We start from the raw sequence: 57,671 nt of genomic DNA, 5'->3' as shown, positions 1-57,671 counted from the left end.
TTATATTATCAGTAAACACCATTTTATCGACCGGTCCTTCAGGTAATGGAATATGATAATTAATATCATGCATATCCATTCTCTGGTGCAGGTTGTCCAACCGCAGAAGGAAACTATCATAGTTTCGCTGTTCTTTTGCACTCCAGTTCACTTCGGCCAAAGCAATAATTCGAGGATATACTCTGTATTCTGCCAATTCAGGAGTATACATATATTCCGTCCATACATTGCCCTGTGCACCTAAAATATGATGTTTTTTATCTTCAGCTATATCTTTTGGAACCGGATCATAGCCATACACTTCTTCCAGTGAAGTATAACCGCCAATAGCCACCGGTTCAACCCTGTTATCACCCTGGTAATGGTCGAGGTAACACCAGTTACCCGGTGTCATCACTACATCATGTCCCTGATTAGCTGCTTCAATACCACCTTCTTCACCTCTCCACGACATTACTGCAGCTGATTCAGCCAGTCCTCCTTCAAGAATCTCGTCCCAGCCAATCATTTTCTTACCATGTTTTAAAAGAATTTTCTCAATGCGTTTGACAAAATAACTTTGTAACTCATGCTCATCCTTTAAACCTTCTGCATTAATACGTTTCTGACAAAGAGCACACTCTTTCCATTTATCCTTTGGACATTCATCTCCCCCAATATGGAAATAAGGTGACGGGAAAAGTTCAACAACTTCATTGATGATATTTTCGAGAAAGGCAAAAGTCTCTTCTTTTCCGGCACAATACACATCGGGCTCAACACCCCAGACATTGCGCACCTTAAAAGGTCCGCCTGTACACGAATACTCCGGATAAGCAGTTAAAGCAGCCAATGCATGACCAGGAAGCTCAATCTCAGGCACAACTGTAATGAAACGTTCTGCCGCATAAGCAACAATCTCCTTTATCTCGTCCTGAGTATAAAAACCTCCATATTCATACCCTTCTCCTTCTATTCTTTTTGAACCGATTTCTGTCAGTTTCGGATATTGCTTAATTTCAATTCGCCACCCCTGATCTTCGGTCAGATGCCAGTGAAAGGTATTCAGTTTTACCATAGCCATCATATCCAGGTGCTTCTTAATATTTTCAACCGGAATAAAATGACGACAAACATCCAAATGCATTCCACGCCATTTAAACCGTGGAGCATCTTTTATCTTCACTGAAGGCACAATCCACTTCATATGTTGTACAAACTTCTGACTTTCAACTTCAGCCGGCAATAACTGTAAAAGTGTCTGCATTCCATAGAAAACACCCTCTGCGGTTTTTGCTTTAATCTGCGCTCCGGTTGAATTTACCTCCAGAAAATAACCTTTTTCTTCACTGTCAATGTTGGAATCGATAACAAAAGCTACATAATCCTTTTCAGGATATTTTTTAGATATAGCTAATTTAAACTGCGAAGTACTTTCAATTTTATCAATAAGAATTTGTGCAATGGAATTCAAACTTGAATCACTGACATACAATTGTGTTTCTTTTGTTATTTCAAATTCACCCTCTAATTGTTCCACCTGTTGCGGAAGCGGAATGATCTTCAATTCATTGATATCTTTTTCTGTGCAGGAAAGCAAACCAATTGAAATCAGAAACAGAACTAATGTATTCTTTAGCATAAGGCCATTTTTAGGGTTTATATCCATTCTCTTATCAAATGTAACAAAAGACTATCAATAACCAGCCTTTAACTTAATAGCTTATTGAGTATACTGTTATAAATTGTCGTATCTTCGCAGCAAATTTCAATTTAAGTAATATGACACATAAGGCAGGCTTTGTAAATATTGTTGGAAACCCGAATGTTGGAAAATCTACATTGTCGAATGAGTTGGTTGGAGAACGCTTGTCGATTATCACATCTAAAGCACAAACCACTCGTCATCGAATATTTGGAATTGTGAATCAACCCGAATATCAAATTGTATTTTCTGATACTCCGGGAGTACTGAAACCCAACTATAAGTTACAGGAGTCGATGCTGCGTTTTTCAAAATCAGCACTGGCTGATGCTGATGTGATTCTTTATGTAACCGATACGTTTGAAAAACCGGATAAGAATGATGACTTTTTGGGTGCTGTACAAAAAACAAATATCCCTGTCTTATTGGTAGTCAATAAAATTGATCTGGTTGATCAGGAAAAATTGGATAGTATTGTTGATTTCTGGAAAGAACAACTACCCAGCGCAGAGATCTTTCCAATGTCGGCATTACATAAATTCAATATTCAGAATCTTAAAGATCGTATCATAGAATTGTTACCCGATTCACCTCCTTTCTTCGACAAGGAATCACTGACAGATAAACCTGAGAAATTTTTTGTCACCGAGATCATTCGTGAAAAAATATTGATTCAATACAAAAAAGAGATTCCATACTCTGTGGAAGTAGAAGTGGAAGAATTCAAAGAAGGGCCGGACAGAGTTGACATTCGCGCTGTGATACATGTGGCACGAGATTCACAGAAAGGAATCATCATTGGACACAAGGGAGTTAAGCTAAAATGGGTGGGCATTGAAGCTCGTAAAGACATAGAGGCATTTTTGAAAAAGAAAGTAATGCTAACAACCTATGTTAAAGTATCAAAGGACTGGAGGGATAAAGAAACTTTCTTAAGAGGACACGGATACGATTTAAAGTAAAATCAAAATCCTTAAGCTTTCTTAATTTAATTGGTGTGTGTGCTGATTTTCACTACTTTTGCAGCCCCAATTTGATTAAAACAAAAATACCATGGGAAATATAGTTGCAATTGTTGGAAGACCAAACGTAGGTAAATCAACGCTATTCAATAGATTAACAGGTACACGCCAGGCTATCGTTAACGAAGAAGCCGGAGTTACCCGCGACCGTTTATATGGCAAAGCCATCTGGAACGGTGTGGAATTTTCAGTAATTGATACTGGTGGATTTGCTACCAATTCCGATGATATTTTTGAAGAAGAAATACGCAAACAGGTATTAATTGCCATCGACGAAGCAGATGTTATCGTTTTTGTGGTGGATGTACTAACCGGAGTTACCGATTATGACGAAGGTGTTGCTGAAATATTGCGACGAACTCAAAAACCTGTCCTAGTTGTTGTTAATAAAGTTGACAACCACGATCGCATTGCCGAATCGAGTTATTTTTATTCTTTAGGTCTGGAAGAACTATTCCCTATTTCGTCCGTTAACGGCGCCGGAACAGGTGAATTTCTGGATCGATTAATTGAAGTTTTCCCAAAAGAAAACACTCAGGAAGAAGAGTTAGACCTGCCACGTTTTACCATTGTTGGTCGCCCGAATGCGGGAAAATCCTCTATTCTGAATGCTTTTATTGGTGAAGAACGCAACATTGTAACACCAATATCCGGAACTACACGTGATTCGATTTACACGCGTTACAATAAATTCGGTCACGACTTTTATTTGGTTGATACGGCCGGTGTACGTAAGAAAAACCGTGTACATGAAGATCTGGAATTTTATTCTGTGATGCGTGCCATCCGAGCTATCGAAAACTCAGATGTATGTATGTTAATGATTGATGCTACACGTGGTTTCGAGGGGCAGGATCAAAAAATATTCCATTTGATACAGCGTAACCGAAAAGGAATTGTTGTATTGGTTAACAAATGGGATCTGGTTGAAAAAGATACACATACAACGAAAAAGTTTGAAGAGCAGATCAGAAACGAGATGGCTCCTTTCACCGATTTTCCAATTGTATTTACTTCAGCCCTTACAAAACAGCGAATCCACAAAGCTATTGAGAAAGCTATTGAAGTATACAATAACAGAAATCTTAAGATTCCAACTTCACAACTAAACGAGATTTTACTTGCCGAGATTGAGAAGAACCCACCTCCATCAACCAAAGGAAAATTCATTAAAATCAAGTATATTACACAGCTACCAACACAATCACCTGCGTTTGCTTTCTTCTGTAACTTACCGCAGTATGTGAAAGAACCGTACAAACGTTTTCTTGAAAATAAGATAAGACAGTACTGGAATTTTAATGGATTACAGGTTCAGATTTTCATGCGTAAAAAATAGGCTTCAGCTTGAAATCTTATACATTGGCATACAAAAGCAAATAGGCTCATTAAAAGATTTGTATATATTTGCTTTTGTTCCAACTTGACCATTTTGATAGTAAAGCCCATTATCACACATCTTAATATGCATCGTATTCAACTGAAATACCCGCTTCTGATTTTATTACTGTTGGTTGTTTTTTCATCTTATGCTCAAGAGAGACCAGAAGGCAGACCTCAGATGGGTGGCCAGATAGACCCTGATCAACAACAGCAAAATACAAGCTCCATCGAACCAGATATAAGAGCATGGCATCTGACAGATGATTACACTTTTGCTGACACAACTGCCGTTGATACACTTACCACTGGCTTTCAAATATTCAATCCAATATATCAAAAAAGCATAGCCAATGCTCATTTAGGCAATATGAATACAGCCTATCAATCGATGATATTTGAGGACCGGGAGTATAAATATGGAAATTTATTTTTCAACTCATTTCTGGCCTACATGCCCGATGTTGATGAGATGTATTTTTACAATACTAAAACTCCATACATCAATATCACTTATAATTTTGGAGGTCCAAAGCGACGTTCTGAAGAACGAGTAAAAGCTATGTACACCCAAAATGTAAATAAAGCACTAAATGTTGGTGCCAGCTATTCATTATCCTCATCTATTGGTCAATATTCCGCTCAAAAAGCAGAGGTTGATAACGCCAAGTTCTTTACGAGTTATGATGGTGAGAAATATAGTTTTCAAGGAGCATATATATACTCTAAACTTAAAACCTTAGAAAGTGGTGGTATTGACAAAGAAGCCCAAAACGGAGATTTTAACGAAATAGATGCATCGTCAGTTATTACACGATTTACTACTGCAGAAAAAAACCTGACTAAAAAGAAGATATTTTTTAATCAATCTTTTGATATTGGTAAAATCACTTTAACCGATAAAGATTCTGTTCAAACCATTCTACCTGTCGGAACTGCTTTTCACACCTTTGAATTTGAGCAGAATAAAATGGAGTATAGCATTCCTGATCTGGAAAATTACTATTCCATAACAAATCCTTTTTACCCAAATATAAATAGCGACACACTTCAAACTAAGGATAGTGTTAGAATTAATTCCATTCGAAACATTTTCCAGATTAAGTTTAACGAAGAAGCAAACTCATTATTTAAATTCGGACTAAGAGCATTTATTACAAATGACATATCATTTTATCGATTCCCTAAAAAACCAACCGATTACACAATTGACGACTCCGATTATATTCCGGAATATATTAATACCGACACAACATTAGTTACAACAGCATTAGGTGGTCAGATCTTTAAAAATCTCGGAAAAAATTTCTGGTGGAATGCTGGCTTAAAATTATATTTCCAAGGTTATAGGGCTGGGGATTCAGAAATAACAGGAGAAATGAATTCCAGCTTCAGAGTTTTAAAAGATACAGCAGGATTTTTTGCCAATGGTGGAATTTTCCTTACTGAACCGGAATTATTTGAAACCAGATATTATTCTAACCATTTGGAATGGGATAAAGACTTTGGAAAGAAAAAAACGATTCAGTTTAAAGGAGGGATTCGTATCCCAACCAAACAATTGGAACTAAGTGCAGGTGGATTTTTGATGAACAACTATATTTATTGGAATTCAGATGGCACACCCAGCCAGAGTGACGGAGTCATTCAGGTTTTTCATGGGAATATTAAGAAGCTTTTTAAACTGGGTAATATCAGAATCGATAATGACCTTGCGCTTCAATACAGCAGTAATGAGAATATCATTCCATTACCAACTGTTGCCATTTATAACTCAACCTATTACCAAAATACTCTTTTCAAGGTATTACATTTTCAGCTTGGTTTTGACTTAAGATACTTTACACAATACTATGCTCCTTTTTACATGCCTGCAACAGGTCAGTTTACCATACAAAACGATGAGAAAGTTGGTGACTATCCATGGGTGGATGCATTCCTGAATTTCCAGCTGAAAAGAGCACGTGTTTATATCAAATACGATCATGTAAATCAAGGCTATCCAAACAAACCATATTATACCACGTACAACTATCCGGGAAATCCACGAGTGATGAAGTTTGGCGTATCGTGGAATTTCTATGACTAACGTCAATGGTGTAAATTGCTGGCAGAATACATTTTAATTATCTTTGCCACGAACTAACGAGAAGGTATTATGCGATACAGCTATATATTATTACTGGTTATTGCCACTTTATTTGCAGCGTGCAATTCAGGTAATAAGCCGACTCTATTCAACCACTCTGAAGAAGAAGTTGACATAGATCTTGACGATATTGTCAAGCGCGGAAAGATAAAAGTGGTAACCGATTATAATTCTACTAACTACTTTGTTTATAAAGGTCGTCCACTGGGCTATCAGTTTGAGTTGTTAAAAGCCATGGGTAACCAGTTGGGTTTAAAGCTTGAAATTACAGTATCCAATAACGTAGAAAAAAATATCAGCGACTTACTTAATGGCGACATCGATCTGATTGCCACCAACTTCACAGTCACTCGCGAAAGGGGCGACATAATTACTTTTACCGAACCTCATTGCGTAACACGTCAGGTATTGGTACAACAAAAATATTCTAAAACAAACGGATCAAATCCCGGTGTTTTTAATGAAATAATTCGCAACCAGCTTGATTTAGCTGGTAAAACCATTTATGTACAGGAAAATTCTTCGTTTGTTGAACGTTTACGTAATTTAAGTAATGAAATTGGAGACAGTATCAACATTGTTGAAATTCCTGATTACGAAGTAGAGCAACTGATTGGGTTGGTTGCCAATGGTGAAATTCCATATACTGTATGTGATGAAAACATGGCTCGTATCAATTTAAATTTTTACGACAATCTGGATATTGAGACTGCCATCAGTTTTCCTCAAAAAATTGCCTGGGCTGTTCGCCCAAATTCAAGGGATTTATTAGATGTTGTTAATAACTGGCTTATCAACTTTAAGAAAACACAGCAATACCAAAGAATTTATCGAAAATACTTTATCAACGAAAGATCGAATCATTTAGTAGATGCTGGCTTCCATTCCATTAGAGGAGGAAAGGTATCTATATATGACGCCATCATTAAAAAAGAAAGTAAAAAATACGATTTAGACTGGCGCCTGATTGCCTCATTAATTTACCAGGAATCAAGGTTCCTTCCTGAGATTGAAAGCTGGGCCGGAGCCAAAGGACTTATGCAGCTTATGCCTGAAACAGCCGATTATTTTGGGGTTAAGGAAATAACTTCTCCAACCGATAATATTAAAGGTGGATTAAAGTTTTTAACCTGGTTGGATGGCAGATTAAGCAAAACGATTGAAGATCCTGATGAAAGAATAAAATTTGTACTGGCTGCTTATAATGTAGGATTAGGTCACGTGCAGGATGCCATGCGTCTGGCTGAGAAAAATGGAAAGAACCCATTAATCTGGGAAAATAATGTGGATTATTATCTTTTAAATAAATCGAAGCCAGAGTTCTATAACGATCCAGTTGTAAAATACGGTTATTGCCGGGGTGAAGAACCTTATCACTATGTTACTGATATCCTTGAGCGTTATAATCACTATAAGAATGTAATAATGGATTAAGCTGATTTTCTTTCAATACCTGAAGAAATTCACTTAAAATCATTGCTGTGGCTCCCCAAATTTCAAAATCATTTAATGAAAAAAATGGAGCCTCAACAACTATATCATTAATTTTTCGTGAAAAGCACTTAATATTTTGGGGATTAGCCAATTGAGATAAAGGAGCTTCAATCAATACATCCACCTCACGTGGATCGGGTTTAAATTCAGGTGCATATGGTAATACACCAACCTGAGGATAAACAACAAAATTGGAATTGGGGATATAAAGCGATGTCAATTCACCAACATATGAAACATCTTTTCCTACAATGCCAATTTCTTCTTCCGCTTCCCTTATGGCAGTATTAAAATAACAGGTGTCACCATCTTCGGTTTTGCCACCTGGAAAACTCACCTGTCCACTATGGGCTCCTTTATAAACTGAACGTTTCATCAAAGGCAAGTACCAATTACCTTCCTTCACATACAATAAAATCAACACACTACTTTCCCTCGCTTTATTTGGCTCAGGCAAAACTTTACCGGTAAACCTAACGGATGGCGCCATTAATGACTGTGCCTTCTTACCAGGCAAAGGTTTACGAAAAGCCTCCAGTAATATTTGTGTTTGATTGCTCATTCAGTTTCTTTCAAATATAACTCCTGTAAAGTTTTTTTGTTTCTTTTATAAGTTAAGAAATTGTTTTGATAAATCTTGATCTGAACTTGAAATACAAACATAAAAAAAGGTCGGGCGTTCCCGACCATATGTCCCATTTATTAACTTAAACCTTTTAAGATTTGTGCTTGTAATAAAACAAACACTATACCAAAAAATAAGACATTGGTCATTTAACCACTTTTATATTCACATATACCTACATATCAACAATCTAGCTTCCATTTAAATTTAAATAACGTTTGATTATACGTAAATTTAAATGTTCGGTTTCGAACAGTCGCTGTACGTTTATAATAGAATTTAATTAAACCGAATTGACTTAACCGGTAATATACGTGCTACCAGGTAGGATGGTCCCAAAAGCATAAGTAAGGTTATTATCCCAACTCCAACATTCAGCATTACCAAATGACTTGCCTGAAGATAGATAGGAACCGTTTCGAGATAATAATTTGTTGCATCTAATTTTATTAGATGAGTATATTTCTGTAACAAAGCTATTCCAACACCTATCAGATTACCCCAAATCAGGCCTTTTCCTACAATATAAATGGCTAGATAAAGAAATACTTTACGGAGGCTCCAGTTTTCTGCACCCAAAGCTTTAAATATTCCAATCATATTGGTTCGTTCAATTATCAGAATCAGCAAACCACTTACCATATTAAATCCGGCAACCAGTAAAATAAGAACTAATATTACAAGCAGATTCATATCCAGCATATCGAGCCATGTGAAAATCTGTGGCTGAACTTGCTTGATTGATTTAGCTCGTAACATGGTTCCATCCTCTTCAATTTTTGAACTGGTCACATAGTAAACTTCCTGATGGATTTCATCAATGTTATTAAAATCATCAATGATGATTTCATAACCTGAAATTTTATTGTTATCCCAATTATTCAACTTCTGAATATGGCGAATATCAACCAGAGCAAACACCTTATCAAACTCAGGAAAATGAGAATTATAAATACCGCATATTGTAAATTTCCTCATCCGAACCTGATCCTGTACAAAATACATTCTCAAAGGATCACCTACATTCAGTCGTAACATTTTGGAAATTTCCTCTGAGATATAGATTTGATCAGACCGGATTGAATCTTTAAAATCTGGAATATGCCCCTCCACACAAACTTCTTCCATAAAGCTCCAGTCAAAATCAGTCCCGACGCCTTTCAGAATTATCCCTTGAATAGCTTCTGTAGTTTTTATTAAACCAGGCTTTGTAGCAAATACCTGAACCTGATTTACACCATCTATAGCTTTAAGTTCAGATGCCAGTATACTATCATTGGTGATTGGATTACTTTCGTAGGAATTATTGTAATCATAACTTATCACCTGCAGATGCGAACCGAATCCTATTATTTTCTGACGAACTTCACGTTTAAATCCCAAACCTATTGAAAGGGACAATATCATTACAACCATTCCGAGTATCACACCCAAAGTGGCAACCTTAATCACCGGACCAGAAAGTTTCTTACCGGTAATTCCTCCTGACTTTATTTTACGTGCTACAAATAATTCGAAATTCAAGGTGTAAGATTTTGAGCAAAGGTAGAAAAAGCAACAGAACTACCACATAATAAAATATTTTTCGATCTTCATTAAAGTTGTACTTCTTGAATTTATTTAATAAATAAGTTATATTATCTATCCAAACCATCACCGATATGAATGAAGATTTTCTGCACTTTATCTGGCAAAACAGGCTCTTTCATCCACAAAATATAAAAACAAAGGATGGCCAGAAACTGGAAATAATTCATCCGGGTATCAAAAACACCGATTCCGGGCCCGATTTTTTTAATGCCAAAATCAAACTCGACAATACATTATGGGCTGGCAATGTTGAAATTCATATTGATGAAACCGATTGGTTCAACCATGGTCATCAGAACGACGAAGCCTACAACAATGTTATATTGCATGTGGTCAATAAGTTTGGCCAAAATACCTTCACTCAATCAGGCAGAGAAGTTCCTGCATGGGAAATGACATTGTCGGATCAATTGATGGAAAACTATCAAAAACTATTTTTTAATAGTAAATGGATTGCTTGTGAAGACAACCTCACATCACTTGAACCAACTGTTTTATTACAATGGTTAGATCGAATTCTAATTGAAAGATTAGAAGAAAAAAGTGAGTTAATCCATCAACTATTGTCATCATTTAAAAATGACTGGGACCAGGTATTTTTCATTTTACTTTCTCGAAGTTTTGGTTTTGGATTAAATGGCCTCCCTTTTGAAATGATGGCAAAACAAACACCCTTAAAGATTTTACTGAAGCATTCTGATAACATTACACAAACAGAAGCCTTGTTATTTGGTCAGGCCGGATTTTTACAATTCTCCAAGTCTGAAGATGGCTATACAAAAATACTAAAAAAAGAATATGACTTTCTAGCCTATAAATATCAGCTCAAGGCAATTGAACCACATATCTGGAAATTTGCAAAACTTAGACCTTCAAATTTTCCAACAATTAGATTAGCTCAGCTAGCCAGATTAATTCATCAGTTAAAAGGAACTTTCGAATCCTTACTTTCATCTGTAGATTCAAAGTCTTTTATTAATCTTTTAAATATTCGAGCCTCAGATTATTGGAACAATCATTATCAATTAGGCAAAACAAGTGAGAAAGACATAGTAAAACACCTGGGTAAAGCATCTGCTCAACGAATTTTATACAATACCATATATCCCTATTTATTTGTGTATTTTGATAAAAACAATTACCAACATAAAAAGGAAAATTTATTAGAATTACTTTATAAACAAGCACCTGAAAGAAACTCAATTTTATCAAACTGGGAAAAAAGAGGCATAAAAATCGACAATGAAGCACAAGCTCAGGCATTGATTTTTCTGAAAAACCACTACTGTAATCATAAAAAGTGCTTAAATTGCCGCATCGGACATAAAGTATTAAGCAAAACGTGAAAAAACAAACATCCTTATATCACGAAACTATCAGAGCCCTGCTCATTTCAGCCGGGCTTCTTGTTTTAACCATTTCGGCTGGTTCTGCCGGTTTTGCTTTACTTGAAGGCTATCGACTACTGGATGCTATCTACATGACAGTCATTACAATGGCCACCGTTGGATTCAGTGAAGTTGTTCCTTTGTCGGATACGGGTAAGATTTTTACCATTTTTCTTATTATTTTTAGCTTAGGAATTTTCGGTTACGTCATCACCCAAATAACCCGTGTTATTTTCGAAGGCGTTTTACATCAATCATATAAAGCGTACCAGTTGAGAAAGAAAATAATAAAATTAGAAGATCACATTATTGTATGCGGATACGGTAGAAATGGATATCAGGCCTGTGTTGAACTGGCTGAGCATGGTGAACAGTTTGTGATTATCGAGAAACGTGATCATGTAGTAACGCGAATCCTGGAAGATCCTGACAATTTATACGTTCAGGGAGATGCCAGTTCTGAAGAAGTGCTGGATGCAGCACAAATCAGGAAAGCAAAAGCATTAATTACAGCCTTACCAAACGACGCTGATAACATGTTTGTGGTTCTTACAGCCAGTGAGATGAATCCAACTTTAAAAATCATCAGCAGAGCAAGTGATTTCAGATCTGACACCAAACTCCGACGTGCCGGTGCCACCAATGTTATTATGCCCGATCGTATTGGAGGTCAACGAATGGCCAAGTTGGTAACACAACCAGATGTGGTTGAATTTGTTGAATATATTCTTTTACAAAGATCAAAAGATGTGCAACTAAAAGAAATCAGTTGCTCTAAATTAGCTGTAGCCAATTATAAAAAAACGATCAGGGAATTAAAGTTAAGAGAAAAATCAGGAGCCAACCTTGTCGGCATTAAAACAGGTGAAGGAACATATATTTTTAATCCTTCCCCGGATATTGAAATCACTCCTGCCGATAAACTTTTTGTTTTGGGAGCTCCCGGACAATTAACCAAGTTTGAGCTATTATTAAATGACACAGAGCATATCGAAAGTAGTACTGTTGACAAATTGCTTTAGTGTTATTTTTGAAATATATTTTTTGCCTTTAACCAAACCTTTTTACATAGCCTTAGTATAAGCACCAGTGTTGGAAAATCTAAATAACTGTGAATACAATTTAATTTTTGGTTCGCTTTTTGATAGATGATAACCAGTTTTAAAACCCAAATACTTAAAACATGAATGCAAAAAAACTTTTAGGAATAGGAATCTTCACTCTTGCTTTAGCAGCAAGTATGGTTAGCTGTAAATCTAAAGAGAAAGTTAGCACAAATAGTGAAGTAGGAACCATATTGGAAAATATGCCTTGCGAAGATAAAGGTCGTTCAGACAAAAATTATTTCCGTGCAAGTGCCATGGCAACCAGCTCTGACTTAAGTCTGGCAAAAGAAAAAGCTTTATTAAATGCTAAACAACGTTTGGTAACCCTTATCAACTCAAACACAAAATCAGTTACCGATCGTTATGTAAATGAACGTGAATTTGGTGATGCTTCTGAATTCGAGCAAAAATTTGAAAACCTTACTCGTGAGGTAGCAGATGAAACTATTTCAAACATTGTTGTAGCCTGTGAAAAAGCCAGTGTTCTTGACAATGGTAAATACCGTGGATTTGTTGCCATTGAAGTTAGCAAAGAAGATATCATGAATGGTATCGACAATAAATTATCAAGTAATCAAAAACTTCAGGTTGATTACGACAAAAAGAAATTCGAAGAAATTTTTAACCAGGAAATGCAAAAACTGGCTGAAGAACAAGGATACTAATCCTCGAAAAATATTTACAAAAGTCCCGAACTTAATTATAGTTTCGGGACTTTTTTTTATCCTTAATTATTACCTTTGATCTGAACGATAAAATTTTAGTTACAAACAACTTGTCTTGTTGAATTTATTACCTATCTTTGCACCCTCAAATTATATATTTAAACATATTTTATTATGTACTTGACAGCAGAAAAGAAGCAAGAGATCTTCGAGAAGTACGGAAAATCGAATACTGACACTGGTTCTCCAGAAAGCCAGATAGCATTATTTTCTTTCCGTATCTCGCATTTGACTGAGCACTTAAAGTCAAATCGTAAAGATTATAGCACAGAGCATGCTTTAAAAAAATTAGTAGGTAAGCGTCGTAGCTTGTTAGACTACTTAAAGAAAAATGATATCGAAAGATATCGTGCCATCATTGCAGAACTTGGAATTCGTAAGTAAGCAAACGGCAAAGCGAACAGAAAGCAGTTTTCGAAAGAAAGCTGCTTTTTTTATGCTCTTATTTCTCGATTATTTGTTTTTATACAGGAATTTATTGTAACAATTAACCATAAGTTAAAAAATAAACAGTTTTTACACATTATCTTAGGATATTGCATATCTTTGGCAGTAATATAGAAGGATAAAAAAAGAATAAGAAAATTGTCATGATTAAACCATTTGAAAAAGTTATTGAACTAGGTGATGGCAGAACAATTACCATTGAAACTGGTAAATTAGCTAAACAAGCAGACGGCTCGGTAGTCGTTAAAATGGGAAATACCTATTTATTGGCGGCAGTTACCTCTGCTAAAGATGCAAAACCCGATGTGGATTTTATGCCGCTAACAGTTGAATACAAAGAAAAATACGCTGCTGTTGGACGTTTCCCTGGAGGTTTCCAGAAAAGAGAAGCTCGTCCGTCAGATTATGAAATATTAGTATCTCGATTGATCGACCGTGCATTACGTCCTCTTTTCCCTGAGGATTATCATGCTGATACTTTTGTTACCGTTAACTTAATTTCGGGTGATGCAGAAGTTGCTCCGGATGCATTGGCAGGTTTAGCTGCTTCAGCAGCATTAGCTGTCTCTGATATTCCATTCCACGGTCCAATCTCAGAAGTTCGTGTTGGCCGTATTAACGGAGAAATGAAAATCAACCCAACTGTATCTGAAATGAAAAATTCAGATATGGACATCATCGTTGCTGCTACCATGGATAACATTATGATGGTAGAAGGTGAGATGGATGAAATCTCTGAAGCTGAATTGTTGGAAGGCATGAAAGTGGCTCACGACGCTATCAGGGTACAATGCCAGGCTCAGATCGAAATGATGGAAGCTTTAGGAAAAACCGTTAAGCGCGAATACTGTCACGAAGAAAATGACGAGGAGTTACGCGAAAAAGTTTGGAAAGCTACTTATGATAAAGCATATGCAGTTGCAAAATCAGCTAACCCAAATAAACACGAGCGAATTGAAGCTTTCGAAGCTATCTGTGATGAATTTATTGCAGAAAACTATACCGAAGAAGATGAAATCCCAACAGGATTAATCAAAAAATACTATCACGACGTTGAAAAAGAAGCTGTTCGCAAGGTAGTACTTGACGAGAAAGTTCGTTTGGACGGACGTAAAACAGACGAAATCAGACATATCTGGAGTGAAATCGACTATTTACCAGGACCTCACGGATCAGCAATTTTCACTCGCGGAGAAACTCAATCGTTAACTACTGTTACATTGGGTACAAAAATGGATGAGAAATTGATTGATGATGTAATGACACAGGGCTATGACCGCTTCTTGTTACATTACAACTTCCCTCCTTTCTCAACTGGAGATGCTCGTCCTGCACGTGGTATCAGCCGTCGCGAGATTGGTCATGGTAACCTTGCATTCCGTGCATTAAAAGGAATGATTCCAACCGACTATGCATACACTGTACGTATTGTTTCTGATATTCTTGAGTCAAACGGTTCATCTTCAATGGCAACTGTTTGTGCAGGAACACTGGCTTTAATGGATGCAGGTATTCCTATTAAAAAACCTGTTTCGGGTATTGCAATGGGATTGATTACTGATACCAAATCAGGTAAGTTTGCTGTATTATCTGATATCTTAGGCGACGAAGACCACTTAGGAGATATGGACTTCAAAGTAACCGGAACAAGAGACGGTATCACAGCCACTCAGATGGATATTAAAGTTGATGGTCTTTCATACGAAATTCTTGAACAGGCATTGAATCAGGCTAAAGCTGGTCGTATGCATATTCTGGATAAAATTGCAGAAACTATCACTGAACCACGTGAAGATTACAAACCACATGCTCCTCGAATCGTTGCATTCAACATTCCTAAGGATATGATTGGTTCTGTTATCGGACCGGGTGGTAAGATTATTCAGGAAATTCAGGCTACAACTGAAACTGTTATTACTATCGAAGAAATTGGTAATCTTGGTAAAGTAGCTATTTCAGCCAGCAACAAAGATTCGATCGATGCTGCTGTTGCCCGAGTGAAAGCTATCGTAGCTGTACCTGAAGTTGGAGAAGTTTACAAAGGAAAAGTAAAATCAATTGTTCCTTTTGGAGCTTTTGTTGAAATTCTTCCTGGTAAAGATGGATTACTTCACATTTCTGAAATTGAGTGGAAACGTCTTGAAAAAGTAGAAGATGCTCTGAAAGAAGGTCAGGAAGTTGAAGTTAAGCTTATCGAAATAGATCAGCGTTCCGGTAAATTAAAACTTTCAAGAAAGGCTCTTTTACCACGTCCTGAACGTAAACCAAAAGCTGAATAAATAAATTCACCTTATTATATTAAGGCCGACTCAATGAGTTGGCCTTTTTTGATGCCAGTAAAACTTTTGCTAATTTCAAAGTTTATACACCCTTCGAAACAAAACCAATATGGACAGGAAAACAACATTTGATACGCTAAATCAACAACTTGACAAAATTCCTAAAGCCCAAATACGATCATTAAGTCTTGCTGTACTTCCCCGATTAATGGGTGCTATTCATAATCAGACCGATACCTGTCATCACTGCAAAAAATTTAATGATGAAGGAGAGGTATTCGTTCATAATATTCAACAGCTATTCAACGATCCCAAAGCACTTGGTCCCTTTGAAGATTGGGTGGAACAATCACAAAAACATCTGAAAGCAGAACACCAATTGCACGTTAGAGGTCGTATTTCGGCAACTTACGCTACAATGGGTATGTTGGCAGGCATAATCATAGGTGCTTCTTATGTCTGGTTAAGTATTGAAACCAATTACCTTGCTTTTATAAGTCTTGGTTGGCTCCTTGGTATGCTGGGAGGATATATTTCCGGAAAAGTTATTGAAAACCGATTAAACAAAAACAATAACCTTTACTAACACCCACAATTATGAAACATCTGAATTTAATCAGCTTGTTCGCATTGCTTTTGTTATTCTCATGCGAAACTGCTCAAAAACAATTCAACTATCCTGAAACCCCAAAAGGAGATGTTGTTGATAATTATTTTGGTACGGATGTAGCAGATCCCTATCGCTGGCTTGAAGACGATCGTTCTGAAGAGACAGCCCAATGGGTTAAGGCAGAAAATCAGGTTACTTTCTCGTATCTTGAATCCATTCCTTTCAGAGAGAAAATAAAAAACCGACTCACTGAAATTTGGAATTATCCGCGTCGTTCTGCTCCCTGGAAAGAAGGTGGTATGTATTTCTTCTCTAAAAACGACGGATTACAGAATCAGAGTGTATATTATATGCAAAAAACACTTGACGATGAACCTGTTCTTTTTATGGATCCCAATAAATTATCAGAAGATGGCACTGTGGCACTTGCCAATTTCTCTGTTTCTGATGATGGAAAATATCTTGGCTATGGTACATCAACCGGTGGCTCCGACTGGCGCGAATTCTATGTAAAAGATATAGCTACAGGTGAAAAACTGAATGATCATCTTAAATGGATAAAATTCTCCGGTATATCATGGTATAAAGACGGTTTCTTTTATAGCCGTTATCCTACCCCTGAAGAAGGAGATGAATTCAAAGGTCAAAACAGTAACAGTAAAATTTACTACCATAAAGTTGGTACAACTCAGGATGAAGATCAATTGATATACGAAGACACCGAACATCCAGACTGGGGCTTTTACGCAGGGGTTACGGATGATGAGAAATATATGATCATCAGCGTTACAGAATCAACCAGTGGTAATGCTCTCTACTTTAAAAGCCTTGAAAGTTCAGATAGTGAACTTAATAAAGCAATTGAAACGTTTGACAAAGATTACAATGTCATCGATCATTATGATGGATCACTTTGGGTTATGACCAACGATGAGGCACCAAAATACAAAGTCATTAAGATTGATGTCAACAAACCAGGTAAAGAAAACTGGACCGATCTCATTCCGGAAGATGACAAAAATGTATTACAAAGCATTTCTGTAGTTGGTGGTAAAATATTTGCCAATTACCAACAAGATGCCCATTCTATAGTAAAGGTTTACTCTATGAATGGTGAATATCTTTATGATGTTGAATTGCCTTCAATTGGAACAGTAAGTGGATTCTCTGGAAAGAAAGAAGACAACATTACTTTTTATACCTTCTCCTCTTACACTTATCCATCTGTTATATACAAATATGATATTGAAAAGAACATTTCAGAACTATATCATAAGACTGAGATAGATTTTGCTATTGATCAGTACGAGACGAAACAGATTTTTTATGAAAGTAAAGATGGAACACAAATTCCAATGTTTATTGTACACAAAAAAGGTTTGGAATTAAACGGTAAAAATCCGACTTGGTTATACGGTTACGGAGGTTTTAATGTAAGCCTTAATCCACGTTTTGATATACGTCGTTTAGTATGGTTAGAAAATGGTGGTGTTTTTGCTGTAGCTAATTTACGCGGAGGTGGTGAGTATGGAGAAGAATGGCATCAAGCCGGTACTCTCATGAACAAACAAAATGTTTTTGATGACTTTATCGCCGCGGGTCATTATCTGGTGGACCAGGGATATACCAATCCTGAATTGCTGGCTGCACAAGGTGGCTCAAACGGAGGATTGTTAATTGGAGCAGTTATCAACCAGGCGCCTGAATTATTCAGGGTGGCTTATCCACAAGTGGGTGTGATGGATATGCTTCGTTACCAAAAATTCACTATCGGAAGATATTGGGCAACTGATTATGGAACAAGCGAGGATAATAAGGAAATGTTTGAATATTTATATAATTATTCTCCCGTACACAATATTGATGGTAATCTGAAATATCCATCAGTAATGGTTACAACAGCTGACCATGATGACAGAGTGGTTCCGGCACACTCTTTTAAATACATCGCTACTTTACAGGCTGCTTACAAAGGTAATCGCCCTGTTCTTATTCGAATTGAAACTGATGCCGGACATGGTGCTGGTAAACCTACTTCAAAAACGATTGAAGAATGGACAGACTTATATACCTTTGCATTTGATCAAATGAGTATAAATCCGGTCTATTAATAATTAAAAATAAAAATCATTTGTGCCTTAAGATATATGCATTTTTTATTGATGCATTCTTCTTAAGGCATTTTTAAAAGATGAATAAGCTGAATAAAAAATACCTGGTAATAGAAGGTAATATAGGAACCGGCAAATCAACTCTTGCTAAAATGATTAGTAAAGATGTTGATGCACGTCTTGTTATGGAAACCTTTGCTGATAATCCATTTTTACCAAAATTTTACGATGATCAGGAACGTTATGCCTTTCCGTTGGAGCTATCTTTTCTGGCTGAAAGATATAAACAGTTAAAAAAGGACTTTGATACAGGTGATTTATTTCATGAAATGACCATTGCTGATTATCACTTTTTTAAATCGTTAATTTTTGCTGCCAAAACATTACCTGAGGATGAATACAGATTATACCGTCAGATATTTGATATAATCTATAGCATGACTCCTATTCCTGATTTGTATATTTATCTACATCGCCCCATCGATATCTTACTGAAGCAGATTGAAAAACGCGGTCGTATTTATGAAAAAAGCATAAATGGCGAGTATTTAAAAAACCTACAGAATGGTTATTTTCAATTCTTTAAAGAGCATCCTGAACTTCCGGTGCTAGTAGTTAACCTGGAAGATCTGAATTTTGAGACAGACGAACAGGTTTATAACACACTCATCAATCTCATAGGGAATGATTATCAAAAAGGCATAACCCGCATTAACTTAATGACATTATTAGGTTAAAGACAAAAGCATGCATATAACATACTTTTGTTGGAATTAAAACCAATTTGGAAACTTTATTGAATTGTATTAAATTCAGATAATATCTATATTTGCAATAAATCTTACACTGATCTTTTATATTTTAAAAACATTCTTAAATTTGTAGAGTTCATCTATGAATTAAGTTCAAAAACAAATAATTGGGTAAACATTATGAAAAAAACAAGAATCAACCTATTTGCAACTCTAGCTCTTGCAGCACTTTTAGCTAGCTGTGCTGGGTTGGATAAGATGAAAAAAGGCGCACCTGAAGTTAAGTATACCGTAACTCCTGAAGTTTTGGAAGCTCATGCAGGTAAAGTTGATGTTGAAATTAAAGTTCAGATTCCTGAAAAATATTTCGACAAGAAAGTAGCATTGGAAGCTACTCCTGTTTTGGTCTATGAAGGTGGCGAAACTGCATTCCCATCATACAAACTGCAAGGAGAAAGCGTTGAGGGTAACGAAAAAGTTATTTCTTACACAAATGGTGGTTCTTTCACTTATACCAACTCTGTTGAGTATAACGACAACATGAAAGTTTCTGACCTTGTTGTTCGTATCAAAGCTACTAAAGGTGGAAGCACTTCAGAATTTGATGATTACAAAATTGCTGATGGTGTTATTGCTACTGCTACTTTGGTTGCTGACCAGGGAGCTCAGGCTGCTATCGGTGCTGATAACTTCCAACGTATTATTCCTGAAGAAAAATTGGCTGACATCTATTTCTTGATTCAACAAGCCAGCATTCGTGGAACTGAATTACGCAAAGAAGAAATTGCTGCATTGAAAGACTTCATCAAAGAAGCTCAGGCTGCTGAAAACAAAGAATTCAAAGGCGTACAAATTTCTGCTTATGCTTCTCCAGACGGACCAGCTGACTTAAACACAAGCTTAGCTTCTAAGCGTGAAAAAGTGGCTAAAGATTACTTAGCTCGTGAGTTGAAAAAAGCAAAAGTTGACGGTGCTAAAGAAGCTGACTTCTTTACATTAAAAAATACTCCAGAAGACTGGGAAGGCTTTAAAGCTTTAATGGAAAAATCAGACATCCAGGATAAAGAATTAATCTTACGTGTTCTTTCTATGTACAGCGATCCTGAAGTACGTGAGCGTGAAATCAAGAACATGTCTGAAACTTTCAAAGTAGTTGCTGACGAGATTCTTCCTAAACTTCGTCGTTCTAAAATGTCTGTTAACGTTGACGTTATCGGTAAATCAGATGCAGAAATTTCTGAACTAGCTGCTAGCACTCCTGCTGAATTAAATATCGAAGAGTTGCTTTACGCTGCTACTTTAACTGAAGACGTAGATGCTCAACTAGCAATTTACAAAGCTGCTGCTGATAAATATCCAAAATGTTGGAGAGCTGCTAACAATATTGGAGTTACTCTTTATGCTAAAGGTGACTTAGCTGGTGCTAAATCTGCTTTCGAAAAAGCTAACAACATTAAAGGCGGTGTTGCTGAAGTAAACAACAACTTAGGAGTTATCGCTCTTCGCGAAGGTGACTTAGCTAAAGCTGAAGAGTTCTTCGGAGCTGCTGCTGGTGCTGGTGCTGAGCTTGATAACAACTTAGGTATTGTTGCTATCCATAAAGGTGAATATGACAATGCAATCCGTTACTTTGGTAACAGCACAAGCTGCAACGCTGCTTTAGCTAAAATCTTAGCTAAAAACTACGATGCTGCTTTGTCAACTATCAATGCTAATACAATGGAAGTTGGTTTCAAATATTACTTAAAAGCTATCGTTGGTGCCAGAACAGGTCAAAACGACTTAATGTTTGATGCATTGCGTAAGGCTACTGAGTTGGACGGTAAATTCAAAGAATATGCAGTGAAAGATCTTGAATTCGCTAAATTCTTCGAAGATGCTACATTCAAATCAATTGTACAGTAATTAATAAATTACAATATACAAGAAAGGGAGACAGTGAGTCTCCCTTTTTTTTTGCCGTATTCTTTAGTCTATTCCAGTTCTATCTTGCGAAAGAATTCCCATAAAACAATACCGGTTGTTACCGAAACATTAAAAGAGTGTTTAGTACCATATTGAGGAATTTCAATACAAACATCACTGGCATCGACAACTTGTTGTTGAACTCCCTTCACTTCATTTCCAAGTATCAAAGCATATTTTTCATTAACCTCCGTATTAAAATCAGGCAACGAAACACTGTTTTCAACCTGTTCAATACTGCAGATCATAAAACCTTCGTCTCTTAATTTATTGATGGCTTCTAATGTATCTTCATAATATTCCCAATCAACTGCATCTTCTGCGCCCAGAGCTGTTTTATGAATATCGTTATGAGGAGGTGTTGCAGTAATGCCACATAGTATAATCTTATCCACTTTTAATGCATCAGAAGTTCTAAAAACCGACCCAACATTATTTAGACTTCTGATATTATCCAATACCACTACTACCGGCAATTTATCGGCCTTTTTATACTCTTCTATACTTAATCTGTTAAGCTCTATATTCTTTAATTTTCTCATTAATCAGAATTTTGACAACAAAAATAGTACTATTCCTGTTTTTAATAGTAATCGCAAAAATATCAGCGATAATTAATTATAGATTTTTAATACAGATACTAAATCCCTTTATATGAACATTCACGAATACCAAGGAAAAGAAATCTTAAAATCATTTGGAGTTACTATTCAGGAAGGTATTGTTGCCTTAACCCCAGATCAGGCTGTTGAAGCCGCAAAAGAATTACAAGCTAAAACAGGAACCGGATGGTGGGTAGTAAAAGCCCAGATACATGCTGGGGGACGCGGAAAAGGCGGCGGTGTTAAACTGGCTAAGACGCTGGATGAAGTTAAAAACAAAGCGGAAGATATTCTGGGTATGAATCTGGTAACACACCAAACAGGCCCAGAAGGTAAAACTGTACATAAAGTACTAATTGCCCAGGATGTATATTACCCAGGTGAGAGTGATACCGCTGAATTTTATATGAGTGTTTTGCTTAACCGTCAAACAGGAAAAAACATAATCATGTATTCCACCGAAGGCGGTATGGATATTGAAGAAGTAGCTGCTAAAACTCCCGAACTTATTTTTAAGGAAGAGATTGATCCGGGATTAGGTTTACAGGCTTTTCAAGCCCGAAAAATTGCTTTTAACCTGGGTCTATCGGGCAAAGCTTTCAAGGAAATGACAAAGTTTGTTACAGCCCTTTATAGTGCCTATGTTGGAACAGATTCCTCTATGTTTGAAATAAATCCTGTATTAAAAACATCAGATAATTTAATTCTGGCTGTTGATGCCAAAGTAAATCTGGATGACAATGCTTTATTCCGTCACCCTGATTATGAAGCAATGCGCGATTTAAATGAAGAAGACCCCGCAGAAACAGAAGCGTCTAAAAGCAATCTTAATTTTGTAAAATTAGATGGCAATGTTGGCTGTATGGTTAACGGTGCCGGATTGGCCATGGCAACCATGGATATCATTAAACTTTCAGGTGGTGAACCTGCCAATTTCCTTGATGTTGGAGGAGGTGCCAATGCAGAAACTGTTGAAGCCGGTTTAAAAATCATTTTAAATGATCCTAATGTAAAGGCTATTTTAATTAACATCTTTGGAGGAATTGTTCGTTGTGACCGTGTGGCCCAAGGTGTAGTTGAAGCCTATAAAAAAATTGGAGAAATCAATGTACCTATCATTGTACGATTGCAGGGTACCAATGCCGAAGGAGGTAAAAAAATAATTGATGAATCAGGCTTAAAAGTATTCTCAGCAATTACCCTGAAAGAAGCATCTGATCTGGTACAGGAAATAATGTCATAATACACTTTCATACTACAAGAAAGGCTGTCATCAACAATGGGGACAGCCTTTTTATTTTCTATACTTTTAAATAAGCTTAATTGTTCTTTACCAGTTTACAAACTTCCTTCTTACAGGCATCGTCATACACCTGGCACCTCCTCCTCCTCGTGCCAACTCTGAACCTCCAATGGTGACCACATATTTTTCGTAATCAGACAGGTTAATCTTATTATCAATTACATCAATAGCATTAATAATTTCATAGCCATTTTTATTCATTTCTTCCATCGTATAAACATTACGGGCATATCCCATAACTTTTCCCGGAGCAATAGCGAAGAAATTAGCTCCACTGTGCCATTGTTCACGTTCCTGAATCCACATATCTGAAGAACCTCCGCAGGAAATGGGCTTCAAATCCATTCCCAATTCTTTAAGGCACGAAAGCAGGTTATCTTTCTTTTCGATCGATACTACTTCCCCGTTGTCTAAACTAATTAAGATTGTGCCATATCGGTTTAATTTCATAATCAGCGGTTCATAAACCATACAAGCATCTTTATCCAGAAGGGTAAAAACCATATCGAGGTGTATAAACGATTCAGGTTCACCCGGAAGCTGTTGCACTACTATGTATCTTTTGTCCTTTTTTTGCTTCATTTGATTGACAATAAAATCAATCCCCTGAGATGACGTTCGTGCACTGTTTCCAATAATTAGTATATCTTCTCTAGCAATAAGCACATCTCCCCCTTCAATGGTTGTTTCAGCACCGATATTATAATAACTATTAGGGTTGACTGACTCTGCCTTAATCTGATTCGAATGATTAAAAATGGCCTCCATCAAAATAGCCTCACGCTCTCTTACTTTATTTGCCATTTTAGAAATCAGAACTTTATTGTAAATACTGACACTGGCATCACGGGTAAAAAAGAAATTATGCAAAGGACGCAATGCATAACGTTCATCAGACAAGAAAGTAGTGAGGGAGTTTTTTTGCAAATCAACACCTTCTATTAATTGCCTTGCCAATTCGGGAGTAGGCAAATCCAACAAGAACTCCTTCATATTGAGTACCTGTTCATAAGTACATATCTTTTCAATCAATCCCAATCTTATTTTAGGTTGATCAAGTATGTCTGCCAATAAGTCTTTAACCTGAAATGTTTGTGTTACCTTCTCTAAAACACCCGCCAACTGCTTATATTCTTCTACGGCAACTGACAGGTTTAAGATATCACTATAAAGAGCTCTTTCTGCATTTGTAGGAGTCATATTTTCAACCTCTTTTCCAGGGGTATGCAATATAACACCTTCTAATTCGCCTATTTCTGAATAAACACCCGTTTCAATGGTCTTCGTCATGGCAAAACAGTTTAATTTTTAGTATTTGTTTCTTCTTCTACAACAAAAATATAAACCATAACTCAGAATAAAAACGATAGTGATTAACTTCATGTTTTAAATCATTAGAAAGAAGGCGAAAAATTAAAAGATAAAGGAGCCTGTAAAGGTAGCTCTTCTTTAAATCTTTTTTTACTCCATTCTTCCATCAACGCTTGCTGATATTGTTTGGCCCTTAATCCATCATTAAGCATTAAGGCAGCTTTCAATTTATCATCTTTAAAATACAACCAACGCTTCACCCCTTTTTCATCCTCCTTCACAATTTCGTACTCATTAGGAACTAACTTCTCATATTCAGCTGAGAATAAAAATAAATTAAATACCTCTGTTTTTAGACGATATGGTGGCAAAGTATGCTTCTCTTTCTTATCAAAAAGATTTAATGCTGCCAGTTTACCCTGATGCTCGGCTGCGTGCCACAGACCTGTAATGATACCATTATGATGCTGAGCAACATCACCTGCTGCCAGAATATCTTCATTGGAAGTATGCATCCATTCATCTACAACAATTCCTTTCTCAGTATTCAATCCAGCACTTTTTGCTAGCTGTATATTTGGTAATGTTCCTGTACTGCTTACTATTTCATCAAATTCAATTGTATCACCTCTTAACTTGGTTGCAAAATGATCTCCTACCCTTTCAACAGAATTGACTGAGACACCTGAGTACAATTGAACACCTCTTTTTAACATTGCTTCCTCCAAAGGTTGGATAAATTCATGCGGAAACAATTTCTGAAGCGGATACTTCATACGACTTGCAAGAATCACTTCTTTCCCTTTTCTAATGAGCTGATCAGCTGTTTCGATACCCTCAACACCACCTCCTACAATTAGAAATCTTTGTTTATTACTGGCAACTTCCAATAATCGCTCAACATCTGCAGCATTCTGAACCGAATGCATTTCTGCAGGCTCAATACCTGCAATACGCGGGATAACCGAACCTGCACCTGTTGCCAATAAAAGCTTATTGTATTCAATGGGTTCTGTTTCTTCGAAAAATATTTGTTTATTCTGAGCATCAATTGATGTTGCCCAGATATTTAATAATTCTACATTATTGTTTTGATACCAAGCTTTATCTGCAATGATAAAATCATCTTTATCAAAACCGCGAACCATGTTTTTATTAATTTTGGTTCTTTTGTATGGTAAACGATCTTCTCCGTAAATCAATAAAACCGAATCATTATTTCCCGTTTCCCTTAGAGTTCTTATAAAACTTATTGAGGCTATACTACCCCCAATAACAACAATAGGATATTTCTTACTATTCATATTTTAAGATTATTCATTTTGTTATCATGTCTAATTTCATAACAAACCATGGTCAATAGAGTTGAAAAATCATTTAATAATTCTAATAATACGAACTCTTACTTTTACACAGCTAATTGGTTTATCCAATAAAACTTCGAGTAATCGACATAAAAAAAATAACTAGTCCAGTAAACCTTAATTGTCAGTTGTTAAACTATGTATAATATATTTTATAAAATTCATTAATTACTAGATTTGAAAAAACGATAAGAATGAAACATATATTATTAAGTACTCTTTTGCTATTCGCAATACTTATACCAGCCTTAGCTCAATTTGATTTAAACACCCCGGTTCCCATGGATTCAGCAATCCGAACGGGAGTGTTAAAAAATGGTTTAACGTATTACATCAGACACAACGAAGAACCCAAAGAAAGAGCAAGTTTTTATATTATCCAGAATGTAGGTGCAATACTGGAAGATGATAACCAAAATGGTTTAGCTCACTTTCTAGAGCACATGGCTTTTAATGGCACTAAGAATTTTCCTGACAAAGGCATTATCAACACATTAGAAAGACATGGCGTTGCTTTTGGCAGAAATATAAATGCATATACTGCAAAAGATGAAACTGTTTACAACCTAAGTAATGTTCCGGTTGGTCCGGAAGGTTTGATAGATACCTGTTTACTTATTCTTCATGATTGGTCGGATAATCTTACACTGGACGCCAAAGAAATTGATGATGAAAGAGGTGTAATCTCAGAAGAATGGCGAACCCGCAGAAATGCTGGCTTTAGACTGAGAGCTCAATTCTCTCCGGTTCTTTACAATGGTTCAAAATACGGCAAAAGAGATGTTATTGGTGACTATGAAGTAATAAATGGCTTTGATTATGAAGAGCTTCGTCGTTTCTATCACGACTGGTACCGTACCGATCTTCAGGCAATTGCTATAGTTGGTGATATTGATGTTGATGAAATTGAAGAAAAAGTAAAAGCATTATTTTCAAAAATTCCAGCTGTTGAAAATCCCAAAGAGCGTTATTATATAACCATTGATCCAAAAAAAGAGATGGATTATGTGTTAGCTACAGATAAAGAAGCTAATCAATCAAGTATATCGCTTTATATTCGTCATGATGCTGTTTTACCGGAACACAAAACACATGCAACTTTCAGAAAGTCATATTTGGAATCCTTAGTTTCCAGTATGATCCGATCACGCATTTCTGAACTATTGGAAACAGGCACACCTCCTTTTATAACCGGAAGTATCGGTTTTTCAAGTTTAACCAAAACAAGCGATTTATTTTATATTTCAGCCACTGCCAAAGACAATGAGGAAGACATTGCTTTTGAAGCAATATTGACTGAGGTTGAGAGAATAAAAAGATACGGCTTTACTGAAACTGAGCTGGAAAGAGCCAAAGCTTCATTCCTTCTAGGTTATGAGAACTATTATAAAGGTAGAGATAAAATATCGCACGATAGCTATTGTCGCGAATTTAAAGAGCTTTACCTGAATAACACTCCTATGCCCGGAATTGAGTATGAGTATGAATTTGCAAAAAGCGTTATTCCATCCGTAACGGTTGATGAACTGACAGAGCTATTCAGAGAAGGCTATACAACCGAGAATGCAGTCATCATTATTACCGGTCCGGATAAAGAAGGTATCAATCATTTAAACAAAGATGAAAGTTTTTCGATTATTGAAAAAGTAAAGCAAAAAGACATTGAGCCTTATGTAGATGAACAAGTTGATGATAATCTGATTAGTTCGTTACCAGTTGAAGGCAAAGTAATAGCAGAAAAAGAATTGCCAGAATTTGATGCTGTTGAATGGACATTAAACAACAACACCAAAGTTATTTATCGTTTTGCCGATTATAATAAAAATCAGGTTTCACTGCAAAGTTTCAGCAAAGGTGGTTCTTCGTTGTATGAAACAAAAGATCTGGCAACCATTGGTGTAATGTCTGATTTTATGTCGTTGTTTGGCATTGGAGATTTAAGTGCATCAGACTTAAAAAAGGCTTTAACAGGAAAAACAGCTTCTGTAGGCTTTTCTGTCAGCGATCTTTCCGAATCTATTAGTGGACATTGTCGTCCGGAGGATTTTGAAACAATGATGCAGTTGGCCTATATGAAATTTGAGAAGCCTCGCTTTGATGAGGAAGCCTATAATACTTTTATGCAACGTAACCTTGCATATATTGCCAACATTGGTGATAATCCCAACAAAATACTTAATGATAGTCTGGTTCTATTGAGATCTGACTATAATGAGCGAACATTATTATTTGGCGAGGATTTTCTGAATAAGGTTTCCTTTGAACGAATGAAGGATATATACAAGGAGCGTTTTAATAATGCTGCTGATTTCACCTTTTTTATCGTGGGTGATATTGACAAAGAGACAGCAAAAGAAATATCAGCCAAATACCTGGGAGCCATCAGAAGCAATGATACAAAAGAAAATTGGGTAGATAATAATGTGTCAGCTCCTAAAGGTGAAACCATTAAACGCATCCCTATTAATTTTGCTGATCCTAAGGCCACAGTTAAAATCTATTTCGATAATGAATTAGAGTATACCCCTGAGAACCGCATAGGATTATCGTTTATTGAAAAAATTCTGACTTTGCGATATACAGAAGAAATCAGAGAGAAAGAAGGTGGCACCTATGGTGTTGGTGTAAGAGCAGGTAGTAATCGCATTCCCAAACAGGATGCTGTAATTAGCATCGGTTTTGATACCGATCCGGGCAAATACGAAACATTGATTCCTTTAATACATGCCGAAATCGATAAGATTATTAAGAATGGTGTTACTCAGGAAGACTTGAATAAAACCCGCTTAAACATGCTTAAAAACCGCAAAGAACAAAAGGAAAACAACGGTTATTGGATGAATATCCTCCGAACATATTATATCCAGGGAATCAATAACGATCTTCCTGAAAATTATGAGACCATTATTGAAAATATGACTTCAAAACAATTACAAAAACTGGCTAAAACATTCTTTAAAAAAGCTGATAAAATGGAACTTGTTTTTGTCAACGACAAAGAAGAGTAAAAAATTGATAAAATGATTTAACGGAGCAGCTATCGCTACTCCGTTTTTTTGTTTGTAATTTTGCTGAAAGTAATTTAGTTTCTTTCAACGAAACAACCATTTGATTGTTCTGGTATAAAAAAATGATGCTTGTTAAGCCATATAGTTATTCGGTAATATTGCTTCTTATCTTATTCTTTACAGGAAGCAGCTATACCGTATTGGCACAAAAAGACACGGTTAGAATTAAGGATATTATTTTAAACCATCAGATAATCGATAATGATACAATCCCTCATATTACTCTAAAAGAGGTTCCCGTAATGCCTCCTTTTAAATTTAAAAGCAAAAGACAAAAACGGCGATATTCCAAACTGGTACACAATGTAAAGATTACACTGCCCTACGCCCGTAGAGCAAGTTATACTATTAACGACATCAATTCTAATCTTGCCCTGATTACAGAACCAAAGGAACGTAAGAAATATCTTAAACAGAGAGAAAAGGAGCTTTTTGAAGAATTTGAGACACCGTTAAAAAAACTAACCTTCTCACAAGGCAAGCTATTAATTAAGCTCATTAATCGTGAGACTGGCGATACTACCTATGAATTAATTAAAGAATATAAAGGAGGTGTTTCAGCAGTATTTTGGCAGGGAATAGCCCGTTTATTTGGTTCCAACCTAAAATCAGAATTTGACAGTGATGGTGATGATGTGATGATTGAGCATATTATCCTGCTAATTGATAACGGAATGATCTGATCAATTGACGAATCTCACCTTTTTACAACTCTTCCAATTGCGCTATGTCATAAAACTTGTTTGTAAAAAGCCGGTACTTTGTATTTAGCAGAACAAGAACATTGACAAATTAAAAACAAATGACCCCTGAACAGTTTAAAGCAGCAATTTTAGAAGGAATACCATCATCCGTTCCTCCAAAAAAGGAATATGATCCTAATATTAATCATGCTCCAAAACGAAAGGATATATTAACACAGGAAGAGAAAAAACTAGCTCTTCAGAATGCTTTACGTTATTTTCCAACAGAGCATCATGCCGAACTGGCTATCGAGTTTTTGTATGAGCTAAATACTTTTGGCCGGATATACATGTACCGGTACCGCCCGGATTATGAGTTGAAAGCTCGTCACATTGATGAATTTCCACACAAATCAAAACAGGCGGCAGCTATTATGCTGATGATTCAAAACAACCTTGATTATGCAGTAGCTCAACATCCACATGAATTGATTACCTATGGTGGAAATGGAGCTGTATTTCAAAACTGGGCTCAATACCGCCTAACAATGAAATATCTTGCCGAGATGACCGATGAGCAAACATTGACAATGTATTCGGGCCATCCCATGGGCTTGTATCCATCACACAAGGATGCCCCACGTGTTGTTGTTACCAATGGCATGATGATTCCTAACTATTCAAAACCTGACGACTGGGAGCGATTCAATGCTTTGGGGGTAACGCAATACGGTCAGATGACAGCCGGTTCCTATATGTACATTGGTCCACAGGGAATCGTACATGGAACAACGATTACCATCATGAACGCAGGCAGAAAAATATCGAATGGCAAAGCTGATCTGGCAGGTAAATTATTCGTCTCAGCAGGATTGGGAGGCATGTCTGGCGCTCAACCTAAAGCCGGAAATATAGCCGGATGCATCAGTGTGATAGCCGAAGTCAATGGCAAAGCAATACATACACGATACACTCAGGGCTGGGTTGATGAAGTGATTGAGGATCTTGATGAACTCTGCGAAAGAGTAATGATTGCCAAAGTAAACCACGAAGTAATCTCGATAGCTTACCATGGCAACATAGTGGATGTCTGGGAGAAATTTGCCAGGGAAAATATTCACGTTGATTTAGGATCAGATCAAACATCATTACATAATCCATGGGCTGGAGGCTATTACCCAGTAGGTTTATCATTCGACGAAGCGAATGATATGATGGCTACTCAACCTGAATTGTTCAAAGAAAAAGTTAGGGAAAGTCTATGTCGCCATGTTGCCGCAATCAATAAACTGACTGCTCAAGGCATGTATTTCTTCGACTACGGAAACGCATTTCTGTTGGAATCGAGTCGTGCCGGTGCTGATATATTAAAAGAAAATGGTGACTTTAAATATCCATCATATGTTCAGGATATTATGGGACCCATGTGTTTCGATTATGGGTTTGGCCCGTTCCGCTGGGTATGCAGCAGCAACGATCCCAATGATCTTGCCGAGACTGATAGAATTGCAACAGAAGTGCTGGAAGAATTGCGACAGGAATCCCCTGTTGAGATACAACAGCAAATGGCAGATAATATACATTGGATAAAAGAAGCCGGAAGAAATAAATTGGTAGTTGGATCTCAAGCCCGTATTCTATATGCCGATGCCGAAGGTCGTATTCGCATTGCTGAAGCTTTTAATAAAGCCATAGCCAATGGCACACTTTCAGCTCCGGTTATATTAGGTCGCGACCATCATGATGTGTCGGGCACGGACAGTCCATATCGCGAAACATCCAATATTTATGATGGCTCACGTTATACTGCCGATATGGCAATTCAGAATGTTATCGGTGATTCGTTCCGTGGAGCAACCTGGGTAAGCATCCATAATGGCGGCGGTGTCGGCTGGGGCGAAGTAATCAACGGTGGTTTCGGCATGTTATTGGATGGTACAGAAGAAGCTAATAAACGATTACAAAACATGCTTTTTTGGGACGTAAACAATGGAATAACACGTAGAAGCTGGGCACGTAACGAAGGCGCTGTTTTTGCCATTAAAAGAGCTATGAAAGCTAATCCCAATTTAAAAGTTACAATACCGAATATGACCAATACTGATATGATTGACAAACTGTTTCGTTAACCCTTCATATCCCATCAACAAATACAAAGCAAAGCATCGTGGTATATTATTGATCACGGTGCTTTTTTATTGCTGCTATATTAACCTTGAAAGGTCTAATGATTGGATATACTTCTTTATCCCTGCCCTGTCGTTTACAATTGGGATAGAAATGACATTACATTGAGGTAAATCTCTCTGAAATGCAATCTTTCAAAGTAGATGCGATCCGAAACACCAATAAAAAACCGCAGCTCAAACAGAACTGCGGTTACATATAAATGATTTTAATACTTATTTCTTAATCACTTTTTGAGTTGTTACGGTTCCATCAGCCATTTTAATCTGAAGGATATACATTCCTTTGCTCAAATCTGAAGTTGAAACAACACCTGAAATAGCAGGAACATTTTTCACCAACTGACCGGCAGCATTGTATAAAGTAACACCTGTAACATCAGCTCCCTCAACCTTAAATTCAGTTGAGAATGGATTTGGAACGACTTTCACTGTCTTTGTTTCTTTTTTGTCAAGACCTGTAGCGGTATCTTTACCTGAAATATATATTCCGGTCACTTCCCATTTATTTGATATACTTGCACTTGAAGTATAAACAAATGCAAAGTAAACATTACCAGTTAAAGAACTTATATCAACTATAGTAGTTTTAAACTCCCAATTTCCTGGTGATAATTCATAAGATGGAAGACCAGTCCAGTTTGCACCAGCAGGATTTCCACCTCCATCATAATTTAGAGAATACATAACTTCTAAATTATCTTGCAAAGTATTAACTGCTGTTTTGAATTCAATAGTTTCATTTTCAGTATTATCAAGATTAATTACTGGAGTAATTAACCAATCTTCATTATCTGCAGAACTTCCATCAATCTGAGCAAAGGTAGTTCCACTATATACTCCGTATTCCCATACAGCATCTCCACTAGTAGAAATTGCTTCAAAATTACCTAAAGTTCCACTACTAAAATCTTCGTAAAAAACCTCTGTATCATGCCCATCAATGGCAAATATTGCATCTGACTCATCAGAAACTGCTGAATTTAATGCATCAACTACTCTAATTTTATAAGCATCCCATGACCAGGCATTTAATGGGATAGTAAAATCATAAGTGTTTGTTCCATCAACAGAGGCAATCTCACCAGTAATTTGTTCCCAAATAGATTCATCCGTCCAAACTTCAAAATAAACATTCGCAACATTAGTAGAGTTCCAACTAAATTGAATAGACTGGCCTGCGGTATAATCAACGTCGCCATTAGGTGATGTTAACTCTAGGGTACCAGCAACAAGTTCATTCGTAGCACCTGGCGTTGGAGTTCGAGCATAAAATTCAGATGTATTTAATGCTCCTCCTGCACCATCAGTATTACGTTGCAAAGAGTTCTCTGTATCATCATTAAGCTGCACCTGGCTTGGAGTTAAAACATCAATCAAACCAGTATCATCAGCGTCATTTGTTCCGTAAACAACTGCATCCACCAAATTATTTGATGTTACAGGAGTTCCATTTGGAAAATCAGTTGCACTCCCAGAATACAAAGCAATTGCATCTGCACCATTTTGAATAGATGATATTGCCAAAGTAGCTTGAGAAACATTGCCAATTACAAAGAATCCATTAGCTTCAATTGTATAACCATCAAGGTCAATTGCATCATAGGATGTGTCTCCACTTCCATTAAACAAAACCAAAACATATCCATCTAATGATACAGATGAAGATGAAGTATTATATAACTCTATAAACTCTTCAGTATCTGTTCCTGCTTGATCTGCATCAAACTCATTTATTAATATTTGTCCATTCACACCAGTAAAAACAGCAAATAATAAAAGAAAAGAAAAAAGTAAACTATTTTTCATAATAAAACGGTTAAGTAATTAATAATTTTAGATTCACAATTTACACAAAAATAGTAGATACATTAGATATTTAGGCTATCTAAATTTTAAATAGTTGTAAATTTAATCTAAACCGTACGGTCGGTAGCATAAAGAAGCTCAATAATGCAGTATAAAATTAGCTAGCCCCCTTTTTTAATGCAGCATCAATCTTAATCGTTATTTCTTTTTGATATTCTCCTGTGTTTAAATCTGATGCCCATTGCAAATATTGATGGGCTTTTTCAAAGCTTTTTTGTTCAACCATAATCTCTGATGCAAACAAGGCTGAATAAGGTCCAAAATAACGACTATCATCACCAGACAAAGAGATGACCTTATCATAGGCCATTAAGGCTTGTTTATAATTATTCAGCAGGTGCTCTGCCCTTGCCAAACGATACCACCATTCAATCTCATAAAAAGAAGAATATTTGTTTATTGAATCGGTATTTAAAACACTAATGGCAGTCAGGTAATCTCCTCCGTCTATTAAAAACCGTGCTTTAACTAATGCAACAGGACAATCTTTTAACATCCCGTATTCAGACTTTGCCTGCCGATCCAGACTGGTTGTGAGATTATCAGTTTCATCAATCAAACTTAGCCAGGCATTTCTTTTAATCCCCTCTTCTTTAACATGACAGAATCTGGCAATTCTATAAATTGCATCAGCATAATACCGATTTCTATTGCCATCATTACAATATTGTTCCAAATAGGCAATTCCTTCCTCCTTCAGTTCATTTAGCAAAAACCTGCCTTTTATATAGCCAAGCAAAGGAAACTTGTGAATCTGATGTCCTTTCCAATCGTGAATCCAGTCAAAAACCAGTTTAGACTCATTAATCTTAACCGCATTTAAGGCAACAACAAAAGAAAGTACAGGGGATCCATATCTTTCAGCTTCCTCCAGAAGCCACTCTAACTCCGTTCTTTCAATATTTGAAAACTGCAGACTACTGTAGGCCAATAACAATAAGCCTTCCGTATGCAAACCGTCCTTGTATTTTGTTTGACTTATGTACGATCGTAATAACTGAAAACCCAGTTCACTATCTCCTTCAATTCCAAACAACCAGGACAAGAAACCATATTGATTTTCAACCTGATCAGCAAAAATCAAAAACAAACCATGTAGTTTTTGATATTCCAGGGCATCACATTGGTTTTTATCTAATCCTTCAAACGACTTATAAGCTTTATAAATATTATAAACTCCAGTTATTTCATCACCTTTCATTACCTGCATCAATCCCAATTGAACATCAAGATTAATAAGCATCATATTTACTTTCTGATTTTCCGTTTTTGTTATTTTAAGGAGTCTGTTTTGTTCTTTCTCAAAAGACTTAACCCAATCCTCATCTTCATAGTTCACAAATTGCAAAAAGCATCTGTAGGCACTTAAATAGTAGGTTTCATCTTCGTTCAGAGATCCGAAATCAGAAAAGTTATACTGATACTCATCGCTCAAACACAGCTGTGCTTTGGAACTCAACCATTCATTACTTTGAGAATGGAGAGAAAATGAAACGAGAAACAGAAATACAGATAATACAATCTTCATCAATATCAACTAAACAAAAACAGCCGGACAAATGTCCGGCTGCAATTTAATATTTTTTACTGGCAGAAATTACTCTGCAGCTTCTTCACCACCAATCGCTCTGTCAACCAAAATTCGACCGCAATACTCACAAACAATTACTTTTTTGTGTGAAGCGATATCTAACTGGCGCTGAGGTGGAATTTTATTAAAACAACCACCACAAGCATCACGTTCAACGGTAACTACTGCTAATCCATTTCTGGCATTTTTGCGAATTCTTCTGAAAGCAGTTAACAGACGTTCAGGAACACTTGTTGCAATTTCTTCTGATTTTTGCATCATTCGCTCTTCCTCAACCTGAGTTTCTCCAACGATCTCGTCAAGTTCTTTCTTTTTGGCTGCAAGGTCAGCTTTTCTATCTTCTAACAATTGTTTTGAAGATTCGCCAACTTCTTTCTTGTTTTTCAACTCAGCCGTGAACTCTTTAATACGTTTCTCGCATAATTCGATTTCCAGTTTCTGAAACTCAATCTCTTTAGATAAAGAATCGAATTCACGATTGTTACGCACATTCATTTGTTGCGCTTCGTATTTTTTTATCAGCAAACCTGATTCTTTAATTTCGTTCTTTTTACCCAGGATGGCGTCATTCAAACTTTTAATCTCCCCGTCAAGGTTAGCCATACGGGTATCCAACCCTTCAATCTCATCTTCCAAATCCTGAACCTCCAAAGGAAGCTCACCTCTAAGCGTACGAATCTTGTCAATCGAAGACTCCACTGTTTGAAGGTCGTAAAGAGCTTTCAGTCTTTCTTCTACTGACATCTCTTTTTCTTTTGCTTTCGGATCTATTGTTGCCATTCTTTATAAATAATTTACTGGATTGGTATTCTCTAATGATAAACGGACTGCAAAATTAGAGAATTTTTTTGTAAGTAACTCAAAAAAAACTTCTTTAGTGAATTGTTCGCTTTCAAAATGTCCAATATCTGCAATAACAATTCGCTCTTCAGCATCAAAAAACTGGTGATACTTAAAGTCTCCCGTAATAAAAACATCGGCTTTTTCAGCAATTGCTTTGCTCAATAAAAAACTTCCGGAACCACCGCAAACCGCCACCTTTTTTACTTTTTTATTTAATAGCTGGGTATGACGTACACAACCAACATTAAATATATTTTTTACTTCTTTTAGAAAATCTATCTCATCACAGGCCTCATCCAATTCTCCAATCATTCCAATCCCTGCTTTTTCCCAATCATTTTTTAAAGGATAAATATCATAGGCAACTTCTTCATAAGGATGAGCGTTAACCATCTCATTAACTACTTTACCTTTAAGGTATGAAGGCAGAATGGTCTCTATTCGCACTTCTTTCTCAAAATGAAGCTCTCCCCTTTCTCCCACAAATGGATTGGTATTTTCACTTGCTCTGAAAGTTCCTTGACCTTCCTGGCTAAAACTGCACGAACCATATTCTCCAATAACTCCTGCACCTGCTTTAAAAATCGCCTTTCTAACATTCTCTGCATGATCAACAGGAACAAACACAACCAACTTTACAAGGCTCTCTTTTATAGGCGATAATATCTTACGTTTTTTTAAACCTAGCTTATCACACATTTTTCCACTCACACCATCCATTACTGAATCAGCATTGGTATGCGAGGCATAAATTGCAATATTATTTTTGATTGATTTTAAAACCACCCGCTCCATGTCATTTTTTCCGGTGATCTTTTTTAAACCAGATAACATAATTGGATGATGCGAAACAACCATATTACAATTATTTGCTATGGCTTCATCAATTACTTTTTCAGTAATATCAAGGGTTACCAGCACTCCTCTTACCTCTTCATCAGCATCTCCCAATATTAACCCAACATTGTCGAAATCTTCTTTTAAAGCCGATGGCGCAAACTGCTCCATCACATTCATTACATCCCTTACTCTGCTCATGTTTAATTATCGATATTATCCCGCACCTCAATCAACAGTTCTCTGATCTCTTTCAACTTCGACACTACCTCAAAATCATGAATAGTATCATCCCTGTTTTCTTTCAACTTTTTCTGAGCCCCTTTCAATGTCATTCCTTTTTCTTTAACCAGATGGAAAATAAGATGAAAGTTCTCAACATCAGTAGGAGTAAACATGCGATTTCCCTTTTTGTTCTTATGAGGTTTAATCACATCAAACTCCTTCTCCCAAAAACGAATTAAGGAAGTATTAACATCAAACATCTCAGCAACTTCGCCGATTGAGTAATATAACTTTTCGACTTTCTTTTCTTTATAAGGCATGTATCTTTATTTGTTAACTAGTTGAATACAGCAATAATCCACTGCTCAACTACACCTTTAAATCAAGTAAACGATAGTATTACAATATTAGTAGTAATTTAACTAATTGCCAAACCATAAACTCGAACTGTCAATACTGATAAATAAGATACATCTGCTATTCAGTAAATTCGAACATTTAACTCAATCTACCATAAAAACCATAACAGCTCGCGCCTTGCCTTCTCGAATAGTATTATCTTTGAACAAAACAACTTATTATGAAGAGAAGCTTTGGGATATTTATATGCACTATCTTATCCTTTACCTTTGCAATCGCACAAACAAATCAAACCAAAAGTGGACTGTCATTTATTGGAGTTGGTGATATGATGCTTGGCACTCATTTTCCTTCCACTCAATATTTACCTCCTAACAATGATCCCTGGCCACTATTGAAAGAAGTTCAGCCTGTTTTTGCTGAGGCAGATATCGTTTTTGGCAACCTTGAAGGAGCTTTTCTCGATGAAGGAGCTGTTTTCAAAAGATGCAAGGATACCACTAAATGTTATGCATTTAAAACCCCCACTTCATTTGCACCGACATTAAAAAAGGTTGGTTTTAACTTATTAAACCTGGCTAATAACCATATCAGAGACTTTGGCCCTGCCGGCTTAAGAAAAACAACTGCAATACTCGACAGTCTGGAAATACCCTTTGCTGGTCTTGAATCAAAGCCTACTGATATTCTTGAATTCGAAAACTACAAAATTGGTCTTTGTGGGTTTGCTCCCAATACTGGTACAGTTCAGATTGGCGACATAGACAATGCTGTTAGAATAGTAAAAGAATTAAAAGAAAAATGTGATTACGTTGTAGTCTCCTTTCACGGTGGCGCCGAAGGTAAGGATCACCAACATGTGACCCGACAAACAGAAATCTTTTATGGAGAAAACAGAGGTAATGTTTATGAATTTGCCCATGCGATGATTGAAGCCGGAGCCGACATTGTTTTTGGTCATGGCCCTCATGTTCCTCGCTCCATTGAAATCTATAAAGATCGCTTCATTGCTTATAGCCTGGGTAATTTCTGCACCTACAGCCGTTTTAATTTAAGTGGAGCTAATGCCTTAACTCCTGTAATCCAAATATGGACTGAAACAGACGGCTCTTTTGTCAGAGGAAAAATTCATTCCTTTCACCAAATTAAAGGTGCAGGTACCTTTCCCGATCCTTCAAAGCAGGTTTTGCATAAAATAAAAGATCTAACCCGAATTGATTTTCCGGAACTAAAGGATCGATTGGTAATAGATGGCGATGGTGATTTTTATATGCCTTTTGAAAAACCAATTAAAAGCATGGGTATCAGTTCTCCTAAAGCAACAACAATATCAGCTCAGACGCTTAAACCCATCAGTTAACAAACTGATACAACAGTCATACAAAAAAAGCCGCTTTACGCGGCTTTTTTACTTTATTTTGAATTGATTTTAATCAAATGTTTGGTTCGAGTTCGAAGAAATCTGAATCATTCGGTCATATTGCTCAGCAGTAAGCTCCTCTTTGAAATAATAATGCTGAGGATTAACTTTTCGACCTTTCTCAATCACTTCGTAATGTAAATGTGAAGCAGTACTTGTACCGGTATTTCCAACGTAGCCAATCACTTCGCCACGTTTCACCTTTTGCCCCATTTTTACGTTAAATTCGTTCATATGAGCATACAAGGTAGTGTAACCAAAACCGTGATCTATTTCAACACGCTTACCATACCCTCGTACTTCATTTGTGATTTTCGAAACAACCCCATCACCTGTAGCATATACTTCGGTACCGGTTGGAGCCGTAAAATCCATTCCATAATGAAACTTACGAACCTTATAAATTGGATGTATCCTATATCCCCACCCAGAGGCAGTTCTTCGCAGATCGTTATTTGAAATAGGCATGATGGCTGGAATTGAACGAATCATTTCGTCTTTTTGCTTAGCCAGTTCAATAACTTCATCAAATGAAGTTGATTGGACATATAATTGCTTCATTACAATATCCAATCTACGGGCAGTCTTTGTAACGAGTTCTTTATTATCCATATCTTCAAGGTGCTCATAACGGTTTACACCACCAAAACCAGCACGGCGAATAGTCTTTGGAATACTATCAGCCTGAAAAATGGATCTGTAAATATTTTCATCCCGAAGTTCAATATCCTCTAATACCGATTCAACCTGATCCAGCTTTTTGTTCATAATATCATACTGTGACAGAAGCTGCTGAATTTCTCTGGCCTGACGCTTTTCTTTGGGACTTTCAAAAATGTAGGGATATACAAAGTATAGAATTACACCTAGAATCAGAAAAGAAGTAAGGTAGATTGAAATTCGGGTAAAATAGTAATTAAATCCTTTCTGAATACGATCATAACTAAGTGTTTCAGGATTGTATCTGTATTTGACCTTAGACATGTCTTGATCAGTTTTATTTTAAAATTAAAAAATTATCCACGAATCGTCCAAAATTAGGTAAATAATCTAACTTTGCAAGAAATTTTTTTGTTTAGTAAAGGTTTGAATACTATTTAGGTATTTAATGAACTTAAAATCAAAAAATCAGGCTCTATTCTTTTGTTTGAGCCTTTTTTAGTACTGAAAAATAAATAACAGACATTATAAATTAGCAAAACATGATGACGGCATCTGAAATCAGGAAGAGTTTTTGGGATTTTTTCAGATCAAAACAACACAAAATCGTTCCTTCAGCACCAATGGTTGTAAAGAACGATCCTACTTTGATGTTCACAAATGCTGGTATGAACCAGTTTAAAGACATTTTTTTGGGAAATAACGAACCCGTTAGTCCAAGGGTTGCCAATTCTCAAAAATGTCTGCGGGTATCAGGTAAGCACAATGACCTGGAAGAAGTTGGGCATGATACCTATCATCACACTATGTTTGAAATGCTAGGCAACTGGTCCTTTGGCGATTACTTTAAGAAAGAAGCTATTGAATGGGCCTGGGAATACCTTACTGAAGTATTAAAAATAGACAAAGACAGATTATATGTAACTGTTTTTGAAGGCAGCAAAGAAGATAACGTTGAACGTGATAATGAAGCTGCAGATAACTGGAAAGAATGGATTTCGGCCGACCGTATTATCAACGGGAATAAAAAGGATAATTTCTGGGAAATGGGAGATACAGGTCCTTGTGGTCCTTGCTCTGAAATACATATCGACATGCGTTCAGATGATGAGCGTGCTAAAGTTGACGGCAAATCATTGGTTAATAAAGACCACCCGCAGGTAATAGAAATCTGGAACCTTGTATTTATCCAATTCAACAGAAAAGCAAACGGCGAGTTGGTACCTCTTCCTAATAAACACGTGGATACAGGTATGGGATTCGAACGTTTGTGTCGTGCCATACAGGGAAAAACATCAAACTACGACACTGATATTTTCCAGCCATTACTTAATAAAATAGCCGAACTTTCAGGTTTTGAATATGGTAAAGTAGAAGAGATAGATATCGCCATGCGTGTTGTTTCTGATCACGTCAGAACCATTGCATTTTCTATCACTGATGGTCAGTTGCCTTCTAACAACAAAGCTGGTTATGTAATTCGTCGAATTCTTCGTCGTGCAGTTCGTTACAGTTATACCTTCCTGAATAGTAAGGAAGCCTTTATTTATAAACTTATTGATACACTTATCGCCACAATGGGCGAAGCATACCCTGAGTTGCAGGCACAAAAAACACTTGTAGAAAAAGTTATCAAAGAAGAGGAAGAATCTTTCTTAAGAACGCTGTCTACAGGTATCAATATGCTGGATAAAATCATTGCCGACACCAAAGAGAAGAACTTCAATGTTGTACATGGAGCTGTGGCATTTGAATTATACGACACATTTGGATTTCCATTAGATCTAACGGAACTGATCCTAAAAGAAAACGGATTGGTTGTTAATCGCGAAGAATTCCAGATTGAGATGGATAAACAAAAGGAACGTGCTCGCAACGCAACAGCTATCGAAACTGACGACTGGCAGGTTTTACAGCAAGACGATCGCGAAGAATTTATCGGATACGATTATCTCGAAACTGAAGTTTTCATCACCCGATATCGTAAAATAAAAGCTAAAAACAAGGAGCTTTACCAGCTTGTATTCAACATCACTCCTTTTTATGCTGAGAGCGGAGGACAGGTTGGAGATTCTGGTTACATCCAGCAGGGCGATGAGAAAATTTCAATCATCGATACCAAAAAAGAGAACAACCTTATTGTACATCTGGCAAAACAGTTACCAAGTAATTTAAATGGTAATTTTAAAGCTATAGTCAACACAAGTGCTCGCCAGAGTACAGCCAATAACCATACTGCTACACACCTTCTGCATAGTGCTCTGCGCGAAGTATTAGGAACACATGTTGAACAAAAAGGATCGTTGGTACACCCAGAATATTTACGCTTCGACTTTGCACATTTCCAAAAGGTTTCTGAAGAAGAACTGGATCAGGTGGCAGCCATTGTAAATAGTAAAATCAGACAAAATATTAATCTGGAAGAGAATCGTGAGATTCCATATCCAAAAGCATTAGAAATGGGAGCCATGGCTCTTTTCGGTGAGAAATACGGTGATTTGGTTCGTACCATTAAATTTGGTGAATCAGTTGAGCTGTGTGGTGGCACACACGTTAAAGCAACAGGGGAGTTAGGATTCTTCAAAATCATCAGTGAATCATCCATTGCTGCTGGCATTCGACGAATTGAAGCTGTTACAGGTTCAAAAGCAGAAGAATTCATCAACCAACAGTTTGGTTTGATTAAGGAATTGCAGAACATGTTTAAGAATCCTGCTAATCTTAAGAAAAATATCGAAAGTCTGATGGAAGAGAATGTTGTGATGAGTAAAGAGGTTCAAAGCATGAAGAAAAGTGCTTTAACCATTGAAAAACGCAATATCATGGATTCTGCCAAGGATTTTAACGGTGTTAGTCTGATGGCCGCGAAGGTTAAACCAGTTATTGCTGATCAGCTAAAAGATCTGGCTCATATGATTAAAAACGAGTCTGATGACAATGTTGTAGTAGTCCTTGGCGGAGAAGTAGCAGGCAAGCCTCAGCTGGCAATTTTAATTGGTGAGAAATTAGTTAAAGAATATGACCTAAATGCAGGCACTATCGTTCGTGAAGCTGCCAAACGCATGCAAGGTGGCGGCGGTGGCCAACCATTTTTTGCAACTGCAGGTGGTAAAAATCTTGATGGATTAGATACTGCCATTGAAGAAGCGGTTGCATTAATCAAAAACAAACTGGAAGCATAACCTCACAGGATATTCATCCGATATATTAAGCCCGGCCATGAGTCGGGCTTTATTGTATCCGTAATATGAAATAAATAATAGGCAATATTAGTAAGCCTGAGAGGAAATATGGCTTATTCGCGTGTCTTCCATTTTTAATTATCAGCATTCCTTTTAACAACAATACAAAACCCATCAATTCAACGATATTAATAAAATAATATACTCGTAAAAAGAAAGCCTTTGGTTCAAGTTCAGATATTGTAGAAAATGAAACTGTATAAACCGGCGTGTATTGCTTTAGATTTGCTATTTCTGATGCAATAAGAAGTAAATAGATAGTTATTATAAAACCGAAATAGAAGTAAATCTTTTTCACTATTAAGCATTGATTTTCTGATACATTAATTCATCAACAAAACCACCTTTGGTTTTCAACCATTGTTTTTTTGTTCCAATCAATGAAAATCCGGCTTTTTCAAACAATCTGATACTGGCATTATTATCCGCTGAGATATTGGCATAAACCTGTTTCAAACCGAGTGTATCAAAACAGTAAGCCAAAAACATTTCCAACGCTTCATAAGCATAGCCTTTTTCCCTGTAATCTTCGTGAATAATAATTCCAACTCCACCTCGCTGGTGAAAACCATCAAAATCAAATAGATCAATCATACCAACCGGGATATTGGTTGGTTCCAGTTCAAGAATTAAACGAAGTTGTTTGGTTTGGTATATATCAAGCTGAGCCTGCTCAACATACAATTTTAATTGGTGCTTTGAAAAAGGGGTGAGCGTATTGCTCACCTCCCATATCTTCATATCATTTTCCCACTTGTAAAGTAAATCAACATCTGTGGGCTCAAGAGCTCTAAGAACCAGCTCTTCTTGTTTCATTATTCTGTTTTTTCTTTAGCTAAACTATTCAATTGTTTGATTTCCCGAACAAATGCATCATCCCATATTTTAACATTGCCAAAGACAGTGCTTTTTACTTTTAAAGTAGCCTTATAACCTTTATAAGCACCATAAGCATAGCGGAACCAACCGTCTTTACACTCATATACTTTAATTAAACTGGCATCCAGACCATGCTTCGTAAATAAATCGTTGGTTATTTCAGGCTTTTTCAAAGAAACAAACTGAACAGTGTAATAAGGTATTCCATCTGAATCATCCATTACTTCTGTCACTGCCTCATCTTTTGGTTTTTCTGCAATCAGATACTTCATTTCAGTATCTTCCAATGTTAATGTCTGAGAGCTTTTCTTATAGGCCATTTCCCTTTCAACATCAACTATTGCATTAACTTCTTCATATCCATCTCCGGCATATGTAATCTTATATTTTTTCTCTGCTTCAAGAATTAACACATATTTTCCGGTTCCAGGATGTGGTTTGTAAGCACCAACCTCTTCATCAGTCTCAGCATCACTCACATAAATACGCACATTTTCCAATGGAGCATCTCCACTAACTACTTTTCCTTTAAATACAGCCAGGCGATTAATCTCAGGCTCTTCGTATTCGATCAAATAGATATCTGACCCTCCTAAACTACCTTCGTATCTTGATGAAGCGTAATAGGCAATATTTTGAGTTGCAGTTGGCACAAAGAAAAAGTCATCATCAGGTGTATTAATCGGATAACCTATGTTCTTTGGTGCACTCCATTCACCATCTTCCTGTAGTTGAGAATAGAAAATATCGAATTTACCCATACTGTTATGACCTTCAGAACTGAAGTATAAAGTTCTTCCATCAGGATGAATAATAGGTGTTTCCTCATCATATGGTGTATTTAAAATCGACATATTCTCAGGCTTTGCCCACTCTCCGTTAGGTAAGCGACGCACTCTATAAATATCCAATCCTCCAACACCACCTTCACGGTTACTGGTAAAATACAACGTTGAGTTATCAGGTGAAATTGAGGCATGCGTCTCAACATATCTTGAGTTTATCGGCTCCGGTAACTTAACTGGCTCAGTCCAATCCTCACCATCAAAGGTACTGTGATAAATATTGGCACCATCAATATCATTTCTGTAGATATAAAGCTCTGTTCCATCAATTGAAAGACAAACACCAGCTTCATGTCCTTTCTTGCGAAACAGCTCTTTCAACGATTTGGCTTTATCCCAGGCTCCATCTTTCTTATCAGATGAATAAACACGCTCAGCATATTGCCCATCAGGTAATAAGTCGCTATAGCTTGAAGCACGACGAGATGTAAAAAGTAATAATGACTCATCCGCTGAGATAAGAGGACTATGGTCGTCGTACTTGGAGTTTACTTCCGGACCCAGATTTTTAACAACCAATTTTACCGGAGCAGCCATTAAAGCAATCGCATTCTCACAATATTCAATCTGACGACGAAGGTTTGTAATAACATCTTTCTTTAAAGGATCAACAGTTGCAAGTACCTTTTCATATAATTCAATGGCCCTTTCAGGTTGAAGCATCAATTGATAATTCATTCCAATAAAGCTTTGCACATCAATTGCCACATCACCTGCTTTTTCTTCTTCAGGCAATAAGGAATATAATTTCTCAAAAACTTTAATAGACTCCTCATGAGTTCCCAGACTCATTTCGCAATATCCAAGATTATACAAAACCTCAACATCCTCAGCATCTTCAGCTAACAATTCCTCAAAAAGGTCTTTTGCCTCCTCATAGGCTTTGTTATCCATCAGATAAACGGCATCTTTAAATTTCTTGTTATCACGAGTTTGAGCACTCACCAACTGAGCTGACAAAAATACGGCAATGACTACCAGTAAAGAACGATGTATCATATTTGGGCTGGCTAAATTTATTATCAATTAATTAATCAAATGCAAAATAAGAAATTACAAACTGTTAATATGTATCAAAATGAAATAATTTTGATAAAAGGTACAATAATCTCCTTTATTGACCATCTTTCATGTCTTCAACTACAATCGGATCAAGATAAGAAGCATTTCCCCTGGTTGGAAAATCCAATCGTGCGGGTATGGTAAAATCCTTAACAAAAGTTGCTTTTCCAGAAGTTCGAATCGTCATTGTATATTCAACTCCTGTCGGAACAATTATCACATACTTTCCGGTTTCAGGATGCGGACGATATACTCCTACCTTCTCTCCAGATTCTTTTTTTGTTACTGTTATCTCCGATTCATACGATGGAATTCCTTCCTGTGTAAAAATAAAACCTGCCACAACTGCCAGTGTTCTTTCGTCATTTTCAGGATATTCAATCAACCAGATATCTGATCTTCCATAACCACCAGGGCGTTCTGATGCATAATAGACTCTTTGACCATCAAGCGTTGGAGAATAAAACAAATCATCACCAGGAGTATTTATTGGATAGCCAATATTTTGTGGTTCACTCCATTTTTGCTCATTATCATCTAATTTTTGAGTAGAAAAAATATCGAATCCTCCCATTGACATATGCCCCATAGAAGCAAAATACAAGGTTTTCTCATCATGAGATAGGAAAGGGCTTTCTTCGTCTTCAATGGTATTTATGGTAGGACCCAGATTCATTATTTTACCCCAGGTTCCATCAGGTAATTTAGTAACCATGTACAAATCCTTACCACCAAAACCTCCGGGGCGATCACTGGCAAAAACCAGCGTATTTCCATCATATGAAAAAGAGCCATGCGTTTCGTTGTAATCTGTATTGATGGGTTTCGGAAATTTCACCGGCTCAGTCCATCCTTTATCGGTAAGATTGGAATATAACAAATCTCCGGAAATACCATCATTCCGATAAACAATCATTGTTTGTCCATCAGCACTCAAACTGCAGGTTGCATCATTACCAGCCGTATTAATTGTTTGACCAATATTCATAGCGGGTAACCATCTGCCCTCTCTCCAAATGGCTTTATGGATATCTTCGTAGTATTGTCCGTCTGAAGTAGTAAGACTACCTGTTCCCTGACGATTTGATGTAAAGATCAATATTGATTCATCTGCCGAAATTACCGGACTATGTTCATCATTCTCACTATTAATCGCCTGACCCAGATTACTGATACGAAAATCAACCGGATTACTTTTCAATTTTATGGCATTCTCATTGTAGGTGGTTTCTCTTTCTATCTCTTTCAGCAAAGCTTTTTGCTTGGCAGGTATATTATCCTTTAATGCAATAAGTTCGGCTAATGCCTCATCGAATCGATGATTAAGGTGATATGCCTGAGCCAGATAATATCTTGCTTCAATGGCTCTCTCTTTTTTATTTTTATCCAACGGATAACTTTCTTTTGCTTTTTCTAAAAAAGGTATCGCATCATCTGTTTTATAATCAATATTCAGGAGACACAACCCCATCTGTAGGTTCAGAATTGGCTCTTCAGGATGATTAATCATCAGATGCTTTATTTTTTGTGCCGCTACATCAAACTTCTCCAGATTAATATCATCGGTAATGGCATTCAACTCCTTCTTTTTTAGCTTGGGTTGAGCAGTCAGAACCACATTAACACAAAAAATAAAAAATAGAATACTAATAACTTTTGGTGTGTTTAGGCACTGCATTATACGATATGAGTTAGATTAACTTTACTTGTTTATGGTGCTACAAGTTAATAAATAAATTCAGTTTAAAATGTCGGTTCTTACTGAAATTAGTGTCACTATGGCTTTTTAGAGCCGCACAGAATAGTTGAAACGATTCTATTAAAAATAAACAACCTGGCCTTTACCTCCCACAAGGCTGTTTTCAATCATATATTTCCCATCCGGTGAAGCATATGCATATGCACCCGTGCCATTTTTCACGATACCCGTAATTATATCTTTTAAAGAAATGCTGCCCATATCAAACACAATCATATCAGACATTTGAGATTCATCTATTTTCTCTGATATGAATATTTCAGCAGGATGATAGGTTTCACCTAGTTTATCTTTGAGTTTTTCATCATGACTGATCAACAGTATTCTTGAAGGACGAAAAGTTTTATTCTTAGCTGTTCTTACGGGCAACTCAAGCATTGCGGTTTTCAGTACCTGAATTCCATTGATAGCTACCCAAATCAAAGCATTAACCAGAAAAAACGTTTTCTTAAAGAAATACTTACGATGAAAAATCCACATTGATTGATAAAAATATTGATAGATTTCTTTGCTAGCAACGGTGGATTTTCCTTTAAAATGTATGATAGGAGCGGCTCCAAGAAAATGATTAGACCCAAACTTATTCATCAGGCAATATGACAAATCAATATCCTCGCCATACATAAAATATTGCTCATCCAGCAACTCAAACTCACCATTATCATCTCGACGCTGAGCTAAAAACGCTCCCGCAAGAACATCAACCTTTTGATTTTGGGTCTCATCCAGATCGCCATGATAATAACGGGCTATTTGCTTTGATTTTGGAAATAGTGAAACTAATCCAGTGATTTTACAAAAAGAAGCAAAGGGAGTAGGTAAACCTCTCATCGACTCTTTTAAGTAGTTACCTTCGCCATTAATCATTCTTAGTCCAATGCCTCCCGCTACTGGATCTTGATCGAAATGATTTAAGACTACCTTAAACGTATCTTCACCAACAATAATATCAGGATTAACCAAGACGGCAATTTTTCCTTTTGCCATTTTCAGTCCAATATTATTGGCTTTGGAGAAGCCCAGGTTTTCATTATTCCCAACAGTTATCACGAAGGGATAAGACTGCCTAACACGATCTACGATATTTATTGAGGAAGCATTGTCAACTACAATCACTTCAGCCGATATATCTTCAATTGCTTTGGAAACAGAAAAAAGAGTAAGATCCAGAAACTCCCAGGAGTTATAACTGACGATGATAATGGAGATATCCGGATTATGTTGTTTCATTTCTTACAATATTCCTGGAAATACAAATTACTCATCACCACAAAACAAATACCTGAAAAAACCGCAAAGTGTCTTTCTTTTGGCTTTGTTATACTCATTGCGATAGTGATCTTTTTGAGCCTGATCAGCATCTTTATTTAGCTGTTGCCATATTTCTCCCCACCCCAGAAAACCACCAACATTTCTATCATCAATAAAAACATCGGCATTTACTTTTCGGCTCATGGTTTCATCAATCACCTCTTCAGGGTATGTACGGTTAATCGCGTAAAATTCCACACCATTCTTTCGGCAATATTCCACTGCCTCATCCAATAATTTTCCGGATCGTATGGTCCACAAAACAAGTAAATGACCTTGTTTTTGCAAAGCTTTTAATGTTTGAAAGGCAAATATTTTCTCCTTCCCAATGGCTGGGTATTTATGTTCTACAATGGTTCCGTCAAAATCAACCGCTATAAGCATAAATTATAGGTTTAAAGGTCATTATCAATTTCTTCTAAATCTTTCTTTATCGAATTTACTGAAGGATAATTCAATAGCATAAAGAGATAGAGTAATCCAAATACTATCAACTGGTTTATCTCGCCTGTTGAAAGATAGATTAAAATACTTATCAACGACAATCCCTCAAGCGTTGTCATCTTAATAAAAAAGGCTGTTCGGTATTGTATTACTTTACGGTCGAACGACATATTTCTGTCAATATGACTCACTTTTCGCTTAAAAAACATGTAAGACGATGGTATTCCAACAAGAGCCAGAATAACGTTTAAAGATTTCAGATTGTTCTCCATTTGCAAATCAAAGCTGCTAACTTTACCAATAGCGAAAACAAAATAAAAAGCAAAACCTGCAAAGGCAGCCAGAACAATGACAATGGCAAAATATATTATTTGAATTTGCCTGATAGTTTTATTGCTTTCCATAATTACAAAGTATTTTCAAACGGTAATCGATTAACCAACGACCTCCCCAAGGTTACCTCATCAGTATATTCCAGTTCATCGCCAATGGATACTCCCCGGGCAATGGTTGTCATCCTTACACCGTATTTTTCAAACTTCTTAAATAAATAAAAATTGGTTGTATCTCCTTCCATGGTGGTACTTAGTGCAAAAACCACCTCACTTATATTCCCTGCTTTTAGTTTTTCTTCAAGTGGACCTATCGTCAAATCATCCGGACCAATGCCATCCATTGGAGAAATTACACCTCCCAAAACATGATACACTCCATCAAATTGCTGTGTATTTTCAATAGCCATCACATCCCTGATACTTTCCACCACACATATCAATTCATGATTTCGATTGGTATTGGCACAAATATGGCAAGTTTCACTATCCGAAATATTATGACAACTCTTACAATACATTATTTCTTCCCGCATCAACCGGATAGAATCAGAAAATTTAAAGACAGTTTCTCTTTCCTGTTTAAGCAAGTGTAAAACCAAACGCAAGGCTGTTTTTCGGCCTATACCGGGCAATTTAGCAAATTCGTTAACTGCCGATTCGAGTAATTTTGAAGGAAAAGAGGCTGAGGTCATATTCTTCTTTTGATTCGATGTCAAAGGTAATAAAAAGATACCAGCAATCAGCTTCTGATATCGAACTGCCTGTTTAGATCAACTGTCGATTCTTTTACATCAAACAGATTCTATTATATTTGGATACAAATTAAGAAAGATGAATCCTATCCTGATAGCCTCAATCATAGCTGCCTACTTTGCTGTTTTAATTACTATTTCAATAATAACAGGTCGAAAAGCCGATAACGATACTTTTTTCAGAGGTAACAAACAGTCACCCTGGTACATTGTTTCCATTGGAATGATTGGAGCCTCGCTTTCTGGTGTTACCTTTATTTCGGTGCCCGGATGGGTTGGCTCTACCGGCATGACATACATGCAAATGGTTATGGGATATTTTCTGGGTTACCTGGTTATTGCACACATCCTGCTTCCACTCTATTACCGATTAAACCTTACGTCCATCTATTCATACCTCGAAGATCGTTTTGGTTTTTGGTCGTATAAATCAGGATCATTTTTGTTTCTTTTATCAAGAACCATTGGTGCGTCAGCTCGATTATACCTGGTTGCAAACGTTTTACAACTGACCGTTTTTGAAGCTTTTAAAGTTCCTTTTGAAGCCACTGTATTAATTACTATTCTGCTTATCTGGCTATACACATTTAAAGGAGGTATCAAAACCATCATCTGGACAGATACTTTGCAGACTTTATTTATGTTATTGAGCGTTGGAATAACTGTTGTTGTCATCTCCAGAAGCATGAATCTATCGTTTGGTAGTATGATCAACACCATTTCTCAAAGCGAGTATTCATCCATTTTTGTTTTCGACGACTGGAGTTCAAAACAGCATTTCATAAAGCAATTCTTTTCAGGCGCCTTCATCACTATTGTGATGACAGGACTTGATCAGGATATGATGCAGAAGAACCTTACCTGTCGTAATCTGAAGGATGCTCAGAAAAATATGCATTCGTATGGATTTGCCTTTGTACCTGTTAATTTATTATTTCTTGGACTTGGTGTTTTACTTTACATTTTTGCAAACAATCAGGGAATAGCCATTCCTAAAAATGCTGATGATCTTTTCCCCATCATTGCTACAAGTGGTCATTTACCGCAAATAGTTGGGATATTTTTTATTTTAGGATTAGTTGCAGCTGCCTACTCAAGTGCTGATTCGGCACTTACCTCATTAACAACATCCTTTTCGGTTGATATAATTGGACTAAAGAATAAAACAGAACAGCAAGCCAAAAAAATCCGTTTTATCGTTCATATTGGCTTTAGTCTCTTATTGGCATTGGTTATTCTACTTTTCAGGATATTCAATAGCGATAGTATCATCAGTACCATTTTTAATCTGGCAGGATATACCTATGGGCCATTATTAGGCTTATACTCCTTTGGACTATTTACAAAACTAAAAGTAAAAGACTATTGGGTTCCGTTAATTGCAATAATTGCTCCTGTTCTAATCGGTATTGTAGATTATAATTCAAAAGCCTGGTTTGGAGCGCCAATGGGTTTCGAAAAACTAATCCTTAATGGACTGATTACATTCTTTGGATTACTCATCATCACCCGATGGAGAAACAAATAAAAACTCCCCGTTTCATAACGAGGAGTTGAAATATATTAGTTAAAACTAATGGATCCGCGGTTTTCTTCCGATTCATGATAATCATACATTTGACGCAGAATATCAGCATACTTTTTATAGATAACACGTCGGCGAAGCTTTAATGTCGGAGAAAGTTCACCTGTTGGTGCTGACCAGTTATCACAAACCATTCGAAAACGTTTAATCTGCTCATGGGTACCCAACTGTTTGTTAAAGCGGTGTACTTCTTTTCTGAAGATGGCCAGTACTTTCTCATCTGCAATCAACTCTTTATTATCTCTAAAATGAATCTTATGCTCATGTGCCCACATATGCAAAAACTCAAAATTAGGGGCAATGATTGAACCGGCAAACTTTTCGCTCTCCCCTACAATGATGGCTTGCTCTATAAAATCTGATTCTTTCAGAAGATTTTCAATTGCCTGAGGTGCTATATATTTACCATTCGACAGCTTAAACATCTCTTTTTTGCGATCGGTTATCTTTAAAAACTTATCATTAAGCAAAGTACCAATATCACCAGTATGAAACCATCCATCATTATCAATTACCTCATCAGTGTTTTGCTGATCTTTATAGTAACCCATCATAATATTCGGACCTTTGGCCAGAATCTCTCCATCATCATCTATCTTGACCTGAACACTTTTAAAAACGGGGCCTACGGTTCCAATCTTCAAATTGCCTGGTTCCGCAATATAATTAGCCGCAATAACCGGGGCTGTTTCTGTCAATCCATAACCTTCCATCAATGGAATTCCGGCTGCAAAAAACAGGCGACTCAAACGTGGCTGCAAAGCTGCACCACCGCTAACTACAAAACGTAAATTCCCTCCGAATGCTTTTTGCCATTTCGAAAAGATTAGCTTACGGGCGATTTTCAATTTTATAGCATACAAAGGATAATTTTTCCCGTTTGCCCTATATCGTTCTCCTAAATGCATTGCCCAGAAAAACAAAACCTTCTTTAAGCCCGAAAGATCATTTCCTTTTGCAACCAATTTATCGTAAATCCTTTCAATAACACGCGGTACTGTTACAAAAGCTGAAGCTTTTATTTCAACCAGATTCTGAGCAATGGTACCCAGATTCTCGGCATAGTAAATACTACATCCATTGTATTGATACAGATAATTAATCATCCGCTCATATACATGACAAAGGGGCAGGAAACTTAACACATTATCCTTTGGAGAAAGAGGGAAGAGTGGATAAGCATCCTTCATATTGCTCATGAAGTTTTTATGACTCAACATCACTCCTTTAGGATTCCCTGTTGTGCCGGAAGTATAAATGATAGAAACTAATTCTTCATCACTTATAGAATCTCTTATCTCTTTGAATTTATCTTTCCACGAGATACGATGCTTCTCTCCCAGTTGAGTGATTTCAGTCCAGTTTTTTGCCTCAGGTATATCATTAAAGGTATAAACCTCTTCAATGCTTTCGATGTTTGCAGCAACCTCTTTAAGTCGGTTATAAAGAGTTACATCTGAAACAATTAATATTTTGGCATCACTGTGCTCCAAAATATATTTATATTCTTCATCAGATATCGTAGGGTAAATCGGAACATGTACTACTCCAATCATTGACATTCCCATATCAACAAAGTTCCACTCCGGCCGGTTATTGGTTACCGTGGCAATTTTATCGCCCTTTTTAAACCCTAACTCAAGCAAACCGTAACTAAAAAGACGAGCTTGCTCACTGTACTCATTCACACTAAATTTTACCCACTCCTTATTGCGCTTGGCACACAATATATCATCCTTCTGAATATTGTGCTTAAGGTTGGTAAGCAAATCAAAGGTTCTTCTGATTTCCATTATAATCTCTTATCAAGCTATCTGACTATTTGACAAGCTTCAAATATAAGGAAATTTGTTTTATTGGATTTAATGCGGAAAATTAACGTAAAAGTATTAGTGATTGAATTAGTTTAGTTAATATTTGTAACCAAACTACATTTCTTAACTTTCAATTAATTAAATCTTACTGAATAAGAATATCACCGTGTCCTCTTAATTCACAAGAGTGATTAATAATTTTGTAGTACATACGCACCACTTCACTTGTTTTACCCAACTCCGACACGTCTATTTTTAAGGAAGTACTTTCTGTCTGACCACTTAACAACACATTTAAATCTTCATCAACAATTCGATAATGAAATGTGTGCCCCATTGGCATACTGATCTTAAGATAGCAGTTATCTATACAAGGATTTGGATAAGCTGAGACCTGATACAAATAACTATCGAGACTGCAATCTGTTTCAAAACCATTATTAAATAAGGATTCAATATTATTACTCCAGCTCTCATAGAATTGCCAGTCGTTGTCGTCAGACTTAAGAATAATACCTGTATCATCGGTTTCAGTAATACCCATGAAGCCAGGATCAATTTCCTCCTTCTCACAACTCCAGATTAAAACCAGAAGTAAAATAAATATGATATTCCTTATTCTCATATTCCAGATTGTTGTTAAGCAAATGTACGACTGAATATATTACAATGTCAATATTTTACAGATATGAACATTTCGCTTTGATGGATGTAGGAATATTTAAGATTTATGGAAAATCATTTATCTTAACTTCTATCGATTTATTACATTATTATTCTAATCAACTGAATTCTTACTGTTTATCTCCCAGGTTTTCGAGCATGATAAATTTTGTCTGGCGATTAGCCCACCGTTCCCTGGCATATTTCTGCATATCAACAATGGTATCGTTTTCATCAACAATTTCCAATCCAAGAAGTGTTTCAATAATATCTTCCATCGTAACAATACCATCCAATCCGCCATACTCATCGACAATTACTGCCATATGCTGATGCTTATCAAGTAAATTCTCCCATATTGAGAACAGTTCCATATGACTTGGGAAAAACTGAACTTCTTTTTTAATCTCTTTTAGCCTGACATCATGCTTATCATCAGCCAGTTTTTCATAGACGTTTTGCAGAAAGACAATACCGGTAATATTTTCATCATTACCTGAATAGACTGGTATTCTTGAAAACTTCAAAAAATCTTTGTTTTTAAAAAATTCACCAAGAGTCATTTCTTCGCTGGCCAATGTAATTACCACACGCGGAGTCATTATTTCTTTTACCTTAATATTTTTAAGCCGCAAAATATTTTGAATAATTTTATGTTCCTTATCAGAAAAAACACCTTCATCTGCTCCAATACTGGCCAGAGCAGCTATCTCTTCCCTGCTTACTACATTCTCTTTATAATTCTTAGAAAATATTTTGGTGATAAAAGCTGACATGATTACCAACGGATAAGTAACTATTATCATCAATCGGATAGTAAAAGAAGTAAAACCGGCCAGATTCCTCCAATACCTTGCTCCGATTGTTTTGGGAATGATCTCAGTAACGATCAGAATCAAAATGGTAAGTATTGCCGAAACAATTCCAAATGAAGCTTCACCAAAAACTTTTACCGCCTGAGCACCAACACCTGCAGCTCCAATAGTATGAGCAACAGTATTTAATGACAAAATTGCTGACAAAGGTTTATCAACATTGGATTTAAATTCAATAAATTGCCCGGCCCACGAATTTCCTTTTTCTTGTTTTACAAGCAGAAATGCCTGAGGTGTGGATAATAAAACGGATTCCATTATGGAACACAAAAACGAAACAAAAAGAGCTAAGAAAAGGTAGGCCAGCAGTAAAATCATCTTTTTGTTTTAAAGATAAAAACTTTAACACAATTTGCTAAAGCAAAAAAGACGAAGATATTGCTACCCTCGTCTCTTCTATTTATTGTGACATTGTGTTAAAACCACTGCCTTTTGCGAAATAAAAGAACTCCCAGAATTGAAAGAACCAGTGATCCAAGCAAAATAGCAGGCATTGCCCATTGCCAATTTTCCATATAGTTAGGAACATTCATCCCATAAAAACTTGCTATTAAAGTGGGTATCATTAAAATAATTGAAATAAGCGTCAATTGTTTCATCACCACATTCAGGTTATTTGAAATAACGGAAGCAAATGCATCCATCATACCACTTTGAATATCGGAATATATTTGGGCAATTTCCAGGGCCTGCTTATTCTCAATCATGGCATCTTCAAGCAGATCTTCGTTGATCTCGGAAGTAATTTTTCTGGAATTTCTCAAGCGTGCCAGAACCATTTCGTTACCTTTTATTGATGTAATAAAATACACAAGGCACTTTTCCATATAAAGTAACTTATTCAGTTCTTTATTCTTAATCGATTTTTCCAGATCCTGTTCAATAGAAGCAGTAATCTGATTAATCTGTTTTAAATACTTCAAATACAACCAACCGGAACGCAAGAATAAACGAAGAATAAAATTCACTCCATCTGTTATCTGTTGATACTGATCTCGAAAAGGCGATGGACCTTCTGCAGGTAACACTTCATTATCCTGCAAACAAAGCGTAAGTGTATAATTATCTTTAATGAATATCCCCAAAGGTATGGTATAAAAGGGAACACGCAGATCATGCGCTCTAACCGGAATTCGCATTATTATTAATGTCCACTGATCATCAAATTCAATACGTGGTCGTTCATCCTGATCCAGAATATCGTTAACAATATCCATTGGCATACCAAACTCATCAGTAAGTCTTTTAATTTCATCGGTAGTTGGATTATTGGCATTAATCCAGCATTCATTTTTAGGCTCGTTGATTTCAACATAACCTCCGAATGTTTTGAAGATTTTTAGCATTGTAGTGCCTCCTTACATCATTAGCCTGCAAGGAAGCCGATAAAGCCCCTTACAGGAAGATTAATATTTTTATTGTACTATTTCCGGGGCCTTCGTCCATAATGATTCAGCTCAAAAATTAATGGCACAAAAGTAGTAAAACAAATCGGGCTCAATAAAACATTCTAAGGTTAAAAATATCTAAACAAGGTGAAGCTTATCCAACTTCTCCACTTTAAATATTTAACAAATTAATAATCAGAATTTTATATTGACACAACTTTACTTTCAGTGTATATTGAGCGTTACTTCCTAATTATTAATTTAAACCATTACATTATGATTAAAAAGATTAGTGCGGCAATGTTGATAATGTTTTTATCACTGCCTTGCATCATCATCTCTCAGGAAAAAGAAGAGGTGAAGTATCGTCCCTTTTTCCTAATGGAAGATCAGGTAAAACCTTCGATGTATTTTGAATATCTGGATGCAGTGAAAGCCAATGTTCAGTTTTTGGCGGACCATAGCTTCAAATATCCAATACATACGTTTAGTGACGATGAGTATAACATATACTTTTCCATACCAATGGGACAAAAAATAGCCTATGTCGACAGCATAAACAAGGCATTTAATGAAGTCTATGAGGCTGACAAGGAAGGATGGGATAATATGTTTAAACTTTATGACGATACCTATTCGAGGAACAAATCATTTATTATTTACTGGAGTAAATCACTCTCTTATTGGCCAGAAGGATTAAAAGGAGAAGAAGGCAACAACTATATCGAATACATGGAATTATTTGCTATCCCAGGCAAAATGGATGAGTTAAAAAGTTTAACGAAAGAATGGGTTGCCCTATATAAGAAAAATAACATTCAGACACCTTTTGAAACATATGCCGGATACCTAGGTACAGATTTAAAAATAATTATTTTATCAAGGTTTAAAAACCAACAAGATGCTGCCATGCAGAATGCCAAAATAGATGAGATTTTAGGCAACTCAGAGGAATTAATAAACCTTTATAAAAAGACACTAGTGGGCGATTAAGATTAAAAAACGATCTTTGAAATTCTTTGTTAGTCGTACTTGTAGCGATTTTTAATAGCGTGACGATTTGAATTG

Annotated in this window: 44 protein-coding genes (1 of these 44 running past the window's edge); 21 read left to right on the top strand and 23 right to left on the bottom strand. The window is 36.4% G+C overall.

The genetic code is table 11. From position 1 onward, the window contains the following. A protein-coding gene (locus tag ACRD62_RS09765; protein ID WP_430819939.1) for a family 20 glycosylhydrolase crosses the window boundary here: on the bottom strand, positions 1-1,621 show its 5' portion. It extends 659 nt beyond the left edge of the window; 1,621 of the gene's 2,280 nt are visible here — the first part of the coding sequence; the start codon lies at positions 1,619-1,621; the stop codon falls past the left edge of the window. Positions 1,622-1,761: 140 nt separating this feature from the next. Here ACRD62_RS09765 and era point away from each other — a divergent pair, with 140 nt between their 5' ends. The 4 genes from era to ACRD62_RS09745 all read left to right on the top strand — a co-directional run bounded on the left by era (position 1,762) and on the right by ACRD62_RS09745 (position 7,669). Continuing rightward, entirely contained in the window at positions 1,762-2,646 is an 885-nt protein-coding gene (era, locus tag ACRD62_RS09760) for a GTPase Era (RefSeq protein WP_430819938.1), read from the top strand. A 91-nt stretch (positions 2,647-2,737) separates the two neighbouring features. Next, positions 2,738-4,045 (top strand): ribosome biogenesis GTPase Der, encoded by a 1,308-nt coding sequence (gene der, locus ACRD62_RS09755; protein ID WP_430819937.1) that lies wholly within the window; start codon positions 2,738-2,740, stop codon positions 4,043-4,045. 126 nt (positions 4,046-4,171) lie between these two features. Further along, a complete protein-coding gene (locus tag ACRD62_RS09750) occupies positions 4,172-6,175 on the top strand; it encodes a putative porin (RefSeq protein ID WP_430819936.1) in 2,004 nt (667 codons plus the stop codon). Between the two features lie 69 nt (positions 6,176-6,244). Further along, entirely contained in the window at positions 6,245-7,669 is a 1,425-nt protein-coding gene (locus ACRD62_RS09745) for an MltF family protein (protein WP_430819935.1), read from the top strand. Here the strand turns inward: ACRD62_RS09745 and ACRD62_RS09740 are convergent. Continuing rightward, positions 7,617-8,291 (bottom strand): NUDIX hydrolase, encoded by a 675-nt coding sequence (locus ACRD62_RS09740; protein WP_430819934.1) that lies wholly within the window; start codon positions 8,289-8,291, stop codon positions 7,617-7,619. The two genes, ACRD62_RS09745 and ACRD62_RS09740, sit on opposite strands and share 53 nt — an antisense overlap. A gap of 342 nt (positions 8,292-8,633) precedes the next feature. Beyond that, the gene (locus ACRD62_RS09735; RefSeq protein WP_430819933.1) at positions 8,634-9,878 is read right to left on the bottom strand and encodes an ABC transporter permease; all 1,245 of its coding nucleotides are present in this window, start codon (positions 9,876-9,878) and stop codon (positions 8,634-8,636) included. A 137-nt stretch (positions 9,879-10,015) separates the two neighbouring features. Here ACRD62_RS09735 and ACRD62_RS09730 point away from each other — a divergent pair, with 137 nt between their 5' ends. The 9 genes from ACRD62_RS09730 (at position 10,016) to ACRD62_RS09690 (ending at position 21,267) form a co-directional block, all read left to right on the top strand. After that, positions 10,016-11,290: a DUF2851 family protein gene (locus tag ACRD62_RS09730; protein ID WP_430819932.1), complete on the top strand. Its 1,275-nt coding sequence runs from the start codon at positions 10,016-10,018 to the stop codon at positions 11,288-11,290. Beyond that, positions 11,287-12,354, top strand: coding sequence for a potassium channel family protein (locus ACRD62_RS09725; protein WP_430819931.1), 1,068 nt, complete (start codon positions 11,287-11,289; stop codon positions 12,352-12,354). Before ACRD62_RS09730 ends, ACRD62_RS09725 begins: the two co-directional genes overlap by 4 nt. Before the next feature lie 161 nt (positions 12,355-12,515). Further along, a complete protein-coding gene (locus ACRD62_RS09720) occupies positions 12,516-13,103 on the top strand; it encodes a hypothetical protein (RefSeq protein WP_321405476.1) in 588 nt (195 codons plus the stop codon). 174 nt (positions 13,104-13,277) lie between these two features. After that, positions 13,278-13,547 (top strand): 30S ribosomal protein S15, encoded by a 270-nt coding sequence (rpsO, locus tag ACRD62_RS09715; RefSeq protein ID WP_321405477.1) that lies wholly within the window; start codon positions 13,278-13,280, stop codon positions 13,545-13,547. 206 nt (positions 13,548-13,753) lie between these two features. Next, the gene (locus ACRD62_RS09710; protein ID WP_321405478.1) at positions 13,754-15,889 is read left to right on the top strand and encodes a polyribonucleotide nucleotidyltransferase; all 2,136 of its coding nucleotides are present in this window, start codon (positions 13,754-13,756) and stop codon (positions 15,887-15,889) included. 109 nt (positions 15,890-15,998) lie between these two features. Beyond that, positions 15,999-16,475 (top strand): hypothetical protein, encoded by a 477-nt coding sequence (locus ACRD62_RS09705; RefSeq protein WP_430819930.1) that lies wholly within the window; start codon positions 15,999-16,001, stop codon positions 16,473-16,475. An 11-nt stretch (positions 16,476-16,486) separates the two neighbouring features. Beyond that, a complete protein-coding gene (locus ACRD62_RS09700; protein ID WP_430819929.1) occupies positions 16,487-18,610 on the top strand; it encodes a prolyl oligopeptidase family serine peptidase in 2,124 nt (707 codons plus the stop codon). Positions 18,611-18,690: 80 nt separating this feature from the next. After that, a complete protein-coding gene (locus ACRD62_RS09695; RefSeq protein ID WP_430819928.1) occupies positions 18,691-19,347 on the top strand; it encodes a deoxynucleoside kinase in 657 nt (218 codons plus the stop codon). A gap of 273 nt (positions 19,348-19,620) precedes the next feature. Continuing rightward, positions 19,621-21,267, top strand: a complete 1,647-nt coding sequence (locus ACRD62_RS09690) for a tetratricopeptide repeat protein (RefSeq protein WP_430819927.1) — start codon at positions 19,621-19,623, stop codon at positions 21,265-21,267. Between the two features lie 68 nt (positions 21,268-21,335). On the opposite strand, the gene ACRD62_RS09685 is transcribed toward ACRD62_RS09690, so the two are convergent. Then, positions 21,336-21,869 (bottom strand): RNA methyltransferase, encoded by a 534-nt coding sequence (locus ACRD62_RS09685; protein WP_430819926.1) that lies wholly within the window; start codon positions 21,867-21,869, stop codon positions 21,336-21,338. 112 nt (positions 21,870-21,981) lie between these two features. Here ACRD62_RS09685 and sucC point away from each other — a divergent pair, with 112 nt between their 5' ends. Continuing rightward, complete coding sequence (gene sucC / locus ACRD62_RS09680; RefSeq protein ID WP_430819925.1) at positions 21,982-23,172, top strand: ADP-forming succinate--CoA ligase subunit beta; 1,191 nt, start codon at positions 21,982-21,984, stop codon at positions 23,170-23,172. 87 nt (positions 23,173-23,259) lie between these two features. On the opposite strand, the gene ACRD62_RS09675 is transcribed toward sucC, so the two are convergent. Both ACRD62_RS09675 and ACRD62_RS09670 read right to left on the bottom strand, forming a co-directional pair. Further along, positions 23,260-24,522 (bottom strand): arginine deiminase, encoded by a 1,263-nt coding sequence (locus tag ACRD62_RS09675; protein WP_430819924.1) that lies wholly within the window; start codon positions 24,520-24,522, stop codon positions 23,260-23,262. 104 nt (positions 24,523-24,626) lie between these two features. Beyond that, a complete protein-coding gene (locus ACRD62_RS09670) occupies positions 24,627-25,847 on the bottom strand; it encodes an NAD(P)/FAD-dependent oxidoreductase (RefSeq protein ID WP_430819923.1) in 1,221 nt (406 codons plus the stop codon). A 254-nt stretch (positions 25,848-26,101) separates the two neighbouring features. On the opposite strand from ACRD62_RS09670, the gene ACRD62_RS09665 reads away from it, so the two are divergent. From ACRD62_RS09665 to hutU, 3 genes are all read left to right on the top strand, one after another. Then, positions 26,102-28,915: a M16 family metallopeptidase gene (locus ACRD62_RS09665; RefSeq protein WP_430819922.1), complete on the top strand. Its 2,814-nt coding sequence runs from the start codon at positions 26,102-26,104 to the stop codon at positions 28,913-28,915. Between the two features lie 122 nt (positions 28,916-29,037). After that, complete coding sequence (locus ACRD62_RS09660) at positions 29,038-29,658, top strand: DUF4294 domain-containing protein (RefSeq protein ID WP_430819921.1); 621 nt, start codon at positions 29,038-29,040, stop codon at positions 29,656-29,658. A gap of 119 nt (positions 29,659-29,777) precedes the next feature. Continuing rightward, positions 29,778-31,787 carry a urocanate hydratase gene (gene hutU / locus ACRD62_RS09655; protein WP_430819920.1) on the top strand — a complete coding sequence of 670 codons (2,010 nt, stop codon included), beginning with the start codon at positions 29,778-29,780 and terminating at the stop codon, positions 31,785-31,787. Between the two features lie 273 nt (positions 31,788-32,060). Here the strand turns inward: hutU and ACRD62_RS09650 are convergent, their stop codons facing one another. From ACRD62_RS09650 to ACRD62_RS09630, 5 genes are all read right to left on the bottom strand, one after another. After that, on the bottom strand, positions 32,061-33,653 hold the full coding sequence (locus ACRD62_RS09650) for a choice-of-anchor J domain-containing protein (protein ID WP_430819919.1): 1,593 nt from the start codon (positions 33,651-33,653) through the stop codon (positions 32,061-32,063). Between the two features lie 157 nt (positions 33,654-33,810). Then, entirely contained in the window at positions 33,811-35,241 is a 1,431-nt protein-coding gene (locus ACRD62_RS09645; protein ID WP_430819918.1) for a tetratricopeptide repeat protein, read from the bottom strand. A 69-nt stretch (positions 35,242-35,310) separates the two neighbouring features. Further along, positions 35,311-36,084: a zinc ribbon domain-containing protein gene (locus ACRD62_RS09640; RefSeq protein ID WP_430819917.1), complete on the bottom strand. Its 774-nt coding sequence runs from the start codon at positions 36,082-36,084 to the stop codon at positions 35,311-35,313. A gap of 3 nt (positions 36,085-36,087) precedes the next feature. After that, on the bottom strand, positions 36,088-37,185 hold the full coding sequence (locus tag ACRD62_RS09635; protein ID WP_430819916.1) for a Nif3-like dinuclear metal center hexameric protein: 1,098 nt from the start codon (positions 37,183-37,185) through the stop codon (positions 36,088-36,090). Positions 37,186-37,187: 2 nt separating this feature from the next. Continuing rightward, positions 37,188-37,529 carry a MerR family transcriptional regulator gene (locus tag ACRD62_RS09630; protein ID WP_321405494.1) on the bottom strand — a complete coding sequence of 114 codons (342 nt, stop codon included), beginning with the start codon at positions 37,527-37,529 and terminating at the stop codon, positions 37,188-37,190. Positions 37,530-37,789: 260 nt separating this feature from the next. On the opposite strand from ACRD62_RS09630, the gene ACRD62_RS09625 reads away from it, so the two are divergent. Beyond that, the gene (locus ACRD62_RS09625; RefSeq protein WP_430819915.1) at positions 37,790-38,929 is read left to right on the top strand and encodes a CapA family protein; all 1,140 of its coding nucleotides are present in this window, start codon (positions 37,790-37,792) and stop codon (positions 38,927-38,929) included. A gap of 69 nt (positions 38,930-38,998) precedes the next feature. On the opposite strand, the gene ACRD62_RS09620 is transcribed toward ACRD62_RS09625, so the two are convergent. Then, a complete protein-coding gene (locus tag ACRD62_RS09620; RefSeq protein WP_430819914.1) occupies positions 38,999-39,973 on the bottom strand; it encodes a M23 family metallopeptidase in 975 nt (324 codons plus the stop codon). Positions 39,974-40,191: 218 nt separating this feature from the next. Between ACRD62_RS09620 and alaS the strand changes: the two genes are divergently transcribed. Then, entirely contained in the window at positions 40,192-42,831 is a 2,640-nt protein-coding gene (gene alaS, locus ACRD62_RS09615) for an alanine--tRNA ligase (RefSeq protein ID WP_430819913.1), read from the top strand. Positions 42,832-43,191: 360 nt separating this feature from the next. Here alaS and ACRD62_RS09610 read toward each other — a convergent pair whose 3' ends face one another. The 7 genes from ACRD62_RS09610 to recR all read right to left on the bottom strand — a co-directional run bounded on the left by ACRD62_RS09610 (position 43,192) and on the right by recR (position 50,218). Next, on the bottom strand, positions 43,192-43,707 hold the full coding sequence (locus ACRD62_RS09610) for a GNAT family N-acetyltransferase (RefSeq protein ID WP_430819912.1): 516 nt from the start codon (positions 43,705-43,707) through the stop codon (positions 43,192-43,194). After that, a complete protein-coding gene (locus ACRD62_RS09605) occupies positions 43,707-45,614 on the bottom strand; it encodes a tetratricopeptide repeat protein (RefSeq protein WP_430819911.1) in 1,908 nt (635 codons plus the stop codon). The genes ACRD62_RS09610 and ACRD62_RS09605 overlap by 1 nt, the downstream gene beginning before the upstream one ends. Before the next feature lie 115 nt (positions 45,615-45,729). Continuing rightward, entirely contained in the window at positions 45,730-47,355 is a 1,626-nt protein-coding gene (locus ACRD62_RS09600) for a hypothetical protein (RefSeq protein ID WP_430819910.1), read from the bottom strand. Between the two features lie 141 nt (positions 47,356-47,496). Continuing rightward, complete coding sequence (locus ACRD62_RS09595) at positions 47,497-48,666, bottom strand: glycosyltransferase (RefSeq protein ID WP_430819909.1); 1,170 nt, start codon at positions 48,664-48,666, stop codon at positions 47,497-47,499. Between the two features lie 27 nt (positions 48,667-48,693). After that, entirely contained in the window at positions 48,694-49,131 is a 438-nt protein-coding gene (locus ACRD62_RS09590) for a BT0820 family HAD-type phosphatase (RefSeq protein ID WP_430819908.1), read from the bottom strand. Positions 49,132-49,142: 11 nt separating this feature from the next. Further along, a complete protein-coding gene (locus ACRD62_RS09585; RefSeq protein WP_430819907.1) occupies positions 49,143-49,595 on the bottom strand; it encodes a hypothetical protein in 453 nt (150 codons plus the stop codon). A gap of 2 nt (positions 49,596-49,597) precedes the next feature. Beyond that, positions 49,598-50,218: a recombination mediator RecR gene (recR, locus tag ACRD62_RS09580; protein WP_430819906.1), complete on the bottom strand. Its 621-nt coding sequence runs from the start codon at positions 50,216-50,218 to the stop codon at positions 49,598-49,600. A 139-nt stretch (positions 50,219-50,357) separates the two neighbouring features. On the opposite strand from recR, the gene ACRD62_RS09575 reads away from it, so the two are divergent. Further along, positions 50,358-51,806 (top strand): sodium:solute symporter, encoded by a 1,449-nt coding sequence (locus tag ACRD62_RS09575; protein ID WP_430819905.1) that lies wholly within the window; start codon positions 50,358-50,360, stop codon positions 51,804-51,806. A gap of 35 nt (positions 51,807-51,841) precedes the next feature. Here ACRD62_RS09575 and ACRD62_RS09570 read toward each other — a convergent pair whose 3' ends face one another. From ACRD62_RS09570 to ACRD62_RS09555, 4 genes are all read right to left on the bottom strand, one after another. After that, positions 51,842-53,656: an AMP-dependent synthetase/ligase gene (locus tag ACRD62_RS09570; protein WP_430819904.1), complete on the bottom strand. Its 1,815-nt coding sequence runs from the start codon at positions 53,654-53,656 to the stop codon at positions 51,842-51,844. A 166-nt stretch (positions 53,657-53,822) separates the two neighbouring features. Next, positions 53,823-54,302, bottom strand: a complete 480-nt coding sequence (locus ACRD62_RS09565) for a hypothetical protein (RefSeq protein WP_430819903.1) — start codon at positions 54,300-54,302, stop codon at positions 53,823-53,825. Between the two features lie 169 nt (positions 54,303-54,471). Next, positions 54,472-55,533, bottom strand: a complete 1,062-nt coding sequence (locus tag ACRD62_RS09560; RefSeq protein WP_430819902.1) for a CNNM domain-containing protein — start codon at positions 55,531-55,533, stop codon at positions 54,472-54,474. 98 nt (positions 55,534-55,631) lie between these two features. Beyond that, positions 55,632-56,561 (bottom strand): magnesium transporter CorA family protein, encoded by a 930-nt coding sequence (locus ACRD62_RS09555; RefSeq protein WP_430819901.1) that lies wholly within the window; start codon positions 56,559-56,561, stop codon positions 55,632-55,634. A 318-nt stretch (positions 56,562-56,879) separates the two neighbouring features. Here ACRD62_RS09555 and ACRD62_RS09550 point away from each other — a divergent pair, with 318 nt between their 5' ends. Further along, entirely contained in the window at positions 56,880-57,596 is a 717-nt protein-coding gene (locus ACRD62_RS09550; RefSeq protein ID WP_430819900.1) for a hypothetical protein, read from the top strand. Positions 57,597-57,671 lie beyond the last annotated feature (75 nt).

The sequence above is a fragment of the Carboxylicivirga caseinilyticus genome (genome assembly GCF_050589785.1).
Classification (GTDB): domain Bacteria; phylum Bacteroidota; class Bacteroidia; order Bacteroidales; family Marinilabiliaceae; genus Carboxylicivirga; species Carboxylicivirga caseinilyticus.
The sequence above is the reverse complement of the archived record's forward strand: the minus strand, read 5'-3'. Positions and strand labels throughout refer to the sequence as shown.

Excerpts from the sequence above, each read along its gene's own strand:
- ACRD62_RS09640 (WP_430819917.1), bottom strand. The coding sequence starts at position 36,084 with ATGGCAACAATAGATCCGAAAGCAAAAGAAAAAGAGATGTCAGTAGAA.
- ACRD62_RS09740 (WP_430819934.1), bottom strand. The coding sequence starts at position 8,291 with ATGAGCAATCAAACACAAATATTACTGGAGGCTTTTCGTAAACCTTTG.
- ACRD62_RS09605 (WP_430819911.1), bottom strand. The coding sequence starts at position 45,614 with ATGATACATCGTTCTTTACTGGTAGTCATTGCCGTATTTTTGTCAGCT.
- der (WP_430819937.1), top strand. The coding sequence starts at position 2,738 with ATGGGAAATATAGTTGCAATTGTTGGAAGACCAAACGTAGGTAAATCA.
- ACRD62_RS09665 (WP_430819922.1), top strand. The coding sequence starts at position 26,102 with ATGAAACATATATTATTAAGTACTCTTTTGCTATTCGCAATACTTATA.
- ACRD62_RS09635 (WP_430819916.1), bottom strand. The coding sequence starts at position 37,185 with ATGAGCAGAGTAAGGGATGTAATGAATGTGATGGAGCAGTTTGCGCCA.
- era (WP_430819938.1), top strand. The coding sequence starts at position 1,762 with ATGACACATAAGGCAGGCTTTGTAAATATTGTTGGAAACCCGAATGTT.
- hutU (WP_430819920.1), top strand. The coding sequence starts at position 29,778 with ATGACCCCTGAACAGTTTAAAGCAGCAATTTTAGAAGGAATACCATCA.
- ACRD62_RS09670 (WP_430819923.1), bottom strand. The coding sequence starts at position 25,847 with ATGAATAGTAAGAAATATCCTATTGTTGTTATTGGGGGTAGTATAGCC.
- ACRD62_RS09645 (WP_430819918.1), bottom strand. The coding sequence starts at position 35,241 with ATGAAGATTGTATTATCTGTATTTCTGTTTCTCGTTTCATTTTCTCTC.
- ACRD62_RS09730 (WP_430819932.1), top strand. The coding sequence starts at position 10,016 with ATGAATGAAGATTTTCTGCACTTTATCTGGCAAAACAGGCTCTTTCAT.
- ACRD62_RS09570 (WP_430819904.1), bottom strand. The coding sequence starts at position 53,656 with ATGGAAATCAGAAGAACCTTTGATTTGCTTACCAACCTTAAGCACAAT.
- ACRD62_RS09710 (WP_321405478.1), top strand. The coding sequence starts at position 13,754 with ATGATTAAACCATTTGAAAAAGTTATTGAACTAGGTGATGGCAGAACA.
- alaS (WP_430819913.1), top strand. The coding sequence starts at position 40,192 with ATGATGACGGCATCTGAAATCAGGAAGAGTTTTTGGGATTTTTTCAGA.
- ACRD62_RS09555 (WP_430819901.1), bottom strand. The coding sequence starts at position 56,561 with ATGCTAAAAATCTTCAAAACATTCGGAGGTTATGTTGAAATCAACGAG.
- rpsO (WP_321405477.1), top strand. The coding sequence starts at position 13,278 with ATGTACTTGACAGCAGAAAAGAAGCAAGAGATCTTCGAGAAGTACGGA.
- ACRD62_RS09685 (WP_430819926.1), bottom strand. The coding sequence starts at position 21,869 with ATGAGAAAATTAAAGAATATAGAGCTTAACAGATTAAGTATAGAAGAG.
- ACRD62_RS09560 (WP_430819902.1), bottom strand. The coding sequence starts at position 55,533 with ATGATTTTACTGCTGGCCTACCTTTTCTTAGCTCTTTTTGTTTCGTTT.
- ACRD62_RS09625 (WP_430819915.1), top strand. The coding sequence starts at position 37,790 with ATGAAGAGAAGCTTTGGGATATTTATATGCACTATCTTATCCTTTACC.
- ACRD62_RS09630 (WP_321405494.1), bottom strand. The coding sequence starts at position 37,529 with ATGCCTTATAAAGAAAAGAAAGTCGAAAAGTTATATTACTCAATCGGC.
- ACRD62_RS09590 (WP_430819908.1), bottom strand. The coding sequence starts at position 49,131 with ATGCTTATAGCGGTTGATTTTGACGGAACCATTGTAGAACATAAATAC.
- ACRD62_RS09690 (WP_430819927.1), top strand. The coding sequence starts at position 19,621 with ATGAAAAAAGGCGCACCTGAAGTTAAGTATACCGTAACTCCTGAAGTT.
- sucC (WP_430819925.1), top strand. The coding sequence starts at position 21,982 with ATGAACATTCACGAATACCAAGGAAAAGAAATCTTAAAATCATTTGGA.
- ACRD62_RS09705 (WP_430819930.1), top strand. The coding sequence starts at position 15,999 with ATGGACAGGAAAACAACATTTGATACGCTAAATCAACAACTTGACAAA.
- ACRD62_RS09600 (WP_430819910.1), bottom strand. The coding sequence starts at position 47,355 with ATGCAGTGCCTAAACACACCAAAAGTTATTAGTATTCTATTTTTTATT.
- ACRD62_RS09675 (WP_430819924.1), bottom strand. The coding sequence starts at position 24,522 with ATGACGAAGACCATTGAAACGGGTGTTTATTCAGAAATAGGCGAATTA.
- ACRD62_RS09660 (WP_430819921.1), top strand. The coding sequence starts at position 29,038 with ATGATGCTTGTTAAGCCATATAGTTATTCGGTAATATTGCTTCTTATC.
- ACRD62_RS09565 (WP_430819903.1), bottom strand. The coding sequence starts at position 54,302 with ATGAGAATAAGGAATATCATATTTATTTTACTTCTGGTTTTAATCTGG.
- ACRD62_RS09750 (WP_430819936.1), top strand. The coding sequence starts at position 4,172 with ATGCATCGTATTCAACTGAAATACCCGCTTCTGATTTTATTACTGTTG.
- ACRD62_RS09700 (WP_430819929.1), top strand. The coding sequence starts at position 16,487 with ATGAAACATCTGAATTTAATCAGCTTGTTCGCATTGCTTTTGTTATTC.
- ACRD62_RS09745 (WP_430819935.1), top strand. The coding sequence starts at position 6,245 with ATGCGATACAGCTATATATTATTACTGGTTATTGCCACTTTATTTGCA.
- ACRD62_RS09595 (WP_430819909.1), bottom strand. The coding sequence starts at position 48,666 with ATGAAACAACATAATCCGGATATCTCCATTATCATCGTCAGTTATAAC.
- ACRD62_RS09550 (WP_430819900.1), top strand. The coding sequence starts at position 56,880 with ATGATTAAAAAGATTAGTGCGGCAATGTTGATAATGTTTTTATCACTG.
- ACRD62_RS09585 (WP_430819907.1), bottom strand. The coding sequence starts at position 49,595 with ATGGAAAGCAATAAAACTATCAGGCAAATTCAAATAATATATTTTGCC.
- ACRD62_RS09695 (WP_430819928.1), top strand. The coding sequence starts at position 18,691 with ATGAATAAGCTGAATAAAAAATACCTGGTAATAGAAGGTAATATAGGA.
- recR (WP_430819906.1), bottom strand. The coding sequence starts at position 50,218 with ATGACCTCAGCCTCTTTTCCTTCAAAATTACTCGAATCGGCAGTTAAC.
- ACRD62_RS09720 (WP_321405476.1), top strand. The coding sequence starts at position 12,516 with ATGAATGCAAAAAAACTTTTAGGAATAGGAATCTTCACTCTTGCTTTA.
- ACRD62_RS09610 (WP_430819912.1), bottom strand. The coding sequence starts at position 43,707 with ATGAAACAAGAAGAGCTGGTTCTTAGAGCTCTTGAGCCCACAGATGTT.
- ACRD62_RS09650 (WP_430819919.1), bottom strand. The coding sequence starts at position 33,653 with ATGAAAAATAGTTTACTTTTTTCTTTTCTTTTATTATTTGCTGTTTTT.
- ACRD62_RS09575 (WP_430819905.1), top strand. The coding sequence starts at position 50,358 with ATGAATCCTATCCTGATAGCCTCAATCATAGCTGCCTACTTTGCTGTT.
- ACRD62_RS09620 (WP_430819914.1), bottom strand. The coding sequence starts at position 39,973 with ATGTCTAAGGTCAAATACAGATACAATCCTGAAACACTTAGTTATGAT.